The organism is Lysobacter sp. 2RAF19 (assembly GCF_052115395.1).
GTDB lineage: Bacteria > Pseudomonadota > Gammaproteobacteria > Xanthomonadales > Xanthomonadaceae > Noviluteimonas.
This window is the reverse complement of the sequence record NZ_JBFRGO010000003.1, coordinates 1-53,519: the sequence shown is the minus strand read 5'-3', so window position 1 is coordinate 53,519 and position 53,519 is coordinate 1. Positions and strand designations below refer to the sequence as shown.

At 66.5% G+C, this 53,519-nt stretch carries 65 protein-coding genes (1 of these 65 running past the window's edge); 15 read left to right on the top strand and 50 right to left on the bottom strand.

Going from position 1 to position 53,519, the window contains the following annotated elements; translation table 11 throughout:
• Together AB4059_RS11655 and gltX are read right to left on the bottom strand one after the other, a co-directional pair.
• Positions 1-428, bottom strand: the 5' portion of a protein-coding gene (locus tag AB4059_RS11655; RefSeq protein WP_498979128.1) for a transcriptional repressor. Its footprint begins 52 nt before the window's first position; only the first 428 of its 480 coding nucleotides appear in the window; the start codon lies at positions 426-428; the stop codon falls past the left edge of the window.
• 9 nt (positions 429-437) lie between these two features.
• Positions 438-1,844, bottom strand: coding sequence for a glutamate--tRNA ligase (gltX, locus tag AB4059_RS11650; RefSeq protein ID WP_498979127.1), 1,407 nt, complete (start codon positions 1,842-1,844; stop codon positions 438-440).
• A 61-nt stretch (positions 1,845-1,905) separates the two neighbouring features.
• On the opposite strand from gltX, the gene AB4059_RS11645 reads away from it, so the two are divergent.
• Positions 1,906-2,628, top strand: a complete 723-nt coding sequence (locus AB4059_RS11645) for a UDP-2,3-diacylglucosamine diphosphatase (protein ID WP_498979126.1) — start codon at positions 1,906-1,908, stop codon at positions 2,626-2,628.
• Between the two features lies 1 nt (position 2,629).
• Here AB4059_RS11645 and AB4059_RS11640 read toward each other — a convergent pair whose 3' ends face one another.
• The 6 genes from AB4059_RS11640 to serA are packed head-to-tail and all read right to left on the bottom strand — an operon-like array spanning position 2,630 to position 9,480.
• The gene (locus AB4059_RS11640) at positions 2,630-3,445 is read right to left on the bottom strand and encodes a ferritin-like domain-containing protein (RefSeq protein ID WP_498979125.1); all 816 of its coding nucleotides are present in this window, start codon (positions 3,443-3,445) and stop codon (positions 2,630-2,632) included.
• Between the two features lie 4 nt (positions 3,446-3,449).
• Positions 3,450-4,919 carry an amidophosphoribosyltransferase gene (gene purF / locus AB4059_RS11635; RefSeq protein ID WP_498979124.1) on the bottom strand — a complete coding sequence of 490 codons (1,470 nt, stop codon included), beginning with the start codon at positions 4,917-4,919 and terminating at the stop codon, positions 3,450-3,452.
• 21 nt (positions 4,920-4,940) lie between these two features.
• The gene (locus tag AB4059_RS11630) at positions 4,941-5,927 is read right to left on the bottom strand and encodes an SPOR domain-containing protein (RefSeq protein ID WP_498979122.1); all 987 of its coding nucleotides are present in this window, start codon (positions 5,925-5,927) and stop codon (positions 4,941-4,943) included.
• A 46-nt stretch (positions 5,928-5,973) separates the two neighbouring features.
• Complete coding sequence (folC, locus tag AB4059_RS11625; protein WP_498979121.1) at positions 5,974-7,266, bottom strand: bifunctional tetrahydrofolate synthase/dihydrofolate synthase; 1,293 nt, start codon at positions 7,264-7,266, stop codon at positions 5,974-5,976.
• Positions 7,266-7,910 (bottom strand): histidine phosphatase family protein, encoded by a 645-nt coding sequence (locus AB4059_RS11620; protein ID WP_498979119.1) that lies wholly within the window; start codon positions 7,908-7,910, stop codon positions 7,266-7,268. The genes folC and AB4059_RS11620 overlap by 1 nt, the downstream gene beginning before the upstream one ends.
• A 7-nt stretch (positions 7,911-7,917) precedes the next feature.
• On the bottom strand, positions 7,918-9,480 hold the full coding sequence (serA, locus tag AB4059_RS11615; RefSeq protein ID WP_498979118.1) for a phosphoglycerate dehydrogenase: 1,563 nt from the start codon (positions 9,478-9,480) through the stop codon (positions 7,918-7,920).
• A gap of 187 nt (positions 9,481-9,667) precedes the next feature.
• Here serA and AB4059_RS11610 point away from each other — a divergent pair, with 187 nt between their 5' ends.
• A complete protein-coding gene (locus tag AB4059_RS11610) occupies positions 9,668-10,066 on the top strand; it encodes a DUF3224 domain-containing protein (RefSeq protein ID WP_498979117.1) in 399 nt (132 codons plus the stop codon).
• A 3-nt stretch (positions 10,067-10,069) separates the two neighbouring features.
• On the opposite strand, the gene AB4059_RS11605 is transcribed toward AB4059_RS11610, so the two are convergent.
• Positions 10,070-10,534 (bottom strand): SgcJ/EcaC family oxidoreductase, encoded by a 465-nt coding sequence (locus AB4059_RS11605; protein ID WP_498979115.1) that lies wholly within the window; start codon positions 10,532-10,534, stop codon positions 10,070-10,072.
• Between the two features lie 88 nt (positions 10,535-10,622).
• Complete coding sequence (locus AB4059_RS11600; protein WP_498979114.1) at positions 10,623-12,764, bottom strand: S46 family peptidase; 2,142 nt, start codon at positions 12,762-12,764, stop codon at positions 10,623-10,625.
• Positions 12,765-12,873: 109 nt separating this feature from the next.
• On the opposite strand from AB4059_RS11600, the gene tdh reads away from it, so the two are divergent.
• Both tdh and kbl read left to right on the top strand, forming a co-directional pair.
• The gene (tdh, locus tag AB4059_RS11595) at positions 12,874-13,896 is read left to right on the top strand and encodes an L-threonine 3-dehydrogenase (RefSeq protein WP_498964826.1); all 1,023 of its coding nucleotides are present in this window, start codon (positions 12,874-12,876) and stop codon (positions 13,894-13,896) included.
• A 4-nt stretch (positions 13,897-13,900) separates the two neighbouring features.
• The gene (gene kbl, locus AB4059_RS11590) at positions 13,901-15,091 is read left to right on the top strand and encodes a glycine C-acetyltransferase (RefSeq protein ID WP_498979112.1); all 1,191 of its coding nucleotides are present in this window, start codon (positions 13,901-13,903) and stop codon (positions 15,089-15,091) included.
• Here kbl and AB4059_RS11585 read toward each other — a convergent pair.
• The 4 genes from AB4059_RS11585 to AB4059_RS11570 all read right to left on the bottom strand — a co-directional run bounded on the left by AB4059_RS11585 (position 15,084) and on the right by AB4059_RS11570 (position 19,281).
• Positions 15,084-15,827, bottom strand: coding sequence for a pseudouridine synthase (locus AB4059_RS11585; protein ID WP_498979693.1), 744 nt, complete (start codon positions 15,825-15,827; stop codon positions 15,084-15,086). The genes kbl and AB4059_RS11585 overlap by 8 nt on opposite strands.
• 6 nt (positions 15,828-15,833) lie before the next feature.
• Positions 15,834-16,403, bottom strand: coding sequence for a hypothetical protein (locus AB4059_RS11580; RefSeq protein ID WP_498979111.1), 570 nt, complete (start codon positions 16,401-16,403; stop codon positions 15,834-15,836).
• 151 nt (positions 16,404-16,554) lie between these two features.
• The gene (locus tag AB4059_RS11575; protein ID WP_498979109.1) at positions 16,555-17,664 is read right to left on the bottom strand and encodes an OmpA family protein; all 1,110 of its coding nucleotides are present in this window, start codon (positions 17,662-17,664) and stop codon (positions 16,555-16,557) included.
• Between the two features lie 162 nt (positions 17,665-17,826).
• On the bottom strand, positions 17,827-19,281 hold the full coding sequence (locus tag AB4059_RS11570; RefSeq protein ID WP_498979107.1) for a bifunctional 2-methylcitrate dehydratase/aconitate hydratase: 1,455 nt from the start codon (positions 19,279-19,281) through the stop codon (positions 17,827-17,829).
• A 159-nt stretch (positions 19,282-19,440) separates the two neighbouring features.
• Between AB4059_RS11570 and AB4059_RS11565 the strand changes: the two genes are divergently transcribed.
• The 5 genes from AB4059_RS11565 to AB4059_RS11545 all read left to right on the top strand — a co-directional run bounded on the left by AB4059_RS11565 (position 19,441) and on the right by AB4059_RS11545 (position 24,150).
• Positions 19,441-20,226, top strand: a complete 786-nt coding sequence (locus AB4059_RS11565) for a DODA-type extradiol aromatic ring-opening family dioxygenase (RefSeq protein ID WP_498979105.1) — start codon at positions 19,441-19,443, stop codon at positions 20,224-20,226.
• 57 nt (positions 20,227-20,283) lie between these two features.
• Positions 20,284-22,338, top strand: coding sequence for an oxidoreductase (locus AB4059_RS11560; protein ID WP_498979103.1), 2,055 nt, complete (start codon positions 20,284-20,286; stop codon positions 22,336-22,338).
• Positions 22,339-22,388: 50 nt separating this feature from the next.
• Complete coding sequence (locus tag AB4059_RS11555; RefSeq protein WP_498979102.1) at positions 22,389-22,745, top strand: DUF1428 domain-containing protein; 357 nt, start codon at positions 22,389-22,391, stop codon at positions 22,743-22,745.
• A gap of 250 nt (positions 22,746-22,995) precedes the next feature.
• A complete protein-coding gene (locus AB4059_RS11550; protein ID WP_498964745.1) occupies positions 22,996-23,454 on the top strand; it encodes a cell wall hydrolase in 459 nt (152 codons plus the stop codon).
• Positions 23,455-23,535: 81 nt separating this feature from the next.
• Positions 23,536-24,150 carry a glutathione S-transferase family protein gene (locus AB4059_RS11545; RefSeq protein ID WP_498979101.1) on the top strand — a complete coding sequence of 205 codons (615 nt, stop codon included), beginning with the start codon at positions 23,536-23,538 and terminating at the stop codon, positions 24,148-24,150.
• 86 nt (positions 24,151-24,236) lie between these two features.
• Here AB4059_RS11545 and prpC read toward each other — a convergent pair whose 3' ends face one another.
• From prpC to AB4059_RS11525, 4 genes are read right to left on the bottom strand one after another with little or no spacing between them, the layout of a single operon-like run.
• Entirely contained in the window at positions 24,237-25,382 is a 1,146-nt protein-coding gene (gene prpC, locus AB4059_RS11540) for a bifunctional 2-methylcitrate synthase/citrate synthase (RefSeq protein ID WP_498979100.1), read from the bottom strand.
• Positions 25,383-25,384: 2 nt separating this feature from the next.
• A complete protein-coding gene (gene prpB / locus AB4059_RS11535) occupies positions 25,385-26,272 on the bottom strand; it encodes a methylisocitrate lyase (RefSeq protein ID WP_498979099.1) in 888 nt (295 codons plus the stop codon).
• Between the two features lie 49 nt (positions 26,273-26,321).
• Positions 26,322-27,305 (bottom strand): malate dehydrogenase, encoded by a 984-nt coding sequence (locus AB4059_RS11530; protein WP_498964737.1) that lies wholly within the window; start codon positions 27,303-27,305, stop codon positions 26,322-26,324.
• A 43-nt stretch (positions 27,306-27,348) separates the two neighbouring features.
• A complete protein-coding gene (locus AB4059_RS11525) occupies positions 27,349-28,554 on the bottom strand; it encodes a pyridoxal phosphate-dependent aminotransferase (protein WP_498979098.1) in 1,206 nt (401 codons plus the stop codon).
• Positions 28,555-28,582: 28 nt separating this feature from the next.
• Between AB4059_RS11525 and AB4059_RS11520 the strand changes: the two genes are divergently transcribed.
• Genes AB4059_RS11520 through AB4059_RS11510 form a run of 3 tightly spaced genes read left to right on the top strand, consistent with a single transcriptional unit; the run spans position 28,583 to position 31,115 of the window.
• A complete protein-coding gene (locus AB4059_RS11520; protein WP_498979096.1) occupies positions 28,583-29,341 on the top strand; it encodes a hypothetical protein in 759 nt (252 codons plus the stop codon).
• Positions 29,338-30,516: a M48 family metalloprotease gene (locus AB4059_RS11515; RefSeq protein WP_498979094.1), complete on the top strand. Its 1,179-nt coding sequence runs from the start codon at positions 29,338-29,340 to the stop codon at positions 30,514-30,516. Before AB4059_RS11520 ends, AB4059_RS11515 begins: the two co-directional genes overlap by 4 nt.
• Positions 30,516-31,115 carry a hypothetical protein gene (locus AB4059_RS11510; protein WP_498979093.1) on the top strand — a complete coding sequence of 200 codons (600 nt, stop codon included), beginning with the start codon at positions 30,516-30,518 and terminating at the stop codon, positions 31,113-31,115. Before AB4059_RS11515 ends, AB4059_RS11510 begins: the two co-directional genes overlap by 1 nt.
• 6 nt (positions 31,116-31,121) lie before the next feature.
• Here AB4059_RS11510 and AB4059_RS11505 read toward each other — a convergent pair whose 3' ends face one another.
• On the bottom strand, positions 31,122-31,616 hold the full coding sequence (locus tag AB4059_RS11505) for a peptidylprolyl isomerase (protein WP_498979092.1): 495 nt from the start codon (positions 31,614-31,616) through the stop codon (positions 31,122-31,124).
• A 119-nt stretch (positions 31,617-31,735) separates the two neighbouring features.
• Here AB4059_RS11505 and typA point away from each other — a divergent pair, with 119 nt between their 5' ends.
• The 3 genes from typA (at position 31,736) to AB4059_RS11490 (ending at position 35,908) form a co-directional block, all read left to right on the top strand.
• Entirely contained in the window at positions 31,736-33,589 is a 1,854-nt protein-coding gene (gene typA / locus AB4059_RS11500; protein WP_498979091.1) for a translational GTPase TypA, read from the top strand.
• Positions 33,590-33,609: 20 nt separating this feature from the next.
• Positions 33,610-34,086 carry a DUF2127 domain-containing protein gene (locus AB4059_RS11495; RefSeq protein WP_498979090.1) on the top strand — a complete coding sequence of 159 codons (477 nt, stop codon included), beginning with the start codon at positions 33,610-33,612 and terminating at the stop codon, positions 34,084-34,086.
• 97 nt (positions 34,087-34,183) lie between these two features.
• Positions 34,184-35,908, top strand: coding sequence for an amidase (locus AB4059_RS11490; RefSeq protein ID WP_498979088.1), 1,725 nt, complete (start codon positions 34,184-34,186; stop codon positions 35,906-35,908).
• Here the strand turns inward: AB4059_RS11490 and AB4059_RS11485 are convergent.
• The 31 genes from AB4059_RS11485 to AB4059_RS11335 all read right to left on the bottom strand — a co-directional run.
• Entirely contained in the window at positions 35,859-36,827 is a 969-nt protein-coding gene (locus AB4059_RS11485; protein WP_498979086.1) for a WD40/YVTN/BNR-like repeat-containing protein, read from the bottom strand. The genes AB4059_RS11490 and AB4059_RS11485 overlap by 50 nt on opposite strands.
• 86 nt (positions 36,828-36,913) lie before the next feature.
• Positions 36,914-38,308, bottom strand: a complete 1,395-nt coding sequence (locus tag AB4059_RS11480; RefSeq protein ID WP_498979084.1) for a class II 3-deoxy-7-phosphoheptulonate synthase — start codon at positions 38,306-38,308, stop codon at positions 36,914-36,916.
• Between the two features lie 79 nt (positions 38,309-38,387).
• Positions 38,388-38,894, bottom strand: coding sequence for a disulfide bond formation protein B (locus AB4059_RS11475; protein ID WP_498979082.1), 507 nt, complete (start codon positions 38,892-38,894; stop codon positions 38,388-38,390).
• A 114-nt stretch (positions 38,895-39,008) separates the two neighbouring features.
• The gene (gene rplQ, locus AB4059_RS11470) at positions 39,009-39,383 is read right to left on the bottom strand and encodes a 50S ribosomal protein L17 (protein WP_498964711.1); all 375 of its coding nucleotides are present in this window, start codon (positions 39,381-39,383) and stop codon (positions 39,009-39,011) included.
• 184 nt (positions 39,384-39,567) lie between these two features.
• A complete protein-coding gene (locus AB4059_RS11465; protein ID WP_498964709.1) occupies positions 39,568-40,566 on the bottom strand; it encodes a DNA-directed RNA polymerase subunit alpha in 999 nt (332 codons plus the stop codon).
• Positions 40,567-40,634: 68 nt separating this feature from the next.
• Positions 40,635-41,264, bottom strand: a complete 630-nt coding sequence (gene rpsD / locus AB4059_RS11460) for a 30S ribosomal protein S4 (protein ID WP_498964706.1) — start codon at positions 41,262-41,264, stop codon at positions 40,635-40,637.
• Between the two features lie 14 nt (positions 41,265-41,278).
• Entirely contained in the window at positions 41,279-41,674 is a 396-nt protein-coding gene (rpsK, locus tag AB4059_RS11455; RefSeq protein WP_036167714.1) for a 30S ribosomal protein S11, read from the bottom strand.
• A 12-nt stretch (positions 41,675-41,686) separates the two neighbouring features.
• Positions 41,687-42,043 carry a 30S ribosomal protein S13 gene (rpsM, locus tag AB4059_RS11450; protein ID WP_498964704.1) on the bottom strand — a complete coding sequence of 119 codons (357 nt, stop codon included), beginning with the start codon at positions 42,041-42,043 and terminating at the stop codon, positions 41,687-41,689.
• A gap of 331 nt (positions 42,044-42,374) precedes the next feature.
• Positions 42,375-43,727, bottom strand: coding sequence for a preprotein translocase subunit SecY (gene secY, locus AB4059_RS11445; protein WP_498979080.1), 1,353 nt, complete (start codon positions 43,725-43,727; stop codon positions 42,375-42,377).
• Positions 43,728-43,734: 7 nt separating this feature from the next.
• The gene (gene rplO / locus AB4059_RS11440; protein ID WP_498964700.1) at positions 43,735-44,172 is read right to left on the bottom strand and encodes a 50S ribosomal protein L15; all 438 of its coding nucleotides are present in this window, start codon (positions 44,170-44,172) and stop codon (positions 43,735-43,737) included.
• Between the two features lie 4 nt (positions 44,173-44,176).
• Positions 44,177-44,374, bottom strand: coding sequence for a 50S ribosomal protein L30 (rpmD, locus tag AB4059_RS11435; protein WP_498964698.1), 198 nt, complete (start codon positions 44,372-44,374; stop codon positions 44,177-44,179).
• Entirely contained in the window at positions 44,367-44,906 is a 540-nt protein-coding gene (gene rpsE / locus AB4059_RS11430; RefSeq protein ID WP_498964696.1) for a 30S ribosomal protein S5, read from the bottom strand. Before rpsE ends, rpmD begins: the two co-directional genes overlap by 8 nt.
• Positions 44,907-45,041: 135 nt before the next feature.
• Positions 45,042-45,395, bottom strand: a complete 354-nt coding sequence (gene rplR, locus AB4059_RS11425) for a 50S ribosomal protein L18 (protein ID WP_498964694.1) — start codon at positions 45,393-45,395, stop codon at positions 45,042-45,044.
• 28 nt (positions 45,396-45,423) lie between these two features.
• Positions 45,424-45,951 carry a 50S ribosomal protein L6 gene (gene rplF, locus AB4059_RS11420; RefSeq protein ID WP_498964692.1) on the bottom strand — a complete coding sequence of 176 codons (528 nt, stop codon included), beginning with the start codon at positions 45,949-45,951 and terminating at the stop codon, positions 45,424-45,426.
• Positions 45,952-45,964: 13 nt separating this feature from the next.
• Positions 45,965-46,360: a 30S ribosomal protein S8 gene (gene rpsH, locus AB4059_RS11415; RefSeq protein WP_498964690.1), complete on the bottom strand. Its 396-nt coding sequence runs from the start codon at positions 46,358-46,360 to the stop codon at positions 45,965-45,967.
• 60 nt (positions 46,361-46,420) lie between these two features.
• Positions 46,421-46,726 (bottom strand): 30S ribosomal protein S14, encoded by a 306-nt coding sequence (gene rpsN, locus AB4059_RS11410; protein WP_498964688.1) that lies wholly within the window; start codon positions 46,724-46,726, stop codon positions 46,421-46,423.
• A 12-nt stretch (positions 46,727-46,738) separates the two neighbouring features.
• Positions 46,739-47,278, bottom strand: coding sequence for a 50S ribosomal protein L5 (gene rplE / locus AB4059_RS11405; protein WP_498979078.1), 540 nt, complete (start codon positions 47,276-47,278; stop codon positions 46,739-46,741).
• A gap of 20 nt (positions 47,279-47,298) precedes the next feature.
• Entirely contained in the window at positions 47,299-47,613 is a 315-nt protein-coding gene (gene rplX, locus AB4059_RS11400) for a 50S ribosomal protein L24 (RefSeq protein ID WP_498964684.1), read from the bottom strand.
• Positions 47,614-47,627: 14 nt separating this feature from the next.
• Complete coding sequence (gene rplN, locus AB4059_RS11395; protein ID WP_036167737.1) at positions 47,628-47,996, bottom strand: 50S ribosomal protein L14; 369 nt, start codon at positions 47,994-47,996, stop codon at positions 47,628-47,630.
• Positions 47,997-48,012: 16 nt separating this feature from the next.
• Entirely contained in the window at positions 48,013-48,276 is a 264-nt protein-coding gene (gene rpsQ / locus AB4059_RS11390; RefSeq protein WP_498964681.1) for a 30S ribosomal protein S17, read from the bottom strand.
• Positions 48,277-48,286: 10 nt separating this feature from the next.
• Positions 48,287-48,484 carry a 50S ribosomal protein L29 gene (rpmC, locus tag AB4059_RS11385; protein WP_498979076.1) on the bottom strand — a complete coding sequence of 66 codons (198 nt, stop codon included), beginning with the start codon at positions 48,482-48,484 and terminating at the stop codon, positions 48,287-48,289.
• Positions 48,484-48,897, bottom strand: coding sequence for a 50S ribosomal protein L16 (gene rplP / locus AB4059_RS11380; RefSeq protein ID WP_156641288.1), 414 nt, complete (start codon positions 48,895-48,897; stop codon positions 48,484-48,486). Before rplP ends, rpmC begins: the two co-directional genes overlap by 1 nt.
• 2 nt (positions 48,898-48,899) lie before the next feature.
• Entirely contained in the window at positions 48,900-49,643 is a 744-nt protein-coding gene (gene rpsC / locus AB4059_RS11375) for a 30S ribosomal protein S3 (protein ID WP_036167748.1), read from the bottom strand.
• Between the two features lie 15 nt (positions 49,644-49,658).
• On the bottom strand, positions 49,659-49,994 hold the full coding sequence (gene rplV / locus AB4059_RS11370) for a 50S ribosomal protein L22 (RefSeq protein WP_498964674.1): 336 nt from the start codon (positions 49,992-49,994) through the stop codon (positions 49,659-49,661).
• A gap of 10 nt (positions 49,995-50,004) precedes the next feature.
• Positions 50,005-50,274, bottom strand: a complete 270-nt coding sequence (rpsS, locus tag AB4059_RS11365; protein WP_036167751.1) for a 30S ribosomal protein S19 — start codon at positions 50,272-50,274, stop codon at positions 50,005-50,007.
• 6 nt (positions 50,275-50,280) lie between these two features.
• A complete protein-coding gene (gene rplB / locus AB4059_RS11360) occupies positions 50,281-51,108 on the bottom strand; it encodes a 50S ribosomal protein L2 (RefSeq protein WP_498979075.1) in 828 nt (275 codons plus the stop codon).
• A gap of 10 nt (positions 51,109-51,118) precedes the next feature.
• Positions 51,119-51,424 (bottom strand): 50S ribosomal protein L23, encoded by a 306-nt coding sequence (gene rplW, locus AB4059_RS11355; RefSeq protein ID WP_498964670.1) that lies wholly within the window; start codon positions 51,422-51,424, stop codon positions 51,119-51,121.
• Positions 51,421-52,026, bottom strand: coding sequence for a 50S ribosomal protein L4 (rplD, locus tag AB4059_RS11350; RefSeq protein WP_498964668.1), 606 nt, complete (start codon positions 52,024-52,026; stop codon positions 51,421-51,423). The genes rplW and rplD overlap by 4 nt, the downstream gene beginning before the upstream one ends.
• 2 nt (positions 52,027-52,028) lie before the next feature.
• A complete protein-coding gene (gene rplC, locus AB4059_RS11345; RefSeq protein WP_498964667.1) occupies positions 52,029-52,685 on the bottom strand; it encodes a 50S ribosomal protein L3 in 657 nt (218 codons plus the stop codon).
• Between the two features lie 11 nt (positions 52,686-52,696).
• Positions 52,697-53,008, bottom strand: coding sequence for a 30S ribosomal protein S10 (rpsJ, locus tag AB4059_RS11340; RefSeq protein ID WP_036167766.1), 312 nt, complete (start codon positions 53,006-53,008; stop codon positions 52,697-52,699).
• Positions 53,009-53,370: 362 nt separating this feature from the next.
• Positions 53,371-53,519, bottom strand: a 149-nt coding sequence (locus tag AB4059_RS11335) for an EF-Tu C-terminal domain-related protein (protein WP_498979692.1), incomplete at its 5' end; no start/stop codon positions are given.

The window sequence follows — 53,519 nt, the reverse complement described above, 5'->3', positions numbered from 1 at the left end:
GGCGCGAAGCCCAGCGCGCGCGCCGAGGCATCGAGCGAGGACACGATGCTGTCGTCCTCCAGCTCCGTCGCCGAGTGGCATTCATCGCAGATCAGGAACGGCACGGCGTGCGCTTCCCCGCCGGGATGGTGGCAGCCAACGAATGCGTTGATCGACGCCAGCTTGTGCACGAACCCGTTCTCGACGAGGAATTCGAGCGCGCGATAGACCGTCGGCGGAGCCGCGCCTTCGTGCGTGGCCTTCATGCGATCGAGCAGCTCGTAGGCCTTCAGGGGACGGCCCGCATCGGCGATCAGCCGCATCGCGGTGGCGCGGATCGGCGTGAGGTTCAGTCCCCGCGACTCGCACGCCCGCTCGACCTCGTGCACGAAGGCATCGCCATCGTGGACGTGGTGCTTGGGGTCGGTGCAGGAAGCGTGGATACCCATTCCCTTGAATTAGTCCCCGGCCGGCAGCTTTGCAAGGGCTGCGTCGATGCGGGCCAGCGCCTGCGCGCGCCCGGCGAGATACACGGTGTGCGAGATATCGGGGCTGACCTGCGTGCCGGTGATCGCCACGCGCATGGGCTGCGCGACCTTGCCCATGCCGATGCCGAGCGCTTCGGCGCTGGCGTGCAAGGCCTGGCTGACGCCGTCGGCCGACCATTCGACCAGCGCCGCGAGCCGATCGCGTGCGTCGGACAACGGTGCGCGTGCGCCGGCGGTGAGGTGCTTGGCGACGGCGGCATCGTCGTACGTCGTCAGCGGACCGAACCACACCGCGGCGCGCTCGGCCATGTCCTTCAGCGTCTGCACGCGGTCGCGCATCGCGATGACGATGTCGGCCGGCGTCGGGCCCTGCGCGAGATCGTAACCGGCATTGCGCAGGTGCCATTCCAGGTGCTTGCCGACTTCTTCGGGATCGTCGGTCTTCAGGTACTGCTGGTTGAGCCAGCCCAGCTTCTGCGAATCCAGGCGCGAGGCCTTGGCGTTCACGTCCTTCAGGTCGAACAGCGAAACCAGTTCGGCGATGGAGAAGATTTCCTGGTCGCCGTGCGACCAGCCCAGGCGCGCGAGGTAATTGAGCAGCGCGTGCGGCAGGTAGCCGGCGTCGCGGTACTGCATGACATCCGCTGCGCCCGTTCGCTTGGAGAGTTTGGCGCCCTGCTCGTCCAGGATCATCGGCAGGTGCGCGAAATGCGGCACCGGTTTGCCCAGCGCGCGATAGATGTTGATCTGCCGCGGCGTGTTGTTGACGTGGTCGTCGCCGCGCACGACATCGCTGATCTGCATGTCGATGTCGTCGACCACGACCGCGAAGTTGTACGTCGGGTAGCCGTCGGAACGGAAAATCACCAGGTCGTCGAGTTCGCTGTTGGCGATCTCGATGCGGCCCTTGACCTTGTCGTCCCACACGACGGTGCCGTCGATGGGGTTCTTGAAGCGGATGACGCGATTGGGGTCGTCGCGGAAGCCTGCATTGGCTTCGCGATACGCGCCGTTGTAACGCGGCTTGTCGTTGGCGGCCATCGCCGCTTCGCGCATCGCCTCCAGTTCGGCCTTGGTCTCGTAGGCGTAATACGCCGTGCCGTCGCGCACCATCTGCTCGGCGACTTCGCGATAACGCTCCAGGCGCTGCGTCTGGAAGATCGGGCCTTCGTCGTAGCCCAGGCCGAGCCATTGCATCGCCTCGAGGATGGCGTCGATCGCCGCCTGCGTGCTGCGCTCCTGGTCGGTGTCTTCCACGCGCAGGATGAAGGCGCCGCCGTGGCGGCGCGCCTCCAGCCAGCAATACAGCGCGGTGCGCGCGCCGCCGATGTGGAGGTAACCGGTGGGGCTGGGAGCGAAACGGGTGCGGACGGCCATGGGGATGCGGCGCTGGCGAAAGACCGGCGATTTTACGCCTGCCCCGCTTAGAATGCCCGCGATGACGACCTTGTTCATTTCCGACCTCCACCTGGACGCCGAACGGCCCGCGATCACCGAATTGTTCGGCACGTTCGTGGAGGGCGAAGCGCGTGGCGCCGATGCGCTGTACATCCTGGGCGACCTGTTCGAAGCATGGGTGGGCGACGACGATCCGTCCGAGGTCGGCGCGTTCGTGGCCGATCGCCTGGCGGCGCTCGATCGCGCGGGCACGCCGTCGTATTTCATCCGCGGCAATCGCGATTTCCTGCTCGGCGAGGCCTACGCGAATCGCGCGCGCATGCGCATCCTTCCCGACCCGGCCGTGGTCGTGCTCGAAGGCGCGCCGGCGGTGCTGATGCACGGCGATACCTTGTGCACCGACGACAAGGCGTACCAGGCCTTCCGCGCGCAGACGCGCGATCCGAAATGGCAGGCGCAGTTCCTCGCGCAGCCCCTGGCGAACCGCATCGCGTTCGCACAACAGGCGCGCGCGGCGAGCCAGGCGCATCAATCCGGGCTGAAGCACGCTGGCTTGATGGAAGCGATCACCGATGTCGCGCCGGCGACGGTCGAGGCAACGATGGGGCGCTTCGGCATTCCGCGCCTGATCCACGGGCACACGCATCGGCCGAAGGTGCACGAGCAGGCGCACGGCACGCGCATCGTGCTCGGCGATTGGTACGAACAGGGCTCGGTGTTGCGGGTGGACCGCGACGGCGCGACGTTGTCCGCGCTGGCCTGAGTCAGCGCCTGGATTCAGCGTCGAGTTGCAGCAGCGACGCCAGTTCCTCGTCGTCGAACCCGGCCGCGCTGCGCGCTTCAAGATTGAACGGACCGTGCAATACCGGCCGCGCGTATTCGGCGAGCAACGCGCGGAACTTCGAACGCGGCTCGATGCCGTGCACTTCGCAACACCAGCGATACCAGCGCGAACCGGCCGCGACGTGCGCGACTTCTTCGCGCAGGATCACCACGAGGATGTCGGCGGTCTTGTCGTCTCCGAGGGAACGCAGCTTGTCGATCATGCCGGGCGTGACGTCCAGGCCGCGCGCTTCGAGCACGCGCGGGACCAGCGCCATGCGCGCGAGTGCATCGTGCGCGGTCTTCTCCGCCATTTCCCACAGGCCGTTGTGCGCGTCGAAATCGCCGTAGTCGTGGCGCAAGTCGTGCAGGCGGCCGCGCAGCATCGCGAAATGGCGCGCTTCATCGGCGGCCACGCCCACCCAATCGCGGTAGTAATCGGCCGGAAAATGCCGGAAGCGATAGACCGCATCCCACGCCAGGTCGATCGCGTTGAATTCGATGTGCGCCACGGCATGGATGAACGCCGCGCGGCCTTCGTCGCTGCCGAAGCCGCGGCGCGGGAGCTCGCGCGGATGCACCAGGCGCGGGCGCGCGGGGCGACCGGGCATGCCGATCGGGTCGGGCGCGCGTTCGTCTTCGAGCGTGGCGAACTTGCCGTCGGCGAAATCCGCCGCGGCCTGCGCGGTCAATGCGAGCTTGGCCTCGGGCGTGTCCGCGTCGAGGCACGCGCGCGCTGCATCGAACAGCGAAGCCATGGCGTCAGGACGCGATGCGGCGCTTCTTCTTCGCGTCGTCCGAGCGCAACTGGCGGATGCGTTCGAAGTAATCGGGGTCGATGCCGGTCACGTATTCGCCGCTGAAGCACGAGCTGTCGAACTTGCGACCCGGATGCTTCGGGCCCGCGACGGCGGTTTCCAGGTCCTTGAGATCCTGGTAGATCAGCCAATCGCAGCCGAGCAACTGTTCGATCTCTGCTTCGGTGCGGCCATGCGCGATGAGTTCGTCGGTCGAGGGCATGTCGATGCCGTAGACGTTCGGATAGCGCACCGGCGGCGCGGCGGAAGCGAGGTAGACCTTCTTGGCGCCGGCGTCGCGCGCCATCTGCACGATCTGGCGCGACGTGGTGCCGCGCACGATGGAGTCGTCGACGAGCAGCACGTTGCGGCCGCGGAATTCCAGCGGGATCGGATTGAGCTTGCGCCGCACCGACTTCGCGCGCTCGCCCTGCCCCGGCATGATGAAGGTGCGGCCGACGTAGCGATTCTTGATGAAGCCCTCGCGGTACTTCACGTTGAGCGTGTTGGCGATTTCCAGCGCGGAATCGCGCGAGGTGTCGGGGATCGGGATCACGACGTCGATGTCGTGGTCCGGGCGCAGGCGCAGGATCTTCTCGCCGAGCGTCACGCCCATGCGCATGCGCGCCTTGTGCACCGAGATGTCGTCGATCATCGAATCGGGGCGCGCGAAGTACACGTACTCGAAGATGCACGGCGTCAGTTCGGACGGCGCGGTCTGCTGGGTGAACAACTCGCCGCGCGCGGTGATCACCACCGCTTCGCCCGGCGCGACGTCGCGCACGCGTTCGAAGCCGAGGATGTCGAGCGCGACCGATTCGGAGGACACGCAGTATTCGTCGCCACCGGCGGACGACCGCTTGCCGAGCACGAGCGGGCGGATGCCGTGCGGATCGCGGAAGGCGACCAGGCCCAGGCCGAGCACCGCGCACACGACGGCGTAGCCGCCCTTGGCGCGACGGTTCACGCCTTCGACGGCCTTGAAGACCGATTCGGGCGTGAGCGCCTTCTGCGTGTCGAGCTCGTGCGCGAAGACATTGAGCAGGACTTCGGAATCGGACTCGGTGTTGACGTTGCGGCGGTCCTGTTCGAACACTTCGCGGCGCAGCGCGTCGGTGTTCACCAGATTGCCGTTGTGCGCCAGCGCGATGCCGTAGGGCGAGTTGACGTAGAAGGGCTGCGATTCGTCGGCGCCTTCGGAACCGGCGGTCGGATAGCGGCAGTGCGCGATGCCGACGCGGCCTTCGAGCAGCGCCATCGACGCGGCGTCGAACACATCGCGCACCAGGCCGTTGCCCTTGTGCACGCGCAGGCGGTGGCGGTCGGTGGTGGCGATGCCGGCCGCGTCCTGGCCGCGGTGCTGCAGCACGGTGAGGCCGTCGTAGAGCTGCGCTGCGACTTCCGAGGTTCCGACGATTCCGACGATGCCGCACATGGGTATGGGGATTCCTGACGCTTAGGGATGCGGACGGACGACGCCGTCCAGGCCGACTTTGCTCTTGACCTGCGCTTTGAGTTGGTCCGCTTCGGCGCGATTCAACACCGGGCCCACCCGGACGCGGGTGAGGGTTCCCTTGTCGGTGGACACCGCTTCGGTGAACGCGCTGAAGCCGGCGGCGCGGAGCTTGTCGCGCAGGGCGTTGGCATCGGCCGATTTGCTGAACGCGGCCAACTGGACGGCGAATCCGGTGCCCGACGCGGCGGGCCCGGCGGCGACCACCGGCGGCTTCGCGGCCACGGTGGGCGGCGCGACCGGCTTGGTCACGGGCTGGGCGGCGGCAACGGGCTTGGCCGGCGCGTTGGCGGGGACTTCCGCATCGAGCGCGACCACGCGCGGCGTCGCCGTGCCCTTGACCTTGGCCGCGCGCAAACGGGCCTCTTCGGCCTGCGGGCGGGTGGCGAAGGGACCCACGCGCACGCGCTGGACGGTCTTGCCATCGACGCTGCCCGCTTCGCGGAAGGCGGCGAGCCCGGCGGTGCGCAGGGTCGCGACGAGCGTATCGGCGGCGCCGGCGGTGCCGAAGCTGCCCACGTTCACTGCGTAGTTGCCGCCCGCCGTGGGTGCCGGGTAGATCGCGGCGGGCGCGGGCGGTGCGGCGTCTTCGGGAATCGATCGGGTGGTCGCGGCCGCCGCGACGTCCTTGGGCGGCGCGCTGGCGAGGGTCGCGGGCGATGCGGGTTTGACGCTCGCCGCGCTCGCGATGGCGGACTGCGGCGGCGTGTTCTCCATCCCGAGCGCACCTTCGGCCGGTGCGCCTTCGGGCGCCACCAACGGGAGGTCGCGGGTTTCGAACTCGCCCTGCGGTGCGGCCGGTGCTTCCAGCGGGACATCGGCCACGCCGCTTTCGGGCGCGGGCCCCTGGATCAACATGGGAAGGAAGATCACGGCCAGCGCGACCAACACGGCTGCGCCGACGAGGCGCTGTTTCAGTGCGGGTTCCATCGAAAGGGCTTGGACCACGGCGACCGGGCGATGTTGCCGGCGGCAATTATAGCCTTCGCACCGCGCCACCTTCTGAACCCAGGGCACGCATCGCATCGGCCACGGTGTGGAACGAACCGAAGACGAGCACCCGATCGCCTGCCCTGCCCTGTGCGAGTGCGGCGGCGAGCGCCTCCGAAACCGTTGCGTGGCGCGCGCCTTCCGCGGCCGCGGTGCCTGCCAGGCGTTCGGCGAAGGCATCGACGTCGCTGCCGCGCGGCCCCGCATCGCCGATCCCCGCGAGCCACCAGGCATCGACGTGGGGCGACAGAGCCGCCACCACGCCTGCGACATCCTTGTCCGCGAGTGCGGCGTAAACCGCCAGCGTGCGGCCTTCGACCGGCGCGGCGGACAGCCATTGCGCCAGGGTGCGCGCGGCCTGTGGGTTGTGGCCGACGTCCAGGACGACGTCGACGCCGTCGATCTGCCTGCGCTGGAGGCGACCGGCCAGGTGCGCGCCGGCGACGCCTTCGGCGATCGCCTCGCGCGTCATCGGGAGGTCGAGCGCACGCAGCGCCGCGATCGCGGTGGCCGCGTTGCGCATCTGCACGGGCGCGGCGAGGGCCGGCATCGGCAGATCGAGCGCGAAATTCACCTCGCGCCAGCGCCAGGAGCCGTCGTGGTTGTCTTCGAAGAAGAAATCGCAGTTCGCGCGGATCGCCGAGGCGCCGATGCGATACGCGTGGCCGAGCACGCTCGAGGGCGGATCGTCTTCGCCCAGCACCAACGGTTTCCAACCGCGCGCGACGCCGGCCTTCTCCTTGCCGATCGCCTCGCGATCCTCGCCGAGCCAATCCTGGTGATCCAGATCCACCGTGGTGATCACCGCCACATCCGCATCGACGATGTTTACCGCATCCAGGCGTCCGCCGAGGCCCACTTCGAGGATCGCCAGATCCAGGCGCTCGCGGTCGAACAACCACAACGCGGCGAGCGTGCCGTATTCGAAATAGGTCAGCGGCGTATCGCCGCGCGCGGCGTCGACGGCTTCGAAGGCCTCGACCAGATGTGCGTCGTCGGCGAGCGCACCATCGATGCGCACGCGTTCGTTGTAACGCAGTAGGTGCGGCGAGGTGTAGGTGCCGACGCGCAGGCCCGAGGCGCGCGCGATCGCTTCGAGGAAGGCGACGGTCGAGCCTTTGCCATTGGTGCCGGCGACGACAATGGATTTCTCGGCAGGCGCCACGAGTTCCATTCGCCCGGCGACCGCGCGCACGCGATCGAGCCCGAGTTCGATGGACTTCGGATGCTGGCGCTCGATGTAGTCGAGCCAGTCGGCAAGGGTGCGCTGCGCCGACATCAAAGCGCCCGATGTACGGCTTCGCCGAACAGTGCGGTGTGATGCGTCGCGTCGTTCATGCGCACGACATCGAGATGATCGATGTCCGGCCCTTCGAGCAGGTTGAGCGTGGTCGGCGCCTGGCGGAAGGTCCACAGGCGCGAGAGCGGCAGGCCCATCACCTTGCACAGCAGCACGCGGTTGACCGCGTCGTGCGCGACGACGAGCAGCGTGTCGTCGGCGCCAAGGCCTTCGGTCGCGCGTTGCAACGCGGGCCACGCGCGGTCGATGACGTGCTGCAGGGATTCGCCTTCGGGCATCAGCACTTCGTGCGGCGCGTGGCGCCAGGCATGCAGGCGATCGGGGTCGCGTTCGCGGATCTGCGCGGCGAGCAGGCCTTCCCAGGTGCCGTGCGCGATTTCCATCAGGCCCGCGTCGGTCGTGAGTTTCGCGAGGCGGTCTTCGCCCAGCGCGAGTTCGGCGGTGCGCAGCGCGCGCTTCAGCGGCGAGGCGACGGCGCGGTCGATGTGCACGTGGCGCAGGCGCTGCCCGAGCGAACGCGCCTGCGCTTCGCCGACGTCGGACAGCGGAATGTCTTCCTGGCCCTGGTAGCGACCTTCGGCATTCCACGATGTTTCGCCGTGGCGGGCGAGGAGGATCTTCATGTCGATATCAGACCTGTTGCAGCGAAAGCACGCCGGGCGTGGCGCGCAGGGTGGCCAGTTGCGCGTCGTCGAGCGGTTGGTCGACGGTGATCGCTGCGCGCGCCTGTCCGTCGCCGGCCGCGCCGAGCGCGAAGTTCACGATGTTGATGCCGGCCGCGCCGAGTTGCGAACCGACGATGCCGATCATGCCCGGCCGATCTTCGTTGCGCAGCAGCAGCACGTGGGCCTGCGGGTCGAATTCGATTTCGACGCCGTCCAGGCGCACGACGCGGGGGCCACGATGCAGCGTGGCTTCGATCTCGCGCACGCGGTCGGCGCCTTCCACGCGGATGCGCAGCAGGCGGTCGAACCCATCGCCGTCGCCGCCGACCGTCTCGGCCACCACCAGGCCGCGCGCATGGGCTTCCTGCAGGGCGTTGACGGGCGTGACGCGACCGGAATGCTGGCCCAGCAGCGCGGCCACGAGCAGGCGCGTGAGCGGGCGCGTGTCGAGCGCGTCGGTGCGTCCGGCATAGGTCACGGTCAACTGCGTCGGCGCGCGCACCAGGCGCGCTGCCAGGCGGCCCAGCGCCGACATCAGCGGCATCCACGGGCCCACTTCGCGTGCGGCTTCCGCTGTCAGCGGCGGCAGGTTGACGCAGCCGGCGACCGCGCCGGTGGCGACGAAGTCGATCACCTGCCGCGCGAGGATCGTGCTCACCGCCTGCTGGGCTTCGCTGGTCGACGCACCCAGGTGCGGCGTGAGGATGAGCTTGGGATGCGGGCGCAGCGGCGAATCGCTGGGCAGCGGTTCGGTCGCGAAGGTATCGAGCGCCGCGCCGGCGATGTGGCCTTCGTCGAGCAGGCGCAGCAGCGCCGCTTCGTCGACCAGTCCACCGCGCGCCGCATTGATGAGATACGCACCGGGCTTCATCGCGCGCAGCCGCGCTTCGGACAACAGGTGCGTGGTTTCCTTCGTGCGCGGGATGTGCAGCGTGATGATGTCGGCCCACGCGAGCAGCTCGTCGAGCGACTTCAGCGGCACGCTGCCCTTCCCCGCCGCCGACGCGGGCAGGAAGGGATCGTAGGCCGCGACTTCCATGCCGATGCCCTGCGCCTTGCGCGCGACCGTGCCGCCGATGCGGCCCAGGCCCACGACGCCGAGGCGTTTGCCCTCGAGTTCGAACCCGGTGAGGCCCGCCTTCGGCCATTGCCCCGCCTTCATGCCGGCATCGGCGCGCGGAATGTGGCGCGCCAGTGCGAACAGCAGCGACAGCGCGTGTTCGGCGGCGGCGAGCGTGTTGCCGTCCGGCGCGTTCATCACCGCAATGCCCTTGGCCGTGGCCGCTTCGACGTCGATGGTGTCCACGCCGGCGCCGGCGCGGCCGATCACGCGCAGGCGGCGCGCATGTTCGAGCGCAGCGGCAGGCACCGGAGTGGCCGAACGCACGAGCAGCGCGTCGACGTCGGCCAGGGCCGCGGCAAGGTCGTCGGGATTCTTGATGGGATCGGCGATGGCCACGTCCCAGCCCGCGAGCCGGAACAACGCCAAACCGTCTTCATGGATGCCATCGCAAGCCAGCACTTTCATCCGCACGCTCCGATTTGAGGAAGGAGCGCGGACAACCTGCGAGCCGGCGGGACGGACTGCGACATCGTCGGGCAATGCGCCCGGTGGTACCAATTGCTTCACTGCGTGTCGGAAAACGGGGCCGGCTGGCATGGGAATCCGCGACGCCTGCAGCCTAACATGCACGTCCCTCCACGGAGCAACCCCCATGACGCAGGCGAAAGGCACGTTCGAGGTCAAGCGCAGCGCACAGCCGGCACTCGACATGGGCGATGGCGTGGAAGCCGGGCATTTCCGTTTCGACAAGACCTTCGCAGGTCCGCTCCAGGGCGCGAGCGTCGTGCACATGATGGCCGCGATGACCGCCACGCCGGGCTCGGGGTGTTACGTCGCGATCGAACGCGTCGTCGCCACGCTCGAAGGCCGCAGCGGCACGTTCTTCTTCCGCCATCTGGGCGTGATGGAGCGCGGCACGCCGGCGCTCGACCTGGCCGTGGTCCCCGATTCGGGCACCGACGGCCTGGCCGGATTGCAGGGGCGCATGGCCATCGACATCGTCGAGGGCCAGCACTTCTACACCTTCGATTACACACTGCCCGACGCGTGAGGCTTACTCCGCCTCGGTCACCGACGGCATTGCCGAAGAGTGGTGGTTGGCGATGAGCCAACGCTTGCCGTCGTACACATAGACCAGGGTGTAACGCGCTTTCACGTGCCCGCCCTGCGCGAGCGTCAGCGTGTACACGCCCGAGTCGATGGCGGCATTGCACCCCAATTGCACACGGTGTTCGTCGACGTGGCCGACGGCGCGCTTCTGGTCGAACTTCGAAAAGAATTCGATGCGCTGGGCTTTGGTGTAGCGCGGCTTGTTCGACACGGCAGGCAGGAGCACGGCGTCGTCGGTGTACAGCGCGGCCAGTTGCGCGGGCGTCCCTTTCATCGCCGTCGCGTTCCAGGTGTCGAACAGTTTGACGACCTGCGCCCGGTCGATCTTCGCGCAGGTCACCGGCTTGGCGGCCTGGGCCGCCAGCGGCAGCAGCAGGCTGGCGGCCGCCGCGATTCGTAGCATGCGCATGGCGCGCTCCTCGTCATGGGCCGGATGGCCCGCGACGAGGAGACTGGAGGCGCCCCGGGGCGCGCTCCAGCCGAAACTTCCCGGATGCTTACTCGGCCGGAAGATTCATTTCCCGCAGCAGATCCGGCGCGGGGTACACCTTCGCCAGCAGCCAGCGCAGGTAGCGCATGTCCACGTGGATCGCGCGCTTGTAGCGCGGGTCGTAGTACCAGCTGGCGCTCACCGCTTCCCAGTTGCTGTCGAAGTTCAGGCCGATGAGTTTTCCGTCCGCGTCCAGCACCGGCGAGCCGGAATTGCCGCCCGTGGTGTCGAGGTTGGTCATCAGGTCGACCGTCTGCGTCTTGAGCACCGGATCGGCGGTGGTTCCGAAGTCGCCCTTCGAGATCGCATCGAGGAGCGGCTTGGGCGCATCGAACGGTGCGGTGCCGGTGTGCTTCTCGACGATGCCCTGCACCGTCGTCAGCGGGCGATAGTCGATGCCATCGCGCGGCGACATCGGCGTGATCTTCCCGTAGCTCACGCGCAGCGTGGAGTTCGCATCCGGGTACACCGCGCGGCCCTGCGACTTGCTGTAGGCATTGAGCGCGCGCATGTAGGAAGGACGCAGGCGCAGCAGGTCGCCTTCGCGCTGCTTGCCCTCTTCCTCGATGCGCAGGTACGCAGGCAGCAGCGTCTTCGCGGCGACGAGCATCGGGTCGGTGCTGGCGGCGATGTTCGCGTCCTGCAGCGTCGCCAGGCGCACGGTTTCGTCGCCGAGTTTCGTGCCGGCGTAGAGCGCGTCGAGTTTCGCCTTCGCATCGCCCTCGGTGGTCCCGAAGACCTGGTCGATTTCCGGAACGTGCTGCGCGGCCGGCAGCGCGCGATATTGCGCGAGCAGGTGCGCCAGGATCGCCTTCTCCACCTTCGGATCGAAGCGGCGCTGCACTTGCTTGAACGATCCCACGATCAACGCTTCGTCGCGGTCCTGGTAGCCCGATTCGCGCTGCGCATCGGGCTTGGCGCGTTCGATGGCGCGGCGCTGTACGGTGAGCGCGGCGCGCAGCAGTTGCGTCGAGCCGCGGACCGTGGACACCAGTTGATCGCGGTCGCGCGTGGCCATCGCATCGGACAACAGCGCCTGCGCCGCGTCGATGTCCTTGCGCGCGGCTGCGCCGTCGGGCTGCTTGTCCAGCCACGCGAGCAGCGCGGCTTCTTCGGTGTTGCGCACGCGCACCGCGTCGCTGCGGCGCAGGCCGTCGAGTTCGCCCTGCGCGCGCTTGCGGTTGTTCTTCATCGACTGCACTTGCGAGGCGTAGGCGACCTGCGCGGCCTTGTCGCCCTTCGCGGCCGCATCGACCGTATCGATGATCCCGTCGAACAGCGCCACGCGCGAAGGCAGTTGCCATTCGATCTGGTTCTTGAATTCGGACGCCATGCGATGGCGGAACGTCACGCCCGGATAGCCGGCGAGCATCGCGAAATCGCCCTGCTGCACGTTGCGCGTGGACACCTGCAGGTGCGCCGGCGGCGCGTAGGGCACGTTGTCCGGTGCGTAGTCGGCGGGCTTGCCGTCCTTGCCGACGTAGGCGCGCAGCAACGTGAAATCACCGGAGTGGCGCGGCCACATGAAGTTGTCGATCTCGTCGCCGTAATTGCCGATGGCTTCGGGCGGTGCGTACACCAGGCGGATGTCGCGCAGTTCGAGCTGCTTGATGAGGTAGAAGTCGGTGCCGTAATCCATGTTCGCCACGCTGCAGCGCGTGCCGGGCTCGCGTTCGCAATCGGCGACGACGGCCTTGGTGGCGGCGTCGATCGCGTCGAAATACGCGCGGCCCTGCTTGCCGCGCGCGTCACCGAGGATGCGGTCGGTGATGCGGTCGAAACCGGTGGTGACCAGCACGCGGAAGTCCGGGTTGGCCGGCAGCTCGCCGGCGCGGTCCTTCGCCACGAAGCCATCGTGGATGAGGTCGCGGTCGGGCTTGGCGTTGTACTGGATGACGCCGAAGGCGACGTGGTGGTTGGTCAGCACCAGGCCGTCCTTCGACACGAAGGCGCCGGTGGCGCCCCCCACCTTGACCACCGCGTTCATCGGCGCGCGGGTGAGGTCGGCCAGTTGCGCCGGATCGCCCTTGTAGCCGGCGGCCTTGAGCTGCGTGGCGATGTCGGGCAGTTGCGAGGGCATCCACATGCCTTCGTCGGCCTGGGCGGTGGCTGCGCAGAGCAGCAGGGGTGCGAGCAAGCGACGACGCATCGGGCAGGCGATCCTGGGTGGGTGAACGGCCCGCGAGTATAAGCGGCCGTCCGGCGGCCTATAATTCCGGCCTTCTTCCGTACGGTCCGGGCAGCACGACATGACGATGATGAAGGCGCTGGTGAAGCGCGAGGCGGGCAAGGGAATCTGGATGGAACAGGTGCCCGTACCGACCCCGGGCCCGAACGAGGTCCTGATCCGCCTGGAAAAGACGGCGATCTGCGGCACCGACCTGCACATCTACCTGTGGGACGAGTGGAGCCAGCGCACGATCAAGCCGGGCCTGGTGATCGGCCATGAATTCGTCGGCCGCATCGTCGACCTCGGCCCGGGCGTCACCGGGTACAAGGTCGGCCAGCGCGTGTCGGCCGAAGGCCACATCGTGTGCGGCCATTGCCGCAACTGCCGCGCCGGCCGCCAGCACCTGTGCCCGAACACCGTCGGCATCGGCGTCAACCGCAACGGCGCGTTCGCCGAATTCATCGTGATGCCGGCCAGCAACCTGTGGCCGATCCCCGACCAGATCCCGAGCGAGCTCGCCGCGTTCTTCGATCCTTACGGCAACGCCGCGCATTGCGCGCTGGAGTTCGACGTCGTCGGCGAGGACGTGCTCATCACCGGCGCGGGCCCGATCGGCATCATTGCCGCGGGCATCTGCAAGCACATCGGCGCGCGCAATGTCGTGGTGACCGACGTCAACGACTATCGCCTCAAGCTGGCCGCCGACATGGGCGCCACGCGCGTGGTCAACGTGTCCAACACCAGCCTCAAGGACGTGATGGCCGACCTGCACATGGAAGGCTTCGACGTGGGCCTGGAAATGAGCGGCAACCCGCGCGCGTTCAACGACATGCTCGATTGCATGTACCACGGCGGCAAGATCGCGATGCTCGGCATCATGCCCAAGGGCGCGGGCGCCGACTGGGACAAGATCATCTTCAAGGGCCTGGTGCTGCACGGCATCTACGGCCGTCGCATGTACGAGACCTGGTACAAGATGACGCAGCTGGTGCTCGGTGGTTTCCCGCTCGGCAAGGTGCTGACGCACCAGTTGCCGATCGACGACTTCCAGGAAGGCTTCGAACTGATGGAATCGGGCAAGGCCGGCAAGGTCGTGCTGAGCTGGAACTGACGACATGACCCTCACCACGCGCTACGCGCAGACCCTCGACGAAATCCGCGACGCGGGCCTGTTCAAGTCCGAACGCATCATCACCAGCCCGCAGTCGGCACAAATCACGCTCGCCGACGGGCGTACGGTGCTCAACTTCTGCGCGAACAACTACCTCGGGCTGGCCGACCATCCCGACGTGATCGCCGCGGCCAAGGACGCGCTGGACACGCACGGTTTCGGCATGGCCAGCGTGCGTTTCATCTGCGGCACGCAGGACCTGCACAAGCAGTTGGAAAAGACGATCGCCGATTTCTTCGGCACGCAAGACACGATCCTCTACGCCGCGTGCTTCGATGCGAACGGCGGCCTGTTCGAACCGCTGCTCGACGAGAACGACGCCATCATTTCCGACGCGCTCAACCACGCCTCGATCATCGACGGCGTGCGCCTGTGCAAGGCCAAGCGTTACCGCTACGCCAACTGCGACATGGCCGACCTGGAAGCGCAGCTCAAGCAGGCGAAGGCCGACGGCGCGCGCACGATCATGATCACCTCCGACGGCGTGTTTTCGATGGACGGCTTCATCGCGCCGCTCGACGAGATCACCGCGCTCGCGCAGAAGTACGGCGCGCTTGTGCATATCGACGAATGCCACGCCACCGGTTTCCTCGGCAAGACCGGCCGCGGTTCGGCCGAGGTCAAGGGCGTGATGGAGAAGATCGACATCTTCACCGGCACGCTCGGCAAGGCGATGGGTGGCGCGCTGGGTGGCTTCACCACGGCGAAGCGCGAAGTGATCGAACTGCTGCGCCAGCGCTCGCGTCCCTACCTGTTTTCGAATTCGCTGCCGCCGCACGTCGTGGCCGCGGGGATCAAGGCGTTCGAAATGTTGTCCTCGGCCGGCGAACTGCGTGAGCGCCTGGCCCGGAACACGACGTATTTCCGCGAGCGCATGACCGCCGCCGGCTTCGACATCAAGCCGGGCGTGCATCCGATCGCACCGGTGATGCTGTACGACGCACCGCTGGCGCAGAAGTTCGCCGGGCGTCTGCTCGAGGAAGGCATCTACGCAATCGGGTTCTTTTTCCCCGTCGTGCCGAAGGACAAGGCGCGCATCCGCACGCAGATCAGCGCGGCGCATACGCGCGAGCACCTGGATCGTGCGATCGATGCGTTCGTTCGCATCGGCAAGGAACTGGGCGTGATCAAGTAAGGGCGTCGATTTCGGAGGGCGTCAGCTCGCGCCAGGCGCCCTTCGCCAGTTCGCCCAGTTCCAGCGGCCCGATCGCGACGCGCACCAGTCGCAACACCTCGACGTCCAACACGGCGAGCATCCGGCGGATCTGCCGGTTGCGGCCTTCGTCGAGCACGATGTCCAGCCAGGCGGTGCGTTCGCCCGCGCGCAAGACGGTCGCTGACTTCGCGCGAAGCGTTTCGCCTTCGTCCTCCACGCCCGCGTTGAGCGCCGCGAGCAAGGCCTGGTCGGGAAGTGCATCGATCTGTACGTGGTAACGCTTGTCGGTGCCGGTCGCCGGATCGGTGACGCGCGCGGCCCACGCCGGGTCGTTGGTGAACAACAGGAGCCCTTCGCTGGCCTTGTCGAGGCGGCCGACGGGCGCGAGCCACGGCAGGCCTGCGCCGTCGAAACAGCGATAGACCGTGTCGCGGCCACGCTCGTCGCGCGCGGTGGTGACCAGGCCGCGGGGTTTGTTGAGTGCGAGCACCCGGCGTTCGGGGGCATCGTCGAGGCCACGACCGTCGACTGCGATGCGATGGCGGCCGGCGATGGTCGGGAATTCCGGGTCGCGCACGACGCGCCCGTCGACGCTCACGCGCCCGGCACGAATCCACTCGGTCGCTTGCGTGCGCGAACACACGCCGCGCTTGGAAAGCGCGCGTGCGAGTCCGTGGCGAGGTGTCGCGGAGTTGGCCAGCGGCGTATCAGGCAGCTTCGATCAGGGCTTGGCGGGCGTCGCGCTGTCGGGCGTCGGCGCGGCGGGTGCGGCCGGCGCAGCGGGCGCGGCGGTCGATGATGCCGCGGGCGCGGCAGTCGACGTCGCGGCAGCAGGCACGGCGGCCGGGGCGCTGCCGCCCTTCGCCACGCGCACGCCACGCGCCTTCATCCACTGGTCGAATTCCTCGGCCGTCATGCGCTTGCCGTTCTGGTTCATGTCGAACCGCCACGGCGTGTTGTCGAACTGCGTGGCCGGCTTGTAGGTGGCCGGATCGATCACGCCGTTGGCCGGCGATGCGGCGGGCGCCGCGTTGGCGATGCTGCGGCAACCTTCGAGCTTGAGGCGGAACAGCACGTTTTCGACGGTCTGCGACTCGTCGTAGGCCTGCGCGAGCACGCCGGTCGGCGCGCCGAGCTGGTGGCTGGGGACGGTGAGTTCGGCCGCGAGCGCCGGCAGGACGGTCGGCTGGATGGGCAGCGCGCGCGGCGCGGTGGCCAGGCTGCAGTTGTTCTGCGCATGGGCCATGCCCGATACCGCCAACAATCCCAGGGCAACGAGTGTGTAGCGCATGGCCGATCTCCGAAGTCTCACCGGAGTGTAGGCACCCTGTCGATGCGTAACAACCGCATCACGCCCGTATGCGTGTGATCGGCGTTAGAAAAAAAGAAGCCCGGCGTTGGCCGGGCTTCTTCGTGTCGCGTGGAACGCTGGATCGTCGAACTTAGTTCTGGACGTTCAGCTCGGTGCGGCGGTTGCGCGCACGGCCTTCCGGATTGTCCGAACCGTCGTCGTTCGTGTTCGGCGCGATCGGGCGGCTCTCGCCGTAACCGTTCGGACCGATCAGGCGAGCGGCGTCGACGCCGTTGCTGGTCAGGTAGTCGTACACCGCCTTGGCGCGACGCTCCGACAGCTTCTGGTTGTAGGCGTCGGAACCGACGGAGTCGGTGTGACCGGCGACTTCAACCTTCAGCTCGGGATAGCGCTTCAGGATTTCGGTGGCTTCGCCGAGGATCGCGACCGCGTCCGGACGCAGCGTCGACTTGTCGAAGTCGAAGTTGACGCCCTTCAGGTCGATCGTGACCGGCACCGGGCAGCCGTCCGGACCGATGGTCTGGCCAGCCTGCGAACCGGGGCACTTGTCGTCGCAGTTGTTGACGCCGTCACCGTCGTCGTCCGCATCGGCGCACGACGGGGCCGCCGGGGCCGGGGCAACCGGGGCTGCCGGCTCCGGACCGAGGGCCACGGTCAGGCCGACCGAAGCGAGGATATCGGTGAAGTAGTCATCCTGCTGCTGGGCCGGACGGGCCTGGACGTCGTCGAAATCGACGCGCGTACCGACTTCCGTGCGGAGGTCGACGCGGCCGAAGTCGAACTGCAGGCCGGCGCCGAGGTTCAGCGCGGCGTTGTTGTCCGAATGCTGGGCCGGGAAGCCGCCATCCGGCGTACCGAACGCGGGATCACGGATGAATTCTTCTTCATGACGCTGCCAGCCCAGGCCCATGCGGACGTAGGGCCACCACTTCGCGTCGGCGCTGCGGAAGTGGTAACGGGCATCGGCCGAGGCGCCGTACTGGCTCCACCAGAGGTTCGGATTCGACTGCTTGTCCGGGTTCTGGTAGTTCAGTTCGAAGTCGACCGACCAATTCGGGTTCAGGAACTTGCCGAAGCCGAGGGTGCCGAAGATGGCGTCTTCGGTGTCACGGTCCGTGTCCTGGAAGTTCACGCCGGTGGAACCCGCGACGTACCAACGGTCGTCGAAGGTCTGCGCGGCGGCCGCCTGCGCGACGCCAAGGCCACACAGAAGCGCGGCGCAGAGGAGTTTCTTGTTCATGTTCAGCTCCTTGATCAGGGTAAAGAAACCAATCGCTTTTTCAATTCAAGACGGCCGCGATCCGCACGGCATCCAGGCCAACTTAATTCGGGGCGCATGAAGGCCTTGTTAACGCTAGCATAACAGTTGGTGGGTGCCAACCCTCTGACAGGCGGCCGAATCTTACACCCGGTAAAGGTTCATGAAGTCCGAAATGGACATCGCTTCCAGCTCCGCAGGCTTGCCGGCGAGCGCCATCAGGCGGTCGGCCGAGGCCGCCGGGAGGTGCGCCCGGATGGCGGCCTGGAACTTCGCCATCAGCACGGGGATGCCTTCGGCGCGGCGTTTCCGGTGGCCGATCGGGAAATCGATCGACACCTTCTCCGTGCTCGTGCCGTCCTTGAAGAACACCTGGACCGAGTTGCCGATGTAGCGCTTGTCCGGGTCGAAGTAGTCCTTCGTGAACTGCGGGTTCTCCTTCACGACCATCTTGGCGCGCAGGGCGTCGATGCGCGGGTCGGCCGCGACGTCGTCGTTGTAATCGTCCGCGGTCAGGCGCCCGAAGATCAGGGGCACGGCCACCATGTACTGGAGGCAGTGGTCGCGGTCGGCGTAATTGGCCAGCGGGCCGGTCTTGTCGATGATGCGCACGCCGGCTTCCTGCGTCTCCATCTCGATGCGCTCGATGTCCGCGATCCGGCCCCGCACCTGCGGATGCAGCTGCATGGCGCATTCCACCGCGGTCTGGGCGTGGAATTCGGCCGGGAAGGAGATCTTGAACAGGACGTTCTCCATCACGTAGCTGCCGAAGGGACGCTCGAATTCGAACGCCTTGCCCTTGAAGGCCACGTCGTAGAAGCCCCAGGTCTTCGCGGTCAGCGCGCTGGGATAGCCGACGACCTTCTTCTCCACCGCGTTCAACGCGTGGGTGACGGCGCGGCGGCAGGCATCGCCCGCGGCCCAGCTCTTGCGCGGGCCGGTGTTCGGCGCGTGGCGGTAGGTGCGCAGCACGCCGTTGTCGATCCACGAGTGCGAGACGGCGGTGACGATCTCGTCCTTCGTGCCCCCCAGCATCGCGGTGGCGACCGCGGTGGAGGCCAGGCGGACGAGGATCACGTGGTCCAGGCCGACCCGGTTGAACGAATTCTGCAGCGCATAGACGCCCTGGATCTCGTGGGCCTTGATCGCCCAGCCGAGCACGTCGCGCACGGTGATCTTCTTGCCGGAGTCTTCGCGCAGGGCCTTGCGGTTCAGCCAGTCGGCCACGGCGAGGATCGCGCCGAGATTGTCCGACGGATGGCCCCATTCGGCGGCGAGCCAGGTGTCGTTGAAGTCGAGCCAGCGCACCAGCGTGCCGATGTTGAAGGCGGCCTGGACCGGATCGAGTTCGTAACCGGTGCCCGGCACGACGGCGCCGCCCGGGAGCGTGGCGCCCGGCACGATGGGGCCGAGGTGCTTCACGCAGCCCTCGAACTTCATCGCCAGCATCGCGCAGGCGAGCGAGTCGAGCAGCATGTGGCGCGCGGTGTCGTACGCCTCCTGCGAGCCGATCGTGTAATCGATGACGTAGTCGGCGATGTCGACCATCGGCTGGTCGGGATTGGGGCGAACGGCGGAACGAACGTCGAAGTGGCTCATGCGTAGGCGGTCGGCGGAGGGAAGCCGCGCATTTTGCCAGACGGCGACGCGTTTCACGGCCCGACTATCGGTCTGGACGCCGCCGCGTTGCAGGGATGCAACGCACCTACGCGGCCATGCCGGTTGGTCCGGCGCGCCGGGACGCGCATCTTCTGCCCCATGGACCAGCCCTTTCCCACGCTCTTTCTTTCCCACGGTTCGCCGATGCTGGCCGTGCAGGATTCCGCTGCCGGTCGCTTCCTCGATGGACTGGCCGGCCAATTGCCGACGCCGCGCGCGATCGTCGTCGCCTCGGCGCACTTCGCCGCCGCGCCCACGCACGTGGGTGCCGCCGCGCTGCCGCATACGATCCACGACTTCGGCGGCTTCCCGCAGGCGCTGTATGCCCTGCGCTATCCGGCGCCCGGCTTGCCGGTCCTCGCCCAGGCCATCGCCAAGGCGATCGAGGCCGCGGGCCTTCCGGTCCGCATCGCGGCCGAACACGGGCTCGACCACGGCGTGTGGGTGCCGCTGCTGCGGATGTTCCCGGAGGCCGACATCCCGGTCGTGCCGATTTCGGTCGATCCGCGCGGCGACGCGCGGGCGCACATCGCACTCGGCCGTGCGCTGGCGGCGTTGCGGAACGAGGGCGTCCTCGTGATCGGCTCCGGCGGTTTCGTGCACAACCTCGGCGACCTGGACTGGCAACACCCCGATGCACCGCTGGCGCCGTGGGCGGCCGACTTCGCCGACTGGATGCGCCAACGCCTGCAGGCCAACGACCTCGATGCGCTCGCCGACTGGCAGAAGCGCGCACCGAACGCGAAGCGCGCGCATCCGACGGTCGAACACCTGATGCCGCTGTTCGTCGCCCTCGGCGCCGCGGGACAAGCGCCGGTGATGCGTCACCTGCACCAATCGCACGAACTCGGATCGCTGGCCCTGGACGCATTCGCCTTCCACTGATTGTGCGGCGCCCGAAATGCGGGCATGGTGCGCCATCCCGTACGCCAGCGTATGCGCATGTCCGCCCTGCCCTCCGAAACCACGCCCGACGTCGACGCCTCTCCCTACCCGCACCTGTTCCGCCCGCTCGACCTCGGGTTCGCGACGTTGCGCAATCGCATCCTCATGGGCTCGATGCACACGGGCCTGGAGGATCGCGCGCGGGATTTCCCGAAGCTGGCGGCGTATTTCGCCGAGCGCGCCGCGGGCGGCGCGGGCCTGATCGTCACCGGCGGCTTCGCACCGAATCTCGTGGGGTGGCTCAAACCGTTCGCGGGGAAGTTGTCCTGGCGGCATGAGGTGCGCCCGCATCGCCAGGTCACGCAGGCCGTGCACGCGCACGATGCGCACATCTGTCTGCAGTTGCTGCACGCGGGGCGTTACGCGTACCACCCCTTGTCGGTCGCGCCGTCGAAATTGAAGGCACCGATCAATCCGTTCACGCCGCGCGCCCTGTCGGCGCGGGGCGTCGAGCGCCAGATCGCGGCATATGCGCGCGCGGCCGTGTTCGCGCGCGAAGCCGGTTACGACGGCGTCGAGTTGATGGGATCGGAAGGCTATCTCATCAACCAGTTCACGGTCGCGCGCACCAACAAGCGCACCGACCGCTGGGGCGGCGATGCGGCGCAACGCATGCGCTTCGCCGTCGAAATCGTCCGCCGTGTGCGCGAAGCCTGCGGTCCGGACTTCATCCTCGTGTATCGCCTGTCGATGCTCGACCTCGTCGAGGGCGGCGGCGACTGGCACGACATCGTGCAGCAGGCGCAAGCCATCGAACAGGCGGGCGCGACGCTGATCAACACCGGCATCGGCTGGCACGAAGCGCGCATTCCCACCATCGCCACGTCCGTGCCGCGCGCGGCATTCGCCGGCGTGACCGCCAAACTGCGCCCGCACGTGCAATTGCCGCTCATCGCCACCAATCGCATCAACATGCCCGACGTCGCCGAACGCGTCCTCGCCGCAGGCGGCGCCGACATGGTGTCGATGGCACGCCCGCTCCTCGCCGATCCGCACTGGCCGAACAAAGCGCGCGCCGGACGTGCGCATGCGATCAACACGTGCATCGCGTGCAACCAGGCCTGCCTGGACCACGTATTCGAAAACAAGCGCGCCAGTTGCCTGGTGAATCCGCGTGCGTGCGCGGAGACGAAGATGCCCCTCGTGCGCGCGTCGACACCGCGCCGCATCGCCGTCGTCGGCGCGGGCCCCGCGGGCCTGGCCTGTGCGACGGAAGCCGCTGCACGCGGCCACGCCGTGGATCTGTTCGAAGCCAGCGACGCGATCGGTGGCCAGTTCAATCTCTCCCGCCGCATTCCCGGCAAGGAAGAGTTCGAGGAGACGCTGCGCTACTTCCGCCACCGCATCGAAGAAACCGGCGTCGCGCTGCACCTGCGGACGCGCGCGGACGCCGATGCGTTGAAGGACTACGACGCCATCGTGGTCGCCACCGGCGTGACGGCGCGCGCAGTCGCCTTCCCCGGCGCGGACCACGCGAAGGTGGTGGGCTATGCGGACGTGATCGAAGGCCGTGTGGTGTGCGGCCCGCGCGTGGCGATCGTCGGCGCGGGCGGCATCGGTTTCGACGTCGCCGAATTCCTCGTGCACCAGGGCACGTCGCCGTCGCTGGATCCGCAGCTGTGGATGCGCGAATGGGGCATCGATCCTGCATTCGATGCACGCAGCGGGCTCGCCACCGCGCATCCGGAACCGCCCGCGCGCGAGGTGTGGTTGCTCCAACGCACGGAAGGCCGCCCCGGTGCGCGCCTGGGCAAGACGACGGGCTGGATCCATCGCGCCACCCTGAAGGCCAAGCGCGTGCAGATGCTCGGCGGCGTCGAATATCTCGGCGTCGACGATGCCGGCCTGCGCATCCGCGTGGACGGTGAAGAACGCTTGCTGCCGGTCGACCACGTGGTGGTCTGCGCGGGACAGGAACCGCGACGCGCGCTGTTCGATGCCTTGTCGAACACGACCGGCAACGTGCACGTCATCGGCGGCGCCGATGTCGCGGCCGAACTCGACGCCAAGCGCGCCATCGCCCAGGGCACGGCGCTCGCGGCGCGGCTTTAACGCGGCCGGTCGTAGGCTCCGCGGCCTGTCCCGCCCGCGGAGTGCCGCCCATGTACGTCGATGGCTACGTCCTGGCCGTTCCCGAAAAGAACCTCGCCGACTACCGCAGGATGGCCCGCAAGGGCGCCGCGATCTGGCTCGAATACGGCGCACTCGAATACTGCGAGAACGTCGAGGACGACGTGCAACCCGGCAAGCTCACCAGCTTCCCGCAGGCGGTCAAGCGCAAGCCCGGCGAGCTCGTGGTTTTCTCCTGGATCATTTACAAGTCCCGGGCCCAGCGCGACCGGATCAACGCGAAGGTCATGAAAGACCCGCGCCTGGCCGAGTTCTCCGATCCCAAGAAATTGCCCTTCGACGGCAAGCGCATGTTCTGGGGCGGGTTCAAGCCGATCGTGTGGCGTTGACCTAGCGCATTCACATTAAAAAAACAAGCAAATCCGTAACTTACGAAATCGGTTCAGGCTTCGTTGGGAACCGGATCGTTAACGTGCGCACACTTTCACGCCCCGCCAGTCGATGCGGGGCACCCTCGCGGCCCGCCTTCCAAGGGCCGCGTTCGGGCAAAGGCAGCCGTTAGAGCCGCCGCCCTCCCCAGTACGCCATGTCGCAGGCCCATCGGGCCCGCGTCGCAACGGAGCAAGGAGTCCGACGCAAATGAAGCTGGCCTGGATCCTCTGGCTGTCGCACGTGTTGCCGCAGCCGGCCGCAGATTCGCTCTGCCTCAGCACCACCGTGTACCTGGAGGCGCGCGACCAATCCGCCCTCGGGCAGCAGGCCGTCGCCGAAGTGGCGCTGCGCCGCCGCGACAGCGGCCTGTGGGGCGACAACCTGTGCTCGGTGGTCACTGCGAAGAAGCAGTTCGCGCCGACGATCGTTCCCGCCGACACGCGCCTGCGTGGCGGGCAAGCGTGGTCGGACGCGGTGAATGTCGCGCTCCAGGCCGAACGCAACTGGGCATTGCCGTACGGGCAGCGCCAGGAAATCGTGCCGGGCGCGAGCCACTTCGCAGCGCATGCGATCGCCACGCCTGCGTGGAGCAATGCATTCCAGGTCGCGAAGATCGGCGACCACACCTTCTATCGCGTGCAGCCGCTCAAGCCGCGCCACGGGTGAACTTCACTGTTGCCCTGCGCGTGATTGTCGAATGACACCGCGCTGGCGATCATGGCGATCTCCTTTATCGCGGAGTCGCCCATGAAGCTCTACTACACGCCCGGCACGTGCGCGCTGTCGGACCACATCGCGTTGGAGTGGATCGGCAAACCCTTCGACGCGCAATTGGTGACGCGCGAGCAGCGCACGCAACCCGAATACCTGCAGATCAATCCCGCGGGCGCAGTGCCGGCGCTGGAATTGAAGGACGGCACGGTATTGCTGCAGAACGTGGCCATCCTGAATTACCTCGCCGATTCGTTCCCCGAAGCCGGGCTCGGCGGCGACGGAACGCCGCAGTCGCGCGCCGTTGTCAACCAGTGGTTGTCGCTCGTCAACTCCGACGTGCATCCGCAATTCCATTCCTTCTTCGGCAAGTACGACTTCCTCGGCGACGCGAAGGCGATCGCAAGCACCCAGAACAAGTCGCGCGAGAATTTGCGCAAGCTCTACGAGCGCATCGATGCGCAACTGGACGGCAAGCAGTGGTTGGCGGGCGAGCGCTCGATCGCCGATCCCTACCTGTTCGTGACGCTGCGTTGGGCGAAGGCGCAGGATGTCGACCTGTCGGGCCTGGACAACCTGCACGCGCACTACGATCTGATGCGCGAGGATCCGGGCGTGCGCAGGGCGATGGAAGCGCAGGGGTTGTCCTGAGGTTCGTCGTTGCTTGACCCCACCCAAAAAAGAAACCCGCCGGATGGCGGGTTTCTTTTTGACCCCCCTGGGAGGGGAGGTGCGTGTCAGCGCTTCTCGATCGGGACGTAGTCGCGGTCGTCGGGGCCGATGTAGTTCGCGCTCGGGCGGATGATCTTGCCGTCTTCGCGCTGCTCGATCACGTGCGCCGCCCAACCGGTCGTGCGCGCCACGACGAACAGTGGCGTGAACATCGGCGTCGGAATACCCATCATGTGATAGGCCGACGCGCTGTACCAATCCAGGTTCGGGAACATCTTCTTCATGTCCCACATCAGCGTCTCGATGCGCTCGCTGACGTCGAACAGCACCTGGTTGCCGCCGTCGGCGCACAGCTTGCGCGAGAGTTCCTTGATGATCGGGTTGCGCGGGTCGCCCACGGTGTAGACCGGATGGCCGAAGCCGATGACGATCTCCTTGCGTTCCACGCGCGCGCGGATGTCGGCTTCCGCTTCATCGGCAGTCGCGTAGCGCGAGATGATGTCCATCGCCACTTCATTCGCGCCGCCGTGCTTCGGCCCGCGCAGCGCGCCGATCGCGCCGGTGATGCACGAATACATGTCCGAACCGGTGCCGGCGATCACGCGGCCGGTGAAGGTCGAAGCGTTGAACTCGTGCTCGGCGTACAGGATCAGCGACTTGTCGAGCGCATCGGCATGCAACTTCGACGGCGGCTCACCGTGCAGCAGGTGCAGGAAGTGCCCGGCGACGTTGTCGTCGTCGGTTTCAACGTCGATGCGGCGGCCGTTGCGGGTGAAGTGCCACCAGTACAGGAGCATCGAACCGAAGCTGGCGATCAGCCTGTCGGCGATGTCGCGCGCTTCGGAGGCCGGATGGCCTTCGCGCTCGGGCAGCACGGTGCCCAGCACCGAGCAACCCGTGCGCATGACGTCCATCGGGTGCGCGTTGGCGGGCACCAGTTCCAGCGCTTCCTGCACGATGGCCGGCAGGCCGCGCAGGCGCGCGAGCTTGGTCTTGTAGGCCTTCAGCTGCGCGGTCGTCGGCAGCACGCCGTGCACCAGCAGGTGCGCGACTTCCTCGAACGTGGACTTGGTCGCCAGGTCCTTGATGTCGTAGCCGCGGTAATGCAGGTCGTTGCCGCTGCGGCCGACCGTGCACAGCGCGGTGTTGCCCGCGGCGGTGCCGCTCAGCGCAACGGACTTCTTGGCCTTGGGGAGCACTTGTTCGCTCATGGTCATCCCTTCTTTTCTTGCGAAAACAGTTGGTCGAGCTTGTCTTCGTACGCGTGGTAACCGAGGAAGTCGTACAACTGCGCGCGCGTCTGCAGCGTGTCGACGATGTTCTTCTGCGTGCCTTCGCGGCGCACGGTTTCGTAGAAATTGAGCGCGGCCTTGTTCATCGCGCGATACGCACCGCAGCAATACAACGCGATGTCGACGTTGGCACTGCGCAGCTCGTCGGTGGTGAAGAACGGCGTGGACCCGAACTCGGTGAGGTTGGCCAGGATCGGCACCTTCACCGCGGCCTTGAAACGCTTGTAATCCTCCAGCGTGTTCATCGCCTCGGGGAAGATCATGTCCGCGCCGGCTTCGACATAGGCGCAGGCACGGTCGATCGCCGAATGGACGCCTTCCACCGCCGCCGCATCGGTGCGCGCCATGATCACGAACGACGCATCGGTGCGCGCATCCACCGCGGCCTTCACGCGATCGATCATTTCCGCCTTCGACACGACTTCCTTGCCCGGGCGATGGCCGCAACGCTTCTGGCCGACCTGGTCTTCCATGTGGACGGCGGCGACGCCGACGTTGATGAAGGAACGGATCGTGCGCGCGATGTTGAACGCGCCGCCCCAACCGGTGTCGATGTCGACGAGCAGCGGCAACTGCGTGGCGTCGACGATGCGCCGCGCATCGACCAGCACGTCTTCCATCGTGCTGATGCCGAGGTCGGGCACGCCGAGCGAATTGGCGGCCACGCCGCCACCGGAGAGATACAGCGCCTTGTAACCCGTGCGCTTGGCCATCAGGCCGGCGTAGGCGGTGATGGCACCCATCACCTGCAGCGGGCTTTCGTCGGCAACGGCGGCGCGAAACCTCGCGCCTGCGGAATCTTGCGTCATGTCATGCATCCACAATGGACGAGGCGACCTTGCGGTCGCCTCGGGTGAATCACAGAAGGTGCGCCACGCCGGCGCGCTCTTCCTCGAGCTCGGCGAGCGTCTTGTCCATGCGCTGCCGGCTGAAATCGTCGATCGGCAAGTCGCGGATCATTGTGTACTCGCCACCCTGCGTGGTGACCGGGAAGCCGTACAGCACGTCCTTCGGGATGCCGTAGCTGCCGTCGGAGGGAATGCCCATCGTCACCCACTTGCCGTTGCTGCCGAGCAGCCAGTCGCGCACGTGGTCGATCGCGGCATTGGCGGCCGATGCGGCCGAGGAGAGGCCGCGCGCTTCGATGATCGCCGCGCCGCGCTTGCCGACCTTCGGGATGAAGTCGTTCGCGTTCCAGTCGGCGTCGTTGATCTTGTCCTTCAACGAGGCATTGCCGACGGTGGCGAAGCGATAGTCCGGATACATCGTCGGCGAGTGGTTGCCCCACACGACCAGCTTGTCAATGTCGGCGACCTGCACGCCGGCCTTGATGGCCAGCTGCGACAGCGCGCGGTTGTGGTCCAGGCGCAGCATCGCGGTGAAGTTCTTCGCCGGCAGGTCCGGCGCCGACTTCATGGCGATGTAGGCATTGGTGTTCGCCGGGTTGCCGACCACGAGCACCTTGACGTTGCGCGATGCGACGTCGTTCAGCGCCTTGCCCTGCTCGGTGAAGATCTTCGCGTTCTCGAGCAGCAGGTCCTTGCGCTCCATGCCCGGGCCGCGCGGACGCGCGCCGACGAGCAACGCGACATCGGCGTCCTTGAACGCGACGCGCGGATCGTCCGTGCCGACCATGCCGGCGAGCAGCGGGAACGCGCAGTCCTCCAGCTCCATCATCACGCCCTTCAGCGCGGCCTGCGCCTTGTCGAGCGGCAGTTCCAGCATCTGCAGGATGACCGGCTGGTCTTTCCCGAGCATTTCGCCCGAGGCGATGCGGAACAGCAGGGCGTAGCCGATCTGGCCGGCGGCGCCGGTGACGGCAACACGGACGGGGGTCTTCATGGTGCGGTGGCTCCGGAAAATCTGTGGGGACGGTGCTTGGGAGTTACTTCAGTTCTTCAAAGAATTCCTTGAAGCGTTGCAGGCCCGGCGCCAGCTGCGGCGTCGGACAGGTGTAGCTGATGCGCAGCGCGCGCGGCTCGCCGAAGGCCGAGCCCGGCACGCAGGCCACGCCCTTGGCTTCGAGCAGCGCATTGCAGAAATCGACGTCGTTGGCGATCTTCTGGCCCGTCGGGCCATGCGTCTTGCCGAAGGCGACGCTGATGTCGGGGAAAACGTAGAACGCGCCCTGCGGACGCGGGCACACAACGCCCGGAAGCGTCGCGAGCATCGCCAGAACCTGGTCGCGCTTGACGGCGAATTCGGCGTTCTTCTGCGCGGGGATGTCCTGCGGGCCGGTCAGCGCGGCGATGGCCGCGGCGGTCACGACTTCCGGGATGTTGGTGATGTGGTTGGAGTTCATCGTCGCGACGGCGCTGGCGACGTTCTTCGGGCCGGCGAGGAAACCGACGCGCCAACCGGGCATGCCGTAGGTCTTGGACAGCGAGTCGAGGAAGATCACGCGGTCGCGCAGTTCCGGACGCGCATGCACGAAATTGTGGTAACCCAGGCCGTCGAACACCATGCGGTTGTAGATGTCGTCGGTGATCACCCAGGTGTCGGGGTACTTGGCGATGACATCGGCCAGCGCGGAGATCTCGTCCTTCGAATACACCATGCCCGTCGGGTTGGACGGGTTGTTGAACAGGAAGACCTTGGGCTTCTTCGCCAGCGCCGCGTCGAGCTGGGCCGGGGTCATCTTGTAGTCCTGCGACGCCGGGCACGGAAGCAGCTCGACCTTCGCGTTCACGATTTCCGCGATGTCGAAGTAGCTGGTCCAGTAGGGCACCGCGAAGCAGATGGTGTCGCCTTCGTCGAGCAAGGCTTCGGCGAGGTTGAAGATCACATGCTTGGCGCCGATGCCGGTCGCGATGTTCGCGCGTTCGTATCCGTTCAGGCCGATCTGCGCGATGTGAGCGAGGAAAGCGTCCAGGAGCGCATCGCTGCCGCGGTTGCTGCCGTACTGGCCGCTGTCTTTCGCCAACGCTTCACGAGCGGCGGCATAGACGTGGTCGCCCGGGAGGAAGTTCGGCACACCGATGGAAAAGCTGATGATGTCGCGGCCTTCGGACTTCAGACGCTTGGCCTTTTCGGCCACCACCATGATTGCGCTAGGCTTGGCGCGACCAATGCGCCGGGCGAGCTCAGGCATCGCGAAAACCTCTTCAAGGAAGCCGGAAATGCTAGCACAGGGGATGCTGTCGGCCGCAGTGCACCGGCCAGTGGCGCGCAGGTTTTCCATCGTTTCGGCTCTGTTCCTCCTGATCCTCGCGGCCCTGCCGGGCTGCATGTCCACGCAGGTGCGGCAGGTCGAGGACGCGGGCGGCAAACCGGTCGTCCTGTCGGGCAGCACCGTGGTCCTGGTGGAGCCGGACATCGAGCTGTATGCCGTCGGTGCCGGCGGCATGGCCGAACCCCGCAAAGCGTGGACCGAGGCGGCGCGGAAGAACTTCCCCGATGCCGCGCGCCAGCGCCTGGAAGCGGTCGGCTTCACGCTCAAGCCCGATTTCTACCTTCCCAAGGACGCCGGCCCCGAAACCCGGCTGCGGCAGCTGTACCTGCTGAACCAGGCGGTGTCGATCAGCATCCTCAACTACGGGCGGCCCGGCACGCTGCGCAACAAGCACGACAAGTTCGACTGGACCCTGGGACCCGGCGTTTCGACGCTGCGCGAAGCCACGGGCGCGGACTACGCGTTGTTCACCTACGTGCGCGACAGCTACACCAGCGGCGGGCGCGCGGCGATGCGCGTCATCGGCTTCCTCCTGCTCGGCGGCGACATCGGCGGGGGCCAGCAGATGGGCCTGGCCTCGCTGGTCGACCTGCGCACCGGCCAGGTGATCTGGCACAACCTGCTGGTCGACCAGACCGGCGACCTGCGCGATCAGGCCGGCGCGCGGGAAACCGCGGACGACCTGCTCAGGGACATCCATCGATGAGTCGCCGGTCTGCGAAAGCGTTCCTCGCGGCGGCGCTGTTCGCCGTGCTCGCCGGCTGCGCCACGCAGCAGCCGATGCGCAAGAGCGAACCGGGTTCGCGCCCCGTGGCGGGCACCGATGAAGACGAGCTGTGGTACGCGATGGAGAAGTCGGAGGAAGAACTCCAGCGCTCGCCCATTCGCGTGCGCGATCCGGCGCTCAATGCCTACGTCACCGACGTGGCCTGCCGTGCATCGGCCGGTTACTGCAAGGACCTGCGCGTCTACATCATGAACGTGCCCGCCTTCAACGCGAGCATGGCGCCCAACGGCACGATGATCGTGTGGACCGGCGCATTGCTGCGCATGCGCGACGAAGCCGAACTCGCCTTCGTGCTCGGCCATGAAGCCGGCCACTTCCGCGCGCAGCACACGTTGCGGCAATGGCGGCGCATGAAGGACACGAGCGCTTTCCTCAGCGCTTTCCAGGTGCTCGCGTACGGCGCGGGGTTTCCGAACACCGCGATGTTCGGTTCGCTCGGCATCTACGCGACGATCTTCAAGTTCAGCCGCGACATGGAGCGCGAGGCCGACAAGCTCGGCTTCGAGGCAGTCGTCGCGCAGGGCTGGGATCCGCGCGCCGGCGCCGATGTTTGGGCACGCATGTTGCGCGAGGAAAACACGCTGAAGTACATCAGCCGCAGCACGGTGTTCGCTTCGCACCCGGCCACCGAGGAACGCCTGGCCGACGTGCGCGCCGCCGCCGCCGCCGTGCCCAATCCGCCCACCACGCGGAACAAGGAGCAGTACCGGCACGCCACGCGTCCTTTCCTCGAGAGCTGGCTGGTCGCCGAACTCGCGCAGCGTCGCTACGCCAGTTCGCAACTGGTCATCCAGGAACTGCTGGACGATGCGCCGCAGGAAGACAAGGGCATGCTGACCTTCTATCTGGGCGAGGCCTACCGCCGCCACGACGAGCCCGGCGACGACGCGAAGGCCGCGCAACTCTACGCAAGCGCGGTCACCCTGCCCGGCACGCCGGTCGGTGCATGGCGGGAACACGGTTACGCACTGGCGCAACAGGGCCGCAACGACGAAGCGCGCGCGGCATTGCAGACGTATCTGCAGAATGCGCCGAAGGCCGACGATCGCGCGTTCGTGCAGCGCGCGCTCGACAAACTCGGAGGCACGCACTGATGCATCGCATGGGATGGATCCGCAACGCGTTCGTCGCGGTCGCGGTCGCGTTGCTGCTCGCCGGCTGCGCCTCGGGCAGCAGCACGAGCCGGCTCGTCACGCCGGGCGAAGTGCGCGCCGGCAAGCTCGTACTCAACAGCGAAATGGAGTGGACGCGCGCCACGACCAGTCGCTCGCAACTGTGGACGATCGACGGCGAGCTGCTGAACATGCTCTACCTGATCCACACGGTGAAGGACGGCGACTACATCTTCCTCGGGCAGCGCGAGAGCAAGCACCGGCCCGATGCGCCCTACTACCACAAGGGCATGCGCGAGGACGAACTGCGCGACCTCGTCGCCGACGGCTTGCTCAGCGCGGGCTTCGTCGGGGTGACGCCGAGCAACCTGCGGCCGGCGACGTTCGGCACCTACCAGGGTTTGCGCTTCGACGTCGACCTGCAGACGGCCGAAGGCCTGGAGTACCAGGGCCTGGTCGCGATGTTCGAACACGACAAGGGCCTGGCCCTGGCGATCTTCATCGCACCGCGCGAGTACTACTTCCCGCGCGATGGGGCGAAGGTGTCGAGGATGTTCGACACGCTTCGCTGGGAGGGCTGATCCCGCTTACGCGGCGAGGATCTTGTTCCACTCCGCCACGCGGTCGGCCTTCGCCGCCAGCGCCGCGTCGGCGTCGCCTTCGATGCGCACGCGCTCGATCTTGTCGCCCTGCTTCACGGCGTCGACCACGTCCATGCCCTCGACCACCTTGCCGAAGACGGTGTGCTTGCCGTCGAGCCAGGGGGTCGGGACGTGCGTGATGAAGAACTGGCTGCCGTTGGTGTTCGGGCCGGCATTGGCCATGGAGAGCACGCCGCGGTCGTGGCGCAGGCCGTTGCCGGTCTCATCCTCGAAGCGATAGCCCGGGCCGCCACGGCCGGAGCCCTCCGGACAGCCGCCCTGGACCATGAAATCGGCGATCACGCGGTGGAAGTCGAGCCCGTCGTAGAAGCCGCGTTTGGCGAGATTCACGAAATTGGCGACCGTCAGCGGGGCCTTGTCGGGGGCCAGCTCGATGCGGATGGGGCCACGGGCGGTTTCGAAAACGGCGACCAGGGACATTGCGGGGGCTCCTGCGGGAAAGCCGCCGAGGATACTCCAGTCAGTGTTTGGAGCCCGCCTACGGGTATACTCGCCGGCTCTCTCAAGCCTCCCCGCGCCGCCCCCGGCGCGCATTCATCATGTCCGCTTCCGTCGAACGCCTCCGCAACATCGCCATCGTCGCCCACGTCGACCATGGCAAGACCACCCTCGTCGACCAGCTGCTCAAGCAGTCCGGCACCCTCAGCGAGCGCGCCGTGGTCCCGGACCGCGTGATGGACAGCAACGATCTGGAAAAGGAACGTGGCATCACGATCCTTTCGAAGAACACCGCGATCCGCTGGACCAACCCGACCACGGGCGAGGTCTGGCGCATCAACATCGTCGACACCCCCGGGCACGCCGACTTCGGCGGCGAAGTGGAACGCGTGTTGTCGATGGTCGACTCGGTGCTCATCCTCGTCGACGCGATGGACGGCCCGATGCCGCAGACGCGCTTCGTGACGCAGAAGGCCTTCGCGATGGGCTTCAAGCCGATCGTCGTGGTCAACAAGGTCGACCGACCGGGCGCGCGCGCCAGCTGGGTGCTCGACCAGACCTTCGACCTGTTCGACCGCCTCGGCGCCACCGACGACCAGCTCGACTTCACCACCGTCTACGCCTCCGGCCTGCAGGGCTACGCGGGCATGGACGAGAGCGTGCGCGACGGCGACATGACGCCGCTGTTCGAAGCGATCTGCAACCACGTGCCCGCGCCGCCGGTCGATCCGGACGGCCCGTTCCAGATGCGCGTGACCTCGCTGGACTACAACAACTACGTCGGCATCATCGGCGTAGGCCGCATCCAGCGCGGCAAGGTCAAGACCAACCAGCAGGTCACCGTCATCGACCGCGACGGCAAGACGCGCAACGGCAAGGTGGTCCAGGTGCTCGGCTTCATGGGCCTTGAGCGCGTGGAAGTGCCCGAAGCGCAGGCCGGCGACATCATCGCCTTCTCCGGCATCGAAGGCCTCGGCATCTCCGACACGCTGTGCGATCCCACGGCCGTCGAACAATTGCCGGTGCTCACCGTCGACGAACCCACGATCTCGATGACTTTCCAGGTCAACGATTCGCCGTTCGCCGGCGTGAAGGACCGCAGCGGCGGCAAGTTCCTCACCTCGCGCCAGCTGCGCGACCGCCTCACGCGCGAGACGCAGCACAACGTCGCGCTGAAGGTCGAGGACACCAGCGACGCCGACAAGTTCAAGGTCAGCGGCCGCGGCGAACTGCACCTGTCGATCCTGATCGAGAACATGCGTCGCGAAGGTTACGAGCTCGCGGTTTCGCGCCCGGAAGTGATCATCAAGACCATCGATGGCGTGGTGTCCGAACCCTTCGAATCGCTCGTGGTCGACATGGAAGAACAATTCCAGGGCGGCGTGATGGGTCGCCTCGGCGAGCGCAAGGCGCTGCTGCAGAACATGGAGCCCGACGGCAAGGGCCGCGTGCGCCTGGATTACCTGATCCCCGCGCGCGGGCTGATCGGTTTCCAGACCGAGTTCCGCACGATCACCGCCGGCACCGGCATGCTCTTCCACGTCTTCGACCATTACGGCCCGAAGGCCGAAGGCCAGATCGGCCAGCGCCAGAACGGCGTGCTGATCTCCAACGGCACCGGCCCGTCGCCTGCGTACGCGCAGATGGCGATGCAGGAACGCGGCCGCCTGTTCATCGAACCGGGCGAGGAGATCTACGAAGGCCAGATCGTCGGCATCCATTCCAAGGACAACGACCTGACGGTCAACGCGCTGCGCGGCAAGCAGCTCACCAACTTCCGCGCCTCGGGCAAGGACGACGACGAAGGGTTGATCCCGGCGATCAAGTTCTCGCTCGAGCAGGCGCTGGAATTCATCGACGACGACGAACTCGTCGAGATCACGCCCAAGGCGATTCGCCTGCGCAAGAAGTCGCGCACGGAAACCGATCGCAAGCGCGCTTCCCGCGCTGCGTGATGCACGAGCCGGCGCCGCGCATGGAAGCGGAGCGCCCAAGGGTCTACGTGCACGACCCGCGGGCCCATCCGGGCCTGCGGGCGATCGCGGTGATCGAAGGCATCAAGGGCTTGCTCGCGCTGTCGGCGGCGAGCGGCCTGGAACTGATCGGCCCCATCCCGCTCAAGCGCTGGGTGCACGAGCTGATCACGCGCTTCCAGCTCGAACCCGACCACGGCGCGATGGCGTGGCTCGCCAACGCGATCAATCCGCATTCGGTGCATTTCGCCGCCGCGGCGGTTTGTCTTTACGGCGTGCTGCATCTTGTCGAAGCCTGGGGCCTGTGGCGCGACAAGGCGTGGGCCTCGTTGCTCGGCTGCCTCGCCGCGTCGATCTACCTCCCTTTCGAAATCCATGAGTTGATCGGTCATCCGGGATGGGCGTCGGTGATCGTGCTTTCGATCAACGTGATCGTGGTTTGGGTGTTGGCGCGCGATTTGTTGAAGCGGCGGAAGTGAGAACAAGGCAGGGTTTCTCCCAGTCCTGAGTTGCAGCCCCCGGTCAGCCGCGCGATGCTCCGCCTTCGCGGCACGCCGCCGCCCAGGGGACCTTGCCATGCGCCTTGCCTTGCTCGCCCTCGCCCTCCTCGCGGCCACGGGCTGCCAGCCCCGCGACGCCGCCGAAAAAGCATCCGGACCCTCGCCGGCAAAGCCCGGTGCACCCGCTGCATCGACGGTGCCTGCCTTCGCCTTCGACGAGGCCGACATCGCCGGCTTGCAACAACGCATGGCGAAGGGCGATCTGACGAGCCACGCGCTGACGCAGGCTTACCTGGACCGCATCGCGGCAATCGACAAGGCGGGGCCGACGCTCAATTCGGTGATCGAACTCAATCCCAGGGCGCTCGCGGAAGCCGATGCGCTCGACGCCGAGCGCAAGGCCGGCAAGGTGCGCGGCCCGATGCACGGCATTCCCGTGTTGCTGAAGGACAACATCGACGCGGTGCCGATGGTGAACTCCGGTGGCTCGCTTGCGCTTGCGAACAACAAACCGTCCCGCGATGCGTTCCTCGTGCAGCGCCTGCGCGCCGCCGGTGCGGTGATCCTCGGCAAGACCAACCTCAGCGAGTGGGCCAACTTCCGGTCCACGCGTGCGAGCTCGGGCTGGAGCGGCCGCGGCGGCCAGACGAAGAACCCCTACGCGCTGGATCGCAATCCCTGCGGTTCCAGCGCGGGCACCGGTACGGCGATCGCGGCGAACCTCGCCGTCGTCGGCGTCGGCACGGAAACCGATGGCAGCATCATCTGCCCGGCGTCGGTCGCCGGCCTGGTCGGCTTGAAGCCGACGGTGGGCCTGGTGAGCCGCGACGGCATCATTCCCATCTCCAGCAGCCAGGACACCGCCGGGCCGATGACGCGCACGGTGACGGACGCGGCGGCGATGTTGTCGGCGATGGTCGGGCGCGACGACGGCGACGCGGCGACCGCGAACAGCGTGGGCAAGGCGGTGTTCGATTACGAAAAACGCCTCGACGCCAACGCGCTGCAAGGCCTGCGCGTGGGCATCCTGCGCAAGGAAATGGGCTGGCATCCGGATGTCGACGCAGCGATGGAGCGCGTCGTCGCCACATTGAAATCGGCAGGCGCCGACGTCGTGGATGCGGACATCGCGACCAAGGGCCAGTGGGACGATCCGGAATTCGAAGTGCTGTTGTTCGAATTCAAGGCGGGCGTGGAGAACTACCTGCAGAAGCACGACGCCGCGCCGAAGACGCTCGCGCAGCTGATCGAATTCAACAACCAGCACGTCGCCGAAGAGATGCCCTACTTCGGGCAGGAAATCTTCGAGAAGGCCAATGCCAAGGGATCGCTCGGCGATCCTGCGTACCTGGAAGCGAAAGCGAAGGCGCGTCGCCTCGCAGGTCCCGATGGCATCGATGCGGCGCTGAAGAAGGCGAACGTCGACGTGTTGATCGCGCCGGCGATGTCGCCGGCGTGGCCGACCGACCAGGTGCTCGGCGATCACTTCGTCGGTGCCGGTTACGGCGTCGCCGCGGTGGCGGGGTATCCGAGCCTGACGGTGCCGATGGGCGAAAGCCACGGCCTGCCGATCGGCGTGGTGTTCATCGGGCCGGCGTGGAGCGAATCGAAGTTGCTGTCGGTCGGTTATGCGTACGAGCAGCGCAGCAAGCTGCGGCGCGCGCCGACGTTCCTTCCGACGGTCGTGTTGGGGAAGACCGCGTTGCCCTCGTCGAAGGCGAGTGCGATGCCGGTGTGGACCACCGCGCCGGCTACGGATTCGACGGCGACGACGCCTGCGGCTGCTTCGACGCAAAAGTGATGCGCGCGATGCGGCCCTTGTCGCCGCTCGCCCAGGCGGTCATGCCGGCGCGGTCGATCGCGTCGTAGCCGGTCTTCGACAGTGGTCGCCAGGTGGCCAGTGCGCCGCCTGGCGGCGCATCGATCGCCTCCATGCCCGTCGGGCCCACGGCGATGCACAGCGAAACGGAGAAACACGCCGCGCCCGAGCGATAACCGGGTGGCGCCGGCAGCGTCCTGACAGTCAGGCCCTCCGCGCCCTGGTCCAGGAATGCGGCGCTGCCTTGCGTTTCGTGTTCGAAATCGCCGCCGACGACCAATGCGCGCGGTCCGACGGTATTGCTGATGGAGAAAATGCCCGCCGCGGGCACGCGATGCGGCATGTCGGTGGGAAGCGGCGTCCACGCGGGCGCGTCCGCGCGCGAAGACTGGATGCGCGAAGCAGCGCCACCGCCGGCGATGTACAAGGCACCCTTCGCGCCGCGTGCGATGCACGTCCCGCTCGCGGCGAACGCCGCTTCCTCCGGCAACGCTTCCGGCCCCTTCGCCTGCAACGTCCACGTGCGTCCGCCGTCGCGCGTTTCGCGCACCTGGTAACGCCCGTCGACCGGATCGCCGAGCATCCAACCGTCCTGCCCTTCGAACACCATGCAATCGAAGAACGCGCGCTTGTCGTCGTTCTTCAGCGCGAGCGTCCACGACTTGCCTGCGTCCTGCGTGCGATAGACGCGCGACTGTTCGCCCGGCCCGATGCTCAGCACGACCGCGGTGTTCGCGTCGAAGCCTTCGACGTCGCGGAAATCCAGCGCCTTCGCATCGGGCACCGATACGTTGGTCCAATGGGCGCCACCATCGATGGTGCGCAGCACGGTGCCTTCGCGCCCGCTGGCCCAGGCGATGTTGGCGTCGACCGCGGAGATGCCGCGCAGTCGCACGGTCACGCCGCTATCCTGGGTTTCGACGGTCGGGTTGGCCGCGAAGGCACTCGCCGCGAATGTCGCCGCGGCGATGGCGATCGACGCGCGCCTCACGCGTGCACCGGTGCCATCAATTGCGCCTGCTTGCGCACGATCAGCATCGCGGTCTCCAGGGCCTGTTCGTAGTTCAGGCGTGGATCGACCGTCGAGCGATAGGCGCGGACCAGATCGCTTTCGGTGAGCTCGCGCGCACCGCCGAGGCATTCGGTGACGTCTTCGCCCGTCAGTTCCAGGTGCACGCCACCCAGGCGCGTACCGGCGACGGCGTGCAGTTCGAAGGCCTGCTCCAACTCGTTGCGGATGTTGCCGAAGCGGCGCGTCTTGTAACCGTTGGCGGTGCTTTCGGTGTTGCCGTGCATCGGATCGCAGACCCAGAGGACGCGGCGCCCTTCGCGGCGCACGACGTCGAGCAGCGCCGGCAACTTGCTGCCGATCTGCGTGGCGCCCATGCGATGCACGAGCGTCAGGCGGCCGGGTTCGTCTTCCGGATTCAGCACGTCGATCAGTTTCATCAACGCATCGGGCGTCGTGCTCGGCCCGATCTTGACCGCGACCGGATTGCGGATGCCGCGGAAGTATTCGACATGCGCGCCATCCAGCGCGGCCGTGCGCATGCCGATCCACGGGAAGTGCGTGCTGAGGTTGAACCAGCCCCACTGGCGCGGCACCTGGCGCGTCTGCGCTTCTTCATAGGGAAGCAGCAGCGCTTCGTGCGCGGTGTAGAAGTCGACGCGGTTGAGGTTGTGCACCTGCGAACCGGACAGCGTCTCCATGAAGCGCACGGCATCGCCGATGCTGGCCACCATCCGGTGGTATTCGTCGGCGAGCGGCGAGTGGCCGACCCAGCGCAGATCCCAGTATTCGGGGTGGTGCAGATCGGCGAAGCCGCCGTCGATCAACGCGCGCACGAAGTTCATCGTCATCGCAGAGCGCGCATGCGCCTTGATCATGCGGCGCGGATCGGGCAAGCGTTCGGCGGCGGTGAAGCCGGGCGCGTTGACGATGTCGCCGCGATAGCTCGGGAGCGTCACGCCGTCGCGTGTTTCATCGTCGGTGGAACGCGGCTTGGCGTACTGGCCCGCGAAGCGACCCACGCGCACCACCGGCAGGCGCAACCCGTGCACGAGCACCAGGCTCATCTGCAGCAGCACCTTCAGGCGGTTGGAGATCACGTCCGAATTGCATTCGGAGAAACTCTCCGCGCAATCGCCACCCTGCAACAGGAAGCGCTTGCCCTCCTGCGCTTCGGCCAGGTGCTGCTTGAGCGCGATGATTTCCCACGAGGTGACGAGCGGCGGCAGGCCGCGCAGTTCGCGCAGCGCGTCCTGCAATGCGTCCGCATCCGGATACACGGGCATCTGCGTCGCCGGGCGCGCGCGCCAGCTGTCGGGCGCCCAGTCGGCGGGAAGGTTCACGGGATGCAGGGAGCGATCGGTATTTGCCATGGGACGACGCCAAATGGTGCAGTGCGTCGTCGCATCATGGGCCGGCGACGGATCGCCCGCAACCGGCGGAATGCACCGTTCAGCGGCGGCGGAATGCGCTCGTCACAATCAGGCCCGACAGCAGCACGAACCACAGCAACGACCACGCCGGCATCGACATGCCGAGAAGGTGCCAGTCGACCTTCGCGCATTCGCCCGAACCGGTGAGCACTTGGCGGACGACGTCGGCGAAGGGACTGGCGTCCATCATGAATTCCAGCGGCGGGCCGCAGGCCGGGACCTGGTCCGGCGGAAGGTGTGTCAGGTAGACGTGGCGTGCGGCGATACCGATGCCCGCGAGCGCGGGGATCAAGGCGATCACGCCGAGGATGCGGCGACCCGCCGCGCCGCGCGGCGCGATCAACCCACCGACGAGGAACGCGAGGCCGAGCGCGGCGAAGGCAATGCGCTGGAAGATGCACAGCGGGCACGGATTGAGGTGCCAATGCGTTTGCGAGAACAGCGCGAACCCGATCAGCGCCGCGCATGCGACGAACCCGAGCAGGAAACGGAGGCGGAAGGCGGAAGCGGCGGCGGTGTCGTTCATGCCGGCAAGCGTGGCTGAGCTTGCGCCCGATGGGAAGTGGCCGGCGTCCCGTGCGCACCAAAAAAGAAACCCCGGCACGGGGCCGGGGTTTCGGGTCTGGCATGGGGCGACCGATTACTCGGTGGCCGCCTCGGGGCGGTCGACCAGTTCGACATACGCCATCGGCGCGTTGTCGCCGGCGCGGAAGCCGCACTTGAGGATGCGCAGGTAGCCGCCCGGACGGGTGGCGTAGCGCGGACCGAGGATGGTGAAGAGGTTGCCGACCGCTTCCTTGTCGCGCAGGCGCGAGAAGGCAAGGCGGCGATTGGCGACGCCGTCGATCTTCGCGAGCGTGATGAGCGGCTCGGCGACGCGGCGAAGTTCCTTCGCCTTCGGCAGCGTGGTACGGATCAATTCGTGCTTGAACAGCGAGGCGGCCATGTTGCTGAACATCGCATCGCGATGGGCGCTGGTGCGGCTGAACTTGCGTCCGGCTTTCTGGTGGCGCATGGGTTGGTTTCCTTTGGAATCCTGAGTCGTTGGATTTCGCTGTCGCCGTCCTGGCGTTGACGCTCGGGCTACGCTGGCCCTGGCCGACCCTCCGTGGGCGGCGCGCCGCGCGGTTATGACCGCGTCGGGTGTTGCTCTTTACGACAGATGCCTGCGCGGAAAACCGCGCAGGCATCGATGCTGCTTAGCCCATCATCCCGTGCGAGGCGATGCCGGCCGGCGGCCAGTTTTCCAGCTTCATGCCGAGCGAAAGACCGCGCTGGGCGAGGACTTCCTTGATCTCGGTGAGCGACTTCTTGCCGAGGTTCGGCGTCTTGAGCAGCTCGACTTCCGTCTTCTGGATCAGGTCGCCGATGTAGTAGATGCTCTCGGCCTTGAGGCAGTTGGCCGAACGCACCGTCAGCTCGAGGTCGTCGATCGGGCGCAACAGCACCGGATCCACGCCGCTGGCCTGCGGCTTCGCCGCACCGCGGTCGCGGTGGGTGAAATCGCCGAACACCGACAGCTGGTCGCTGAGGATGTCGGCGGCGGTGCGCACGGCTTCCTCGGCGTCGATCGTGCCGTTGGTCTCGATGTCCAGGACCAGCTTGTCCAGGTCGGTGCGCTGTTCGACGCGCGCAGCTTCCACTGCGTAAGCGACGCGGCGCACCGGCGAGAACGAGGCATCCAGCATCAGGCGGCCGATCGCGCGGGTCTCTTCGTCCGGACGACGACGGGCGGCGGCCGGCTGGTAGCCGAACCCACGCTCGATCTTCAGGCGCATGTTGAGCGCCGTGTCCTTGGTGAGATGCGCGATCACGTGCGCCGGATTCAGGATCTCGACGTTGTGGTCGACCTTGATGTCGCCAGCGGTGACGACGCCCGGGCCCTGCTTCGCGAGGCTCAGCGTGGCCGAATCGCCGGTGTGCATGCGGATCGCGACGTCCTTGAGGTTCAACAACACCTCGAGCACGTCCTCCTGCAGGCCTTCGACCGTGGTGTACTCATGCAGCACGCCGTCGATCTCGACTTCCGTGATCGCGAAGCCGGGGATCGAGGACAGCAGGACGCGGCGCAGTGCGTTGCCGAGCGTGTGGCCGTAGCCGCGTTCCAGCGGTTCGATCACGACCTTGGCGCGGTTTTCTGCGATACGCTCGATCTGCGGACCGCGGGGGCGCAAGACTTGGTTTGCGGTAACCGTCATGTTGTAACGTCTCCAATAGGGCGGCACGCGACCACGTCTGGTCGCATGCCTGGTGCAGCTGCGAACCGTTACTTCGAATACAACTCGACGATCAGCGCTTCGTTGATGTCAGCAGGCAATTCGGCACGGTCCGGCACGGCCTTGAACACGCCGGCGAACTTCTTGGCGTCGACTTCGACCCACGCCGGCGACAGATCCATCTGCTGCGCGACGGTGACCGATTCCTGCACGCGAAGCTGCTTCTGCGCGCGCTCGGAGAGCGCGATCGCGTCGCCGGCCTTGACGGCGAACGACGGCAGGTTCACCGGCTTGCCGTTGACCGTGACGCCGCGGTGCGAAACCAGCTGGCGCGCGGCCGGGCGGGTGACGGCGAAGCCCATGCGATACACGACGTTGTCCAGGCGCGTCTCGAGGAGCTGCAGCAGGTTTTCACCCGTGTTGCCCTTCTTGGTGGACGCCTTCTTGTAGTAGTTGCGGAACTGACGCTCCAGCAGGCCGTAGATGCGCTTGACCTTCTGCTTTTCGCGCAGCTGGGTCGCATAGTCGGACAGCTTGCCCTTGCGGGCGGTGGCGCCGTGCTGGCCGGGCTTCTGCTCCAGCTTGCACTTGGAATCGAGCGCGCGCGCCGGCGACTTCAGGCCGAGATCGGCGCCTTCGCGACGGGCGAGCTTACAGGTGGGACCAATATAACGAGCCATTTTTCTTCAGCTCCTCAGACGCGGCGCTTTTTCGGCGGACGGCACCCGTTGTGCGGGATGGGCGTCACGTCGATGATGTTGGTGATCTTGTAGCCGACGTTGTTCAACGAACGCACGGCGCTTTCACGACCCGGACCCGGTCCCTTGATGCGGACTTCGAGCGACTTGACGCCGTAGTCGAGCGCAGCACGGCCCGCCTTTTCGGCGGCGACCTGGGCGGCGAAGGGCGTGGACTTGCGCGAACCGCGGAAGCCCGCGCCGCCCGAAGTCGCCCACGACAGCGCGTTGCCCTGGCGGTCGGTGATCGTGACGATGGTGTTGTTGAACGAAGCGTGGACGTGCGCAACGCCGTCGGTGACGACGCGCTTGATCTTCTTCTTCGTTTTTGCGGCAGCTGCCGGCTTGGCCATGGTGTGGGTTCCTTACTTCTTGATGGCCTTGCGCGGACCCTTGCGGGTGCGTGCGTTGGTCCGGGTGCGCTGGCCACGCAGCGGGAGACCACGGCGGTGACGCAGGCCGCGGTAGCACGCCAGGTCCATCAGACGCTTGATGGCCATGCCGACTTCACGACGCAGGTCGCCTTCGACCACGTACTTGCCGACTTCCGCGCGCAGGCGCTCGACATCGGGTTCGGACAGGTCGCGGATCTTGATGTTCGAAGCAACGCCCGCAGCGGTGCAGACCTTCTTCGAACGGGTACGGCCGATGCCGTAGATGCTTTGAAGCCCGACCCAGACATGCTTCTGGGCAGGCAGGTTGACGCCCGCAATACGCGCCATGACGCGATCTCCAAAACTGATGGCCGCCGGACGTGTTCGACCCGGCAAGGGAACATGAAAGTTTAGCGTGGTCTCGTGGAACTTGGAAGTCCCGGGCCAAACGGCCCTGAACCCGGCATGGGGAGTGTGCCCATGCTCCGGCGACGGATTCCGGACTGCTCGGGCAACGCGGCGAACCCCGCCCTGCCCTTGCCCCGCGCGCTACTCCGGCGCGCGGTCTGGTCCGGACCCACCCGCGCACGAGACCGCCGCGCGAGTCGCCCTGGTCGACCCGGGCGAAACCCGGGTCGGGGTGCGGAACCGGCTGGGCCGGTGCCGCGGTGTGTTTCGATCAACGGCCGGTCAGGCCGCGCGAACCCTTGAGGTTCGCCTTCTTCAGCAGGCTTTCGTACTGGTGGGACGTCAGGTGCGCCTGGATCTGCGCCATGAAGTCCATCACCACCACGACCACGATCAGCAGCGAAGTGCCGCCGAAGTAGAAGGAGGCGCCGATTTTCGTGCGCATCACTTCAGGAAGCAAGCAGACCAGCACCAGGTAGGCCGCACCCGCACCGGTCAGGCGCGTCAGCACGCCGTCGATGTAGTCCGCGGTCGCCTTGCCGGGGCGGATGCCCGGGATCAGCGCGCCCGACTTCTTGAGGTTGTCGGCCGTTTCCTGCGAGTTGAAGACCAGCGCCGTGTAGAAGAACGCGAAGCCGATGATCAGGGCCGCGAACAGGATCATGTGCAGCGGCTCGCCCGGGGCCAGCGACTGTGCCGCGCGCTGGAGCCAGTTGGCCTGCCCCGCCTGGCCGAACCAGGTGGAGGCCGTGGCCGGGAACATGATCAGGCTCGAGGCGAAGATCGGCGGGATCACGCCCGACATGTTGAGCTTCAGCGGCAGGAACGAGGTCTGGTTCATGTACGCGCTGCGACCGCCACCCTGGCGACGCGCGTAGTTGACCGTGACCCGGCGCTGCCCGCGCTCGACGAACACGACGAGGAAGGTGAAGGCCAGCACGATGCCGGCGATCGCCATCACCTGGAGCGCGCTGATGTCGCCGTTGCGCGCCTGTTCGAACGTGGTGAGCACCGCGCCCGGCAGGCCGGAGACGATACCGGCGAAGATGATCAGCGAAACGCCGTTGCCGATGCCCCGCTCGGTGACCTGCTCGCCCAGCCACATCAGGAACATCGTGCCCGCGGTCAGCGAAACCACCGCGGTCAGCACGAACCCGGGACCCGGGTTGTAGACCACCGGCATGCCGCCGGAAGCCACCTGGTGCTGCAGCGCGAAGGCGATCGAACCGGCCTGCACGATCGCCAGGAACACCGCGCCCATGCGCGAGTACTGCGTGATCTTGCGGCGACCGGACTCGCCTTCCTTCGACATCGCCTTCCAGCTCGGCAGGATCTGCGTCATCAACTGCACGACGATCGAGGCCGAGATGTACGGGACGACGTTCAGGGCGAACAGGCTGAAGTGCTGGAGCGCGCCACCGGAGAACATGTTGAACATGTCCACGATGGTGCCCTTCTGCGACTCCATGAGCTGGATCATCGCCTGCGGGTTGACGCCCGGCACCGGGATGTAGCACCCGATGCGGTAGACGATCAACGCGCCGAGGACGAAGAACAGGCGCTGACGGAGCTCGGTGAATTTACCGAGCCCGCCACCGAGATTCGCAGCTGCGCCTCGCGCCATGCGTCGCTTACTCCCCGACCTGGCCGCCGGCCGCTTCGATCGCGGCCTTGGCGCCGGCCGTGGCCATCAGGCCCTGGAGCACGAACTTCTTGGTCACTTCGCCCTTCTTCACGACCTTCACCTTGCGGGCGGCCTGCGGGATGAGCTTGGCGGCGCGCAGCGCGGCGATGTCGATCGTGCCGGCATCCAGCTTGTCCAGTTGGTACAGCAGCACTTCGGCCGTGTCCTTCAGGAGCTTGGAGCGGAAACCGATCTTCGGCAGGCGACGCTGCATCGGCATCTGGCCGCCTTCGAAGCCGGCCTTGATCTTGCCTTTGCCGCTACGGGCGAACGAGCCCTTGTGGCCGCGACCCGCGGTCTTGCCGAGGCCCGAACCGATGCCGCGACCCACGCGGGTGCGTTCCTGGCGGGCGCCGTCGGCGGGCTTGAGGGTATTCATACGCATGTGATCAATCCTCCACGCGAACGAGGTAGTGCAGCTGCGTGATCAGGCCACGCACCTGCGGGCTGTCCTTCAGCTCGCGCACATCGTTGAGCTTGTTGAGGCCGAGGGCGCGCACCGACAGGCGATGACGCGCCTGCGTGCCGCGAAGGCCCTTGACGAGGCGCACCTTGACGGTGCCAGTGTTTGCGGGCGTCTTAGCCATGGTTCAAGTCCTCGACCTTCTTGCCGCGCTTGGCCGCGATCTTGTTCGGCGAGCTCGTCTCACCCAGGCCGCGCAGCGTGGCGCGCACCAGGTTGATCGGATTGCGCGAACCGACGGCCTTCGCCAGCACGTTCTTGACGCCGACCGCTTCGAGCACGGCGCGCATCGCGCCGCCGGCGATCACGCCGGTACCTTCGGAAGCCGGCTGCATGAACACGCGCGCGGCACCGTGGCCCGACTTCACGGCGTGCCAGAGCGTGCCGTTGTTGAGGTCGACCTGGATGAAGCTCTTGCGGGCGTATTCCATCGACTTCTGGATCGCGACCGGCACTTCGCGCGCCTTGCCGTAACCGAAGCCGACCTTGCCGTTGCCGTCGCCCACCACCGTCAGCGCGGTGAAGGTGAACTGGCGACCGCCCTTGACCGTCTTGCTGACGCGATTGACCGCGATCAGCTTTTCGATCATGCCGTCATCGACTTCCTCGCGGTCGCGATTGCGATCGCGACCCCGGGATTCACGTTGTTCTGCCATTGTCTTGTCTCGGTAGTTGAGGAATTTACGGCTCTTGGCCGCTTGGAGTTGTTGGTATGCCGCGGGTGTTCCGCGAACGGGAGAACTCCCGCCCGCGTCCGATACCGACCGTATCGACGGTTGAAAGTTTCTTGCTTAGAACTGCAGGCCGCCTTCGCGGGCAGCATCGGCGAGCGCCTTGATGCGGCCGTGGTAGCGGTAGCCCGAGCGGTCGAACGCGACCTTCTCGACGCCGGCAGCCTTCGCCTTCTCGGCGATCATGCGACCGACCTTGGCGGCGGCATCGGCGTTGCGACCGTTCTTCAGGCCTTCCTTGACGTCGGACTGCACGGTCGAGGCCGAAGCCAGGACCTTGGAGCCGTCGGCGGTGAAGACCTGGGCGTACAGGTGCTGGCCGGTGCGCAGCACCGACAGGCGCGGCACGCCGAGTTCGCGGATGTGCGCGCGCGTCGACTTGGCGCGGCGCAGGCGGGCGGGTTTCTTGTTCATGCGTATGTCTCCGAAAGCTGAAAGCCGCTTAGGCCTTCTTGGCTTCCTTGCGGATGATGTTCTCGCCGGCGTACTTCACGCCCTTGCCCTTGTACGGTTCCGGCGGGCGGAAACCGCGGATCTTCGCCGCCACTTCGCCGACGCGCTGCTTGTCGGCGCCGGACACGACGATTTCCGTCTGCGTCGGCGTGGCGATGGTGATGCCTTCGGGAGCCTTGAACAGCACCGGGTGGGAAAAGCCCAGCGAGAGATTCAGGTCGGTGCCCTGCATCGCGGCACGGTAACCGACGCCCACCAGCTCGAGCTTGCGCTCGAAGCCCTGGCTGACGCCCTGCACCATGTTCGCGAGGATGGCGCGGAGCGTACCGGCCATCGGGAGGAGCGACGGGTCGTTGGCCGAGAGCAGCGCATTGCCGTCTTCGACCTTGACTTCGACGCCGGCCGGCTTGGCGATCGACAGGGTGCCCTTCGGGCCCTTGACGGTCACGTTCTCGGCCTGGATGTTCATTTCGACGCCCTTGGCCAGGGCGATCGGTTGCTTGGCGACGCGCGACATAGTCGTTACTCCCTTAGGCCACGACGCACAGGACTTCACCGCCGACGCCCTGCTGGCGCGCCTGCGAGTCGGTCATGATGCCCTTGGACGTGGAGATGATCGCGACACCGAGGCCACCGAGGACCTTGGGCAGCGCGTCCTTGCCGCGGTACTGGCGGAGGCTGGACTTCGACACGCGCTGGAGGCGTTCGATGACCGGCTTGCCTTCGTAGTACTTCAGCGCGATTTCGAGGACCGACTTGGCGCCGTCCTTGGTCACGCGCGACGACGCGATGTAGCCCTCTTCCTGGAGGACCTTCGCGATCGCGACCTTGATCTTGGACGACGGCATCGAAACAGCCGGCTTGCCGACGGCGGCCGCATTCTTGATGCGGATCAGCATGTCGGCGATGGGATCAGTCATGCTCATTGATAGTACCTTTGAGTGCACCGATATCCGCGGGATGCGAATACTTCTACTTGGAACTTGTTACCAGGACGCCTTGCGGAGGCCCGGGACGTCGCCGTTCATCGTCGCCTTGCGCAGCATGTTGCGCGCCAGGCCGAACTTCTTGTAGACGCCACGCGGACGGCCGGTGATCGCGCAACGCGTGCGCTGGCGGCTTTCCGAGGAATCGCGCGGCAGCTTCTGCAGCTTGACGACGGCTTCCATCTTTTCTTCGTACGAAGCGGTGGTGCTGGAGATGATCTTCTTCAGCGCGTCGCGCTTGGCACCATGCTGCTTCGCCAGCTTGGCGCGCTTGACTTCGCGGTTGACCATCGAGGTCTTGGCCATGGTGTCGTGCCCTTAGTTGCGGAACGGGAAGCGGAAGGCTTCGAGCAGGGCCTTGGCCTCAGCATCGGTCTTCGCCGTGGTGGTGATCGCGATGTCCATGCCGCGCATGGCGTCGACCTGGTCGAAATCGATCTCCGGGAAGATGATCTGTTCCTTGACGCCCATGTTGTAGTTGCCGCGGCCGTCGAACGAACGACCCGACACGCCGCGGAAGTCGCGCACGCGCGGCAGCGAGATGTTGATCAGGCGATCGAGGAACTCGAACATGCGGGCGCGGCGCAAGGTGACCTTGCAGCCGATCGGCCAGCCGTCGCGGATCTTGAACGAGGCCACCGAGATGCGCGACTTGGTGACCAACGGCTTCTGGCCGGCGATCTTGGCCATGTCGGCCACCGCGTTCTCGAGGATCTTCTTGTTCGCCGCCGCCTCGCCCACGCCCATGTTGAGCGTGACCTTGACGAGCTTCGGCACTTGCATCGGATTGGTGTAGCCGAACTGCTTCATCAGCTTCGGCACCACGTCTTCCTTGTAAATCTTTTCAAGCCGGGTCATGACATTTCCTCGGACGGCGATCAGCCGTCGATCGATTCACCACTGGAGCGGAACACACGCAGTTTGCGTCCATCCTCCAGGACCTTGAAGCCGATGCGCTCGCCCTTGCCGGAGGCAGGGTTGAACAGCATGACGTTCGAAATGTGGATCGGCGCTTCGCGCTCGATCACGCCGCCGGCCTGGCCGAGCTGCGGGTTCGGCTTGGTGTGGCGCTTGATGACGTTGATGTTGGACACGACGACCTTGTCGCCGGCCACGCGCACCACGTCACCACGCTTGCCCTTGTCCTTGCCGGAGATGACGACCACCTGGTCGCCCTTGCGGATACGGTTCATATGGGTTCCTTCGCTCAGAGCACTTCGGGCGCGAGCGAGACGATCTTCATGAACTTCTCGGAACGCAGCTCGCGGGTCACGGGCCCGAAGATGCGCGTACCGATGGGCTCATGCTTGTTGTTGAGCAACACCGCGGCGTTGCCGTCGAAGCGGATCAGCGAACCGTCGGCGCGGCGCACACCCTTGCGGGTACGGACCACGACGGCGTCGTAGACGTCGCCCTTCTTGACCTTGCCGCGCGGGATCGCGTCCTTGACGGTCACCTTGATGATGTCGCCGATGTGGGCATAGCGGCGCTTGGAACCACCAAGCACCTTGATGCACATCAGTTCCTTCGCGCCCGAGTTGTCGGCGGCGTCGAGATAGCTCTGCATCTGGATCATGGCTGTCTCTCCTTCCTTACTCGGCTGCGCGCGTCAGAATTTCGACGACACGCCAGTTCTTGGTCTTCGACATCGGCGCGCACTCGGCGATGCGCACGAGGTCGCCTTCCTTGCAGGCGTTCTCGGCGTCATGCGCGTGCAGCTTGGTCGAGCGGCGGATGTACTTGCCGTACAACGCATGCTTGACCTGGCGCTCGACGAGCACGGTGATGGTCTTGTCCATCTTGTTGCTGACGACGCGGCCATCGACCGTGTGCAGCTTCTTGGCATTCTCGTTCATCGTCGAGTCCTTACTTCTTTGCCACGTCGCCGAGCAGCATGTTCACGCGCGCGATTTCGCGGCGGACACGGCGGGCTTCATGGGTCTTGGCCGGGGGCAGCTGGCCCGTGGCCTTCTGCATGCGGAGCGCGAACTGCTCCTTCTGCAGCTCCACGAGGTGGGCCTTCAGTTCGCCGGCGTTCTTCTGACGCAGGTTCTTGAGTTCCATCAGCGCACCGTCCGGGTAACGAAAGTGGTGGTGACCGACAGCTTGGCCGCGGCCAGGCGGAACGCCTCGCGCGCGACTTCTTCGCTGACGCCTTCGATCTCGTAAATCATGCGACCCGGCTGGATCTGCGCGACCCAGTATTCGACGTTGCCCTTGCCCGAACCCATTCGAACTTCGATGGGCTTCTTGGTGATCGGCTTGTCGGGGTACACACGGATCCACATCTTGCCGCCGCGCTTCACGTAGCGGCTGATCGAGCGGCGGGCCGCTTCGATCTGGCGCGCGGTGAGCTGGCCGAAAGCCGTGGACTTCAGGCCGAACTCGCCGAACGAAACGGCATTGCCGCTCCAGCTCAGGCTGTCGTTACGGCCCTTGTGCATCTTGCGGTATTTGGTTCGCTTGGGTTGCAACATGATTAATCCCTCGCCTCGCGCTCACGACGCGGACCACGCGGACGGTCGGCGCGATCGCCGCGCTCACCACGCTCGGCGCGCGGCGTATCGTCCTGCTTTTCCTGGCCGACCTGGCTGAAGTCGAACACTTCGCCCTTGTAAACCCACACCTTGATGCCGATGATCCCGTAGGTCGTCTTCGCTTCGGCGAAGCCGTAGTCGATGTCGGCGCGCAGCGTGTGCAGCGGCACGCGACCTTCGCGGTACCACTCCGAACGCGCGATTTCCGCACCGTTGAGGCGGCCGGCGACGTTGACCTTGATGCCCAGGGCACCGAGGCGCATCGCGTTGCCGACCGCGCGCTTCATCGCACGGCGGAACATGATGCGGCGCTCGAGCTGCTGCGCGATCGACTCGGCGACCAGCTGCGCATCGAGTTCGGGCTTGCGGACTTCGGTGACGTTGATGTGCGCCGGAACGCCCATCAGGTCGCTGACTTCCTTCCGCAGCTTCTCGATGTCCTCGCCACGCTTGCCGATCACCACGCCCGGACGGGCGGTGTGGATCGTCACGCGCGCGTTCTGCGCCGGACGCTCGATCAGGATTTTCGAAATACCGGCCTGCGCGAGCTTCTTGCGCAGCATGTCGCGGACCTTGAGGTCGGCGATCAGGTAGTCGGCGTAATGCTTCTTGCCGGCATACCACTTGGAGTTCCAGTCCTTGGCGATGCCCAGGCGGATACCGGTCGGATGAACTTTATGACCCATCGTCTTATCTCCGCCTTACTTGCCGGCACCGACAACCACGGTGATGTGGCTGGTGCGCTTGAGGATCCGGGTGCCGCGGCCCTTCGCACGCGCCATGAAGCGCTTCAGCGTGGGACCTTCGTCGACCATGATGGAGGTGACGCGCAGGTCGTCGACGTCGGCGCCCTGGTTGTTCTCCGCGTTGGCGATCGCCGATTCGACGACCTTGCGGATCATGCCGGCGGCCTTCTTGTCGGAGAACTTCAGCAGGTTGACGGCACGCTCGGCCGACAGGCCGCGCACCTGGTCTGCGACCAGGCGGGCCTTCTGCGCGGAGATGCGCGCAGAGCGCAGGATGGCTTTCGCTTCCATGGTCATCTCCTTACTTCCCGCTCTTCTTGTCGCCGCCATGACCCTTGAACGTCCGGGTCAGTGCGAATTCGCCAAGCTTGTGGCCAACCATGTTTTCGTTGACCAGGACCGGGATGTGGTTCTTGCCGTTGTGCACGGCGATGGTGAAGCCGACCATTTCCGGCATGACCATCGAACGACGCGACCAGGTCTTGATCGGCTTCTTGTTGTTGCCCGCGGTCTCCACCTTCTTCATCAGGTGGTGGTCGACGAACGGACCCTTCTTCAGTGAACGTGCCATGGCCGATTAACCCCTGCGATCGCGCACGATGAATTGCGTGGTGCGCTTGTTCTTGCGCGTCTTGTAACCCTTGGTCGGGACACCCCACGGGGTGACCGGATGCGGGTTGCCCTGGCCAGCCTTCGCCTCGCCACCACCGTGCGGGTGGTCGACCGGGTTCATGGCGGCGCCGCGAACGGTCGGCTTGATGCCGCGCCAACGCTTCGCACCGGCCTTGCCCAGCTTCTCGAGGTTGTGCTCGACGTTGCCGACTTCGCCGATCGTCGCGCGGCATTCGGCCGGCACCTTGCGCATTTCGCCGGAGCGAAGACGCAGGGTGGCGTAACCGGATTCGCGGGCGATCAGCTGCACGCCGGCGCCTGCGGCGCGGGCGAGCTGCGCACCCTTGCCCGGCTTCATCTCGATGCAATGCACCGTGGAGCCGACCGGGATGTTGCGCAGGGGCAGCGTGTTGCCGACCTTGATCGGGGCGTCGCGGCCCGCGATCACCTGGTCGCCGCTCTTCAGGCCCTTGGGGGCGATGATGTAGCGACGCTCGCCATCGACGTAGCACAGCAGCGCGATGTGCGCGGTGCGGTTGGGATCGTATTCGATCCGCTCCACGCGCGCCGGAATGCCTTCCTTGTCGCGCTTGAAGTCGATGATGCGGTAATGCTGCTTGTGGCCACCGCCGATGTGGCGGGTGGTGATACGGCCGTGGTGGTTACGGCCGCCGGTCTTGCCCTTCTTCTCGACCAGCGCGGCGAACGGAGCACCCTTGTGGAGGTCCGGCGTCACGACACGGACCGCCGAACGGCGACCGGGGGAGGTGGGCTTGAAAGTCATCAATGCCATGGGTCTGTCCTCAGGCCTTGGCCATCATCACGTCGATCGACTGGCCTTCGGCCAGCTTGACGTACGCCTTGCGCCAGTCGCCGCGCTTGCCCTGGCGAAACTTGAAGGACTTGTTCTTGCCCTTCACGTTCACCACGTTCACCGCTTCGACCTTCACGTCGAAAATCTGCTCGACCGCAACCTTGATGTCAGCCTTGGTGGCGGTCTTCGCGACTTCGAAGACGTACTGATTCGACACTTCCTGCAGGCGCGCGGTCTTTTCGGACACGCGCGGCGCGCGGATTACTTCGTACACGTTGTTGGTGATCGCGCTCATGCCAGCCACTCCTCGATCTTCTTGACCGCATCGGCCGTCATCACGACCGAATCGGCGCCGACGAGGGCGACCGGGTCGAGACCCTGCACGTCGCGCACTTCGACGTACGGCAGGTTGCGCGCGGACAGGTACAGCGATTCCGACGCATCCTCGGTCACGATCAGCGGACGACGACCGACCGACAGATCCTTGAGCTTGGACATCAGGCCCTTGGTCTTCGGACCGTCGAGGTCGAAGGATTCGACGACGGTGATGCGGCCCTGGCGGTTGAGCTCCGACAGGATCGCGGCGATCGCCGCGCGGTACATCTTGCGGTTGACCTTCTGCGCGAAGCTGCGCGGCTTGGCCGCGAACGTCACGCCGCCGCCGACGAAGATCGGAGCCGTCAGCGCGCCATGACGCGCGCCGCCGCCCTTCTGCTTCTTCGACTTCTTCGTGGTGCCGTTGACTTCCGAACGCGTCTTCTGCGCCTTGGTGCCGGCGCGGCCCGCGTTGCGGTAGGCGACGACGACCTGGTGGACCAGGTCCTCGGAGAATTCGCGACCGAACACGGCGTCCGAAACGGACAGCGTGTTCTTGCTGTTATTGATGGACAGTTCCATCGTCAGACTCCCTTGCTCGTCGGACGCACGATGACGTCGCCGCCCGGCGCACCCGGCACGGCACCGCGCACGGCGATCAGGCCGCGCTCGGCGTCGACCTTGACCACGCGCAGGTTCTGCGTCGTCTGCTGCTCGGCGCCCATGTGGCCCGACATCTTCTTGCCCGGGAACACGCGGCCCGGCGTCTGGCGCTGGCCGATCGAACCCGGCGAACGATGCGACAGCGAGTTACCGTGCGTCGCGTCGCCCATGGTGAAGTTCCAGCGCTTGATCGTGCCCTGGAAGCCCTTGCCCTTGGTGATGCCCTGGACGTCGACGGCCTGGCCGACTTCGAAGATGTCGGCGCGAATTTCGCCGCCCACCTGGAAGTCGGAGATCTTGTCGTCGGCCACGCGCAGTTCCCACAGGCCGCGACCGGATTCCACCTTCGCCTTGGCGAGGTGGCCGGCGGCCGGCTTGTTCACCAGGGCGGCGCGCTTGACGCCGACGGTGACCTGCACGGCGCTGTAGCCGTCGGTCTCGACCGTCTTCACCTGGGTGATGCGGTTGGGGGTGGCTTCGATCAGGGTCACCGGGATGGACTTGCCATCTTCGGTAAACACGCGGCTCATGCCGGCCTTGCGGCCGACGATGCCCAACGAATGCTTCTTCGCGGTCATGGTGGCGGGCCTCAGGTCAGCTTGATTTGCACGTCGACGCCAGCCGCGAGTTCGAGCTTCATCAGCGCGTCCACGGTCTTGTCGTTCGGGTCGACGATATCGAGCACGCGCTTGTGCGTGCGGGTTTCGTACTGGTCGCGCGCGTCCTTGTCGGCGTGCGGCGAGGTAAGAATGGTGTAGCGCTCGAGCTTGGTCGGCAGCGGGATCGGGCCGCGCACTTGCGCGCCGGTCCGCTTGGCCGTCTCGACGATCTCGCTGGCCGAGCGGTCGATCAAACGATGATCGAATGCCTTCAGCCGAATCCGGATCTTCTGGTCCGCCATGACGGGAATTCCTCTGGAAAGAGCGGGAGGTCGGCCTCTGGTGTGCCGGCCCCGGGTTTCTTTGAAACGGGGTGCTTCGGAGCGGGGTGCGTCCTGCAAAATCAAGGGCGGGCCGGTTTCCCGGTCCGCCCAGACGGAGTCGTGAACGCGCAAGCGGCCCCGCCATGTGTGTCCCGAAAATCTTCGGAACGGGCGGAGCACCACCGCGCGACATATCCCTGTCTGGCGAAAACGAGGTGCATCCTGCCCCTCAGTTCGCTGGTCCCTGTGGCCTTCCGTTCAAGGCAGGCCGCGAGGGTCTTGCATTCTAGTGGGTCTCCCGGGGGAATGGCAACCCATTCCCCCGGAAAATCACAGACTTATTACTTGATGATCTTCGCCACGACGCCGGCGCCGACCGTACGGCCGCCTTCGCGGATCGCGAAGCGCAGGCCATCGTCCATCGCGACGGGGTTGATCAGCTCGACCACCATCTTGATGTTGTCGCCCGGCATGACCATTTCCACGCCTT

Bases quoted from the DNA above. Each gene is read 5' to 3' on its own strand.
- rplE (WP_498979078.1), bottom strand. From the start codon at position 47,278: ATGACCCGGCTTGAAAAGATTTACAAGGAAGACGTGGTGCCGAAGCTG.
- AB4059_RS11640 (WP_498979125.1), bottom strand. From the start codon at position 3,445: ATGGCTTCGCTGTTCGATGCAGCGCGCGCGTGCCTCGACGCGGACACG.
- rpsC (WP_036167748.1), bottom strand. From the start codon at position 49,643: ATGGGTCATAAAGTTCATCCGACCGGTATCCGCCTGGGCATCGCCAAG.
- kbl (WP_498979112.1), top strand. From the start codon at position 13,901: ATGACCCTCACCACGCGCTACGCGCAGACCCTCGACGAAATCCGCGAC.
- AB4059_RS11580 (WP_498979111.1), bottom strand. From the start codon at position 16,403: ATGCGCTACACACTCGTTGCCCTGGGATTGTTGGCGGTATCGGGCATG.
- AB4059_RS11530 (WP_498964737.1), bottom strand. From the start codon at position 27,305: ATGAAGACCCCCGTCCGTGTTGCCGTCACCGGCGCCGCCGGCCAGATC.
- AB4059_RS11545 (WP_498979101.1), top strand. From the start codon at position 23,536: ATGAAGCTCTACTACACGCCCGGCACGTGCGCGCTGTCGGACCACATC.
- purF (WP_498979124.1), bottom strand. From the start codon at position 4,919: ATGTGCGGCATCGTCGGAATCGTCGGAACCTCGGAAGTCGCAGCGCAG.
- rplN (WP_036167737.1), bottom strand. From the start codon at position 47,996: ATGATCCAGATGCAGAGCTATCTCGACGCCGCCGACAACTCGGGCGCG.
- AB4059_RS11620 (WP_498979119.1), bottom strand. From the start codon at position 7,910: ATGAAGATCCTCCTCGCCCGCCACGGCGAAACATCGTGGAATGCCGAA.
- AB4059_RS11480 (WP_498979084.1), bottom strand. From the start codon at position 38,308: ATGGCAAATACCGATCGCTCCCTGCATCCCGTGAACCTTCCCGCCGAC.
- AB4059_RS11510 (WP_498979093.1), top strand. From the start codon at position 30,516: ATGCATCGCATGGGATGGATCCGCAACGCGTTCGTCGCGGTCGCGGTC.
- rplQ (WP_498964711.1), bottom strand. From the start codon at position 39,383: ATGCGCCACCAGAAAGCCGGACGCAAGTTCAGCCGCACCAGCGCCCAT.
- rplF (WP_498964692.1), bottom strand. From the start codon at position 45,951: ATGTCGCGCGTCGCCAAGCAACCGATCGCCCTGGCCAAGGGCGTCGAA.
- tdh (WP_498964826.1), top strand. From the start codon at position 12,874: ATGAAGGCGCTGGTGAAGCGCGAGGCGGGCAAGGGAATCTGGATGGAA.
- AB4059_RS11560 (WP_498979103.1), top strand. From the start codon at position 20,284: ATGTCCGCCCTGCCCTCCGAAACCACGCCCGACGTCGACGCCTCTCCC.
- AB4059_RS11600 (WP_498979114.1), bottom strand. From the start codon at position 12,764: ATGCGTCGTCGCTTGCTCGCACCCCTGCTGCTCTGCGCAGCCACCGCC.
- rplX (WP_498964684.1), bottom strand. From the start codon at position 47,613: ATGAACCGTATCCGCAAGGGCGACCAGGTGGTCGTCATCTCCGGCAAG.
- rplC (WP_498964667.1), bottom strand. From the start codon at position 52,685: ATGACCGCGAAGAAGCATTCGTTGGGCATCGTCGGCCGCAAGGCCGGC.
- rplW (WP_498964670.1), bottom strand. From the start codon at position 51,424: ATGAGCGCGATCACCAACAACGTGTACGAAGTAATCCGCGCGCCGCGC.
- rpsN (WP_498964688.1), bottom strand. From the start codon at position 46,726: ATGGCCAAGACCTCGATGGTCAACCGCGAAGTCAAGCGCGCCAAGCTG.
- rplD (WP_498964668.1), bottom strand. From the start codon at position 52,026: ATGGAACTGTCCATCAATAACAGCAAGAACACGCTGTCCGTTTCGGAC.
- rpsQ (WP_498964681.1), bottom strand. From the start codon at position 48,276: ATGAACGAGAATGCCAAGAAGCTGCACACGGTCGATGGCCGCGTCGTC.
- rpsE (WP_498964696.1), bottom strand. From the start codon at position 44,906: ATGGCAGAACAACGTGAATCCCGGGGTCGCGATCGCAATCGCGACCGC.
- AB4059_RS11525 (WP_498979098.1), bottom strand. From the start codon at position 28,554: ATGCCTGAGCTCGCCCGGCGCATTGGTCGCGCCAAGCCTAGCGCAATC.
- folC (WP_498979121.1), bottom strand. From the start codon at position 7,266: ATGTCGGCGCAGCGCACCCTTGCCGACTGGCTCGACTACATCGAGCGC.
- rplO (WP_498964700.1), bottom strand. From the start codon at position 44,172: ATGCGTATGAATACCCTCAAGCCCGCCGACGGCGCCCGCCAGGAACGC.
- AB4059_RS11570 (WP_498979107.1), bottom strand. From the start codon at position 19,281: ATGAGCCACTTCGACGTTCGTTCCGCCGTTCGCCCCAATCCCGACCAG.
- prpB (WP_498979099.1), bottom strand. From the start codon at position 26,272: ATGACGCAAGATTCCGCAGGCGCGAGGTTTCGCGCCGCCGTTGCCGAC.
- AB4059_RS11465 (WP_498964709.1), bottom strand. From the start codon at position 40,566: ATGACGGTTACCGCAAACCAAGTCTTGCGCCCCCGCGGTCCGCAGATC.
- rpmC (WP_498979076.1), bottom strand. From the start codon at position 48,484: ATGGAACTCAAGAACCTGCGTCAGAAGAACGCCGGCGAACTGAAGGCC.
- rpsS (WP_036167751.1), bottom strand. From the start codon at position 50,274: ATGGCACGTTCACTGAAGAAGGGTCCGTTCGTCGACCACCACCTGATG.
- AB4059_RS11575 (WP_498979109.1), bottom strand. From the start codon at position 17,664: ATGAACAAGAAACTCCTCTGCGCCGCGCTTCTGTGTGGCCTTGGCGTC.
- AB4059_RS11475 (WP_498979082.1), bottom strand. From the start codon at position 38,894: ATGAACGACACCGCCGCCGCTTCCGCCTTCCGCCTCCGTTTCCTGCTC.
- AB4059_RS11565 (WP_498979105.1), top strand. From the start codon at position 19,441: ATGGACCAGCCCTTTCCCACGCTCTTTCTTTCCCACGGTTCGCCGATG.
- typA (WP_498979091.1), top strand. From the start codon at position 31,736: ATGTCCGCTTCCGTCGAACGCCTCCGCAACATCGCCATCGTCGCCCAC.
- AB4059_RS11520 (WP_498979096.1), top strand. From the start codon at position 28,583: ATGCTAGCACAGGGGATGCTGTCGGCCGCAGTGCACCGGCCAGTGGCG.
- AB4059_RS11610 (WP_498979117.1), top strand. From the start codon at position 9,668: ATGACGCAGGCGAAAGGCACGTTCGAGGTCAAGCGCAGCGCACAGCCG.
- rplV (WP_498964674.1), bottom strand. From the start codon at position 49,994: ATGGAAGCGAAAGCCATCCTGCGCTCTGCGCGCATCTCCGCGCAGAAG.
- rpsH (WP_498964690.1), bottom strand. From the start codon at position 46,360: ATGAGCATGACTGATCCCATCGCCGACATGCTGATCCGCATCAAGAAT.
- rpsJ (WP_036167766.1), bottom strand. From the start codon at position 53,008: ATGGCGGACCAGAAGATCCGGATTCGGCTGAAGGCATTCGATCATCGT.
- AB4059_RS11550 (WP_498964745.1), top strand. From the start codon at position 22,996: ATGAAGCTGGCCTGGATCCTCTGGCTGTCGCACGTGTTGCCGCAGCCG.
- rpsD (WP_498964706.1), bottom strand. From the start codon at position 41,264: ATGGCTCGTTATATTGGTCCCACCTGTAAGCTCGCCCGTCGCGAAGGC.
- prpC (WP_498979100.1), bottom strand. From the start codon at position 25,382: ATGAGCGAACAAGTGCTCCCCAAGGCCAAGAAGTCCGTTGCGCTGAGC.
- rpmD (WP_498964698.1), bottom strand. From the start codon at position 44,374: ATGGCTAAGACGCCCGCAAACACTGGCACCGTCAAGGTGCGCCTCGTC.
- AB4059_RS11515 (WP_498979094.1), top strand. From the start codon at position 29,338: ATGAGTCGCCGGTCTGCGAAAGCGTTCCTCGCGGCGGCGCTGTTCGCC.
- AB4059_RS11490 (WP_498979088.1), top strand. From the start codon at position 34,184: ATGCGCCTTGCCTTGCTCGCCCTCGCCCTCCTCGCGGCCACGGGCTGC.
- AB4059_RS11630 (WP_498979122.1), bottom strand. From the start codon at position 5,927: ATGGAACCCGCACTGAAACAGCGCCTCGTCGGCGCAGCCGTGTTGGTC.
- rpsK (WP_036167714.1), bottom strand. From the start codon at position 41,674: ATGGCCAAGCCGGCAGCTGCCGCAAAAACGAAGAAGAAGATCAAGCGC.
- secY (WP_498979080.1), bottom strand. From the start codon at position 43,727: ATGGCGCGAGGCGCAGCTGCGAATCTCGGTGGCGGGCTCGGTAAATTC.
- rplR (WP_498964694.1), bottom strand. From the start codon at position 45,395: ATGAACAAGAAACCCGCCCGCCTGCGCCGCGCCAAGTCGACGCGCGCG.
- rplB (WP_498979075.1), bottom strand. From the start codon at position 51,108: ATGGCATTGATGACTTTCAAGCCCACCTCCCCCGGTCGCCGTTCGGCG.
- AB4059_RS11645 (WP_498979126.1), top strand. From the start codon at position 1,906: ATGACGACCTTGTTCATTTCCGACCTCCACCTGGACGCCGAACGGCCC.
- rplP (WP_156641288.1), bottom strand. From the start codon at position 48,897: ATGTTGCAACCCAAGCGAACCAAATACCGCAAGATGCACAAGGGCCGT.
- AB4059_RS11605 (WP_498979115.1), bottom strand. From the start codon at position 10,534: ATGCGCATGCTACGAATCGCGGCGGCCGCCAGCCTGCTGCTGCCGCTG.
- serA (WP_498979118.1), bottom strand. From the start codon at position 9,480: ATGAAAGTGCTGGCTTGCGATGGCATCCATGAAGACGGTTTGGCGTTG.
- gltX (WP_498979127.1), bottom strand. From the start codon at position 1,844: ATGGCCGTCCGCACCCGTTTCGCTCCCAGCCCCACCGGTTACCTCCAC.
- AB4059_RS11495 (WP_498979090.1), top strand. From the start codon at position 33,610: ATGGAAGCGGAGCGCCCAAGGGTCTACGTGCACGACCCGCGGGCCCAT.
- rpsM (WP_498964704.1), bottom strand. From the start codon at position 42,043: ATGGCGCGTATTGCGGGCGTCAACCTGCCTGCCCAGAAGCATGTCTGG.
- AB4059_RS11555 (WP_498979102.1), top strand. From the start codon at position 22,389: ATGTACGTCGATGGCTACGTCCTGGCCGTTCCCGAAAAGAACCTCGCC.
- AB4059_RS11505 (WP_498979092.1), bottom strand. From the start codon at position 31,616: ATGTCCCTGGTCGCCGTTTTCGAAACCGCCCGTGGCCCCATCCGCATC.